Source organism: Trinickia sp. (assembly GCF_051953955.1).
Classification (GTDB): domain Bacteria; phylum Pseudomonadota; class Gammaproteobacteria; order Burkholderiales; family Burkholderiaceae; genus Trinickia.
On record NZ_JBQCIF010000080.1, the window covers coordinates 1 to 57,671 of the forward strand.

Here is a 57,671-nt window from a genome sequence, read left to right on the forward strand (position 1 = left end):
CGCGGTGCCGACCATGCAGACGCGCGCCGATCTTTACCACTATCTCGGCTATCACGCGTACGAGGAAAAGCTCGACGCGCTGTTCGCCGCCAAGAAGTAATCATTCGCCTTTCGAAGCGGGAGAGAACACCATGACTGAAGCAGTGAAGGAAGCGCCGGCCGCCGGCACGTTCAAGCCGAAGAAGTCGGTCGCGCTTTCGGGCGTGACCGCCGGCAACACGGCACTTTGCACGGTGGGCCGCACCGGCAACGACTTGCACTACCGGGGCTACGACATCCTCGACGTCGCCACCACCTGCGAATTCGAGGAAATCGCCTATCTGCTCGTGCACGAAAAGCTGCCGACGGCCACGGAACTTTCGGCCTACAAGCGTAAGTTGAAGGCCCTGCGCGGCTTGCCGGCGAACGTCAAGGCGGCTTTGGAATGGGTGCCGGCCTCGGCGCACCCGATGGACGTGATGCGCACGGGCGTCTCCGTGCTCGGCACGGTGCTGCCCGAGAAAGACGACCACAATATCGCCGGCGCGCGCGATATCGCCGACCGCTTGATGGCCTCGTTCGGCTCGATGCTGCTGTACTGGTACCACTACTCGCACAACGGCCGCCGCATCGAAGTGGAAACGGACGACGACTCGATCGGCGGCCACTTCCTCCATCTGCTGCACGGTACAGCACCGTCGAAGTCGTGGGTCGAGGCGATGCATACGTCGCTGATCCTCTACGCCGAACACGAATTCAACGCCTCGACGTTCACGGGCCGCGTCATCGCCGGCACGGGTTCCGACCTATACTCAGCCATCACGGGCGCCATCGGTGCGCTGCGCGGGCCGAAGCACGGCGGCGCGAACGAAGCCGCGTTCGAGATTCAAACGCGCTACACGACGCCCGACGAAGCCGAAGCCGACATCCGGCGCCGCGTGGAGAACAAGGAAGTCGTGATCGGCTTCGGTCACCCCGTCTACACGATCTCGGACCCGCGCAACAAGGTGATCAAGGACGTCGCGAAGAAGCTCTCGAAGGAGGCCGACGACATGCGCCTGTTCAATATCGCCGAGCGGCTCGAATCGGTGATGTGGGACGCCAAGAAGATGTTCCCGAATCTCGACTGGTTCAGCGCCGTGTCCTATCACATGATGGGCGTGCCCACGGCGATGTTCACGCCGCTGTTCGTGATCTCGCGCACGTCGGGCTGGAGCGCGCACATCATCGAGCAGCGCGTCGACAACAAGATCATTCGCCCCAGCGCAAATTACACGGGGCCGGAGAATCTGAAGTTCGTGCCGATCGGCAAGCGCTGATCGGAAAAGCCGCCCCATGCTTCGCCATCGGGCCCGTGTCGCGGTATCGCGTAGGTGAGGAGACACACCATGAGCACAGACATGTACGAAGCAGGTCTGGACAAGAACGCCGCCAACTTCGCCGCGCTCACGCCGTTGACGTTCATCGAGCGCGCTGCGAGCGTTTATCCGGCTCGCCTTGCCGTAGTGCATGGCGAGATTCGCCGGACCTGGCAGGAGACCTATGCCCGCACGCGGCGGCTCGCATCGGCGCTCGCCGCGCGCGGCATCGGGCTCGGCGACACCGTGGCCGTCATGCTGCCCAACACGCCCGCCATGGTCGAGGCCCACTTCGGCATCCCCATGATCGGCGCCGTGCTCAATACGCTCAACACGCGCCTCGATGCCGCGACGCTCGCTTTCATGCTCGAGCACGGCGAAGCCAAAGCCGTGCTCGTCGATCGCGAGTTTTCCGAGGTCATGCGCGCCGTGCTTGCGCTGGTTGCGCGGCCGATGCTCGTCGTCGATGTCGATGACGCGCTCTACACCGGCCCCGGCGAGCGGATCGGCGAGATCGAATACGAGACACTGCTCGCGGGCGGCGATCCCAAGTTCGCCTGGCAGCCGCCGAGCGACGAATGGAATGCCATCAGCCTGAACTACACGTCCGGCACGACGGGCAATCCGAAAGGCGTCGTCTATCACCACCGGGGCGCCTATACGGCCGCGATCAGCAACATCCTCGAATGGGACATGCCCAAGCACGCCGTGTATCTGTGGACGCTGCCGATGTTCCACTGCAACGGCTGGTGCTTTCCCTGGGCCGTGGCTGCGCGCGCCGGCGTCAACGTCTGCCTGCGCAAGGTCGACGCCCAGGCGATCTTCGACCTCATCCGCGCCGAACGCGTCACGCACTACTGCGGTGCGCCGATCGTACACAACCTGCTCGTCAATGCGCCGGACGCGTTGAAGACCGGCATCGCGCATCGCGTCAACGCGATGGTGGCCGGCGCGGCGCCGCCTGCCGCGCTGATCGAAAGCTTGGAGCGGCTCGGCTTCGAGCTCACGCACGTTTATGGCCTTACGGAAGTGTACGGCCCGGCTTCCGTTTGCCCGCAGCAAGCGTCGTGGCAAGCATTCGACATCGGCGAGCGCGCCCGCTTGAATGCGCGTCAAGGCGTGCGCTATCACCTGCAGGATGGGTGTGCCGTGCTCGATCCCGAAACGATGATGCCCGTGCCGCTCGACGGCGAAACGATCGGCGAAGTCATGTTCCGCGGCAACATCACGATGAAGGGCTATCTGAAGAATCCGGCCGCCACCGAGGAAGCGTTCCGCGGCGGCTGGTTCCATACCGGCGATCTCGGCGTGGCCTACCCCGACGGCTACATTCGCATCAAGGACCGCAGCAAGGACATCATCATCTCGGGCGGGGAGAACATCTCGAGCATCGAGATCGAAGACGTCCTGTATCGGCACCCCGCCGTGATGGCCGCCGCCGTCGTGGCCAAGCCCGACCCGCGCTGGGGCGAAACGCCGTGCGCGTTCGTCGAATTGAAGGCCGGCGCCGCGGTCACGGCCGCGGATCTGATCGCGCACTGCAAGGCGCACCTGGCCGGCTTCAAGGTGCCGCGCGCGATCGAATTCATCGAGCTTCCCAAAACCGCGACCGGCAAGATCCAGAAGTTCGAGTTGCGCAAACTGGCCAAATCCGTTTCCGCGATCGACGCATGACGCTCGATCGCATTCCTCATCACAGTACGCGGTCCGCCGTCCTCGGTTGGGCCGACCTTTGCTCGAAGCACGCACGATGAACACTGAATACCGCAAAGCTTTGCCCGGCACCGGGCTCGACTACTTCGACGCACGGGCCGCCGTGGAAGCCATCCAGAAGGGCGCGTACGCTACGCTGCCCTACACTTCGCGCGTGCACGCGGAGAATCTCGTGCGCCGCTGCGAGCCGTCGCTGCTCACGGATGCGCTGGGGCAATTGATCGAGCGCAAGCGCGACCTCGACTTTCCGTGGTTTCCGGCGCGCGTCGTTTGCCACGACATCCTCGGGCAGACCGCGTTCGTCGATCTCGCCGGGCTGCGCGACGCGATCGCCGAACGCGGCGGCGACCCTTCGCTCGTCAACCCTGTCGTGCCGACGCAGCTCGTCGTCGATCACTCGCTCGCCGTCGAATGCGGCGGCTTCGACAAGGATGCATTCGCGAAGAACCGCGCGATCGAAGACCGGCGCAACGAAGACCGCTTCCACTTCATCGACTGGACCAAGAAGGCATTCAGGAACGTCGACGTCATTCCCCCCGGGAACGGCATCTTGCACCAGATCAATCTCGAGCGCATGAGTCCCGTCGTTCAGGTGCGCGACGGCGTCGCGTTCCCCGACACGCTCGTCGGCACCGATTCCCACACGCCGATGGTCGATGCGCTCGGCGTCATCGCCGTCGGCGTCGGTGGGCTCGAAGCCGAGAGCGTGATGCTCGGCCGCGCCTCGTGGATGCGCCTGCCCGACATCGTCGGCGTCGAGCTGACGGGCGAGCGGCAGCCCGGCATCACGGCCACCGACATCGTGCTGGCGCTGACCGAGTTCCTGCGCAAGGAAAAAGTCGTCTCGGCCTACCTCGAGTTCTACGGCGAAGGCGCCTCCCGCTTGACGCTAGGCGACCGCGCGACGATCTCGAACATGGCACCCGAATTCGGTGCCACGGCGGCGATGTTCTACATCGACGAGCAAACGATCCACTACCTGAAACTGACCGGCCGCGACGACGAACTCGTCTCGCTCGTCGAAACGTATGCGAAGGAAGCCGGACTTTGGGCCGACTCGCTGGCTCACGCGCAATACGAGCGCGTGCTGCGGTTCGATCTGTCGAGCGTCACGCGCAACATCGCGGGCCCATCGAATCCGCACCGCCGCGTGCCGACGACGGAGCTCGCCGCGCGCGGCATCAGCGGCAAGGTCGAAAACGAGCCGGGCAAGATGCCCGACGGAGCCGTCATCATCGCCGCCATCACGAGCTGCACGAACACGAACAATCCGCGCAACATGATCGCGGCGGGCCTGCTCGCGCGCAATGCCAATCGCGCCGGACTCACGCGCAAGCCGTGGGTCAAGAGTTCGCTCGCGCCGGGATCGAAGGCCGTCACGCTGTATCTGGAGGCAGCGGGCCTGATGCCGGAGCTCGAGCGGCTCGGCTTCGGCGTCGTCGCCTACGCATGCACGTCATGCAACGGGATGTCGGGCGCGCTCGATCCCGTGATCCAAAAGGAGATCGTCGAGCGCGACCTGTACGCAACGGCCGTGCTCTCCGGCAACCGTAACTTCGACGGACGCATCCACCCCTACGCGAAGCAGGCGTTCCTCGCGTCGCCGCCGCTCGTCGTCGCCTACGCGATCGCCGGCACGATCCGCTTCGACATCGAACGGGACGCGCTCGGCGTCGACGGCAACGGAAAGCCGATTGCGCTGAAAGACCTTTGGCCGTCGGACGAGGAGATCGACGCCGTCGTTGCATCGAGCGTAAAGCCCGAGCAATTCCGGCGTGTCTACGAGCCGATGTTCGCGCTCGCGGCGCAGCAAGGCGAACGCGCCGAACCGCTCTACGATTGGCGGGAACAAAGCACCTATATTCGCCGCCCGCCCTATTGGGAAGGCGCGCTTGCCGGCGAGCGCACGCTGAGGGACATGCGAGCGCTGGCCGTGCTCGGCGACAACATCACGACCGATCACATCTCGCCGTCGAACGCCATCCTGCGCAGGAGCGCGGCGGGCGAGTACCTCGAAAAGATGGGCCTGCCCGAAGAAGATTTCAACTCGTACGCGACGCACCGCGGCGATCACCTGACGGCACAACGCGCCACGTTCGCCAACCCGACGCTCGCGAACGAGATGGTGCTCGAAAATGGCCAAGTGAAGGCGGGCTCGCTTGCGCGCATCGAACCGGAGGGCAAGGTCACGCGCATGTGGGAAGCGATCGAAACGTACATGGAGCGCAAGCAGCCGCTCATCATCATCGCCGGTGCCGATTACGGTCAGGGCTCGTCGCGCGACTGGGCGGCGAAGGGCGTGCGCCTGGCCGGCGTCGAGGCCATCGTGGCGGAAGGCTTCGAGCGAATCCATCGCACGAACCTCGTGGGCATGGGCGTGCTGCCGCTCGAGTTCAAGCCCGGAACGAATCGTCGAACGCTCGGCGTCGACGGCACGGAGACGTTCGACGTGATCGGCGAGCGCACGCCGCGCGCCGATCTCACGCTCGTCATCCGGCGCCGGAACGGCGAACGCATCGACGTGCCAGTCACTTGCCGGCTCGATACCGCTGAGGAAGTCTCGATCTACGAGGCGGGCGGCGTGCTGCAGCGCTTCGCGCAAGACTTCTTGGAATCTGCCGCGACCGCATGAAGCAAGGCTGCAAGACTACAAGGCTGCAAGACTGCAAGACTCACAGGACGACCAACGCATGAAGCACTCTCCTCAAATCAAGGTGCCAGCCGTCTACATGCGCGGCGGCACGAGCAAAGGCGTGTTTTTTCGGTTGCAGGATCTGCCCGAGGCCGCGCAAGTACCCGGCGCGGCGCGCGATGCATTGCTCATGCGCGTGATCGGCAGCCCGGACCCGTATGGCAAGCAGATCGACGGCATGGGCGGCGCCACGTCGAGCACGAGCAAGACGGTCATCGTTTCGAGGAGCGCGCGGCCTGGCCACGACGTCGATTACTTGTTCGGGCAAGTGGCGATCGATAAAGCGTTCGTCGATTGGAGCGGCAATTGCGGCAACCTCTCGGCCGCCGTCGGCCCGTTCGCCATCGCAAGCGGATTGATCGACCGCGCGCGAATCCCCGACAACGGCATTGCCACCGTGCGCATCTGGCAGGCCAACATCGCCAAAACGATCGTCGCGCACGTGCCGATGACGGACGGTGCCGTGCAGGAAACCGGTGACTTCGAGCTCGACGGCGTCACTTTTCCCGCAGCCGAGGTCGCACTCGAATTCATGGACCCGGCCGCCGACGAAGAAGGGAGCGGCGGCGCGATGTTCCCGACGGGCCGGCCCGTCGACGATCTCGACGTGCCGGGCATCGGAACGCTGAAGGCGACGATGATCAATGCCGGCATTCCGACGATCTTCGTCGAAGCCGAGGCGATCGGCTATCGGGGCACCGAACTGCAAGACGCGATCAACGGCGACGAGAAGGCGCTCTCGATGTTCGAAACGATTCGCGCATACGGCGCGCTGCGCATGGGCCTCATCGAGCGCATCGAAGACATCGGGCAGCGGCAGCATACGCCGAAAGTGGCCTTCGTCGCGAAGCCGGCGGACTACGTTGCGTCGAGCGGCAAACCGGTGCGGGCGGGAGACGTCGATCTGCTCGTGCGCGCGCTGTCGATGGGCAAGCTGCATCACGCGATGATGGGCACCGCGGCCGTCGCGATCGGCACGGCGGCGGCCGTTCCGGGTACGCTCGTCAATCTGGCGGCCGGCGGCGGCGAACGCGAGGCCGTGCGCTTCGGCCATCCGTCGGGAACGCTGCGCGTGGGCGCGCAAGCCGCGCTCGTCGATGGGCAATGGGTCGTCAAGAAAGCGCTGATGAGCCGCAGCGCGCGCGTCCTGATGGAGGGATGGGTGCGCGTGCCGGGTTGATCAACGATCTTGCTCAGCGTGCGCCATCGCAGGTCTCGCGGCTTTGCCGCTCAACAGCAGCGTGACCACCGCCGATACGGCCAACGTTGCGCCGACGAAATACAAGCCCGCGCTATAGCTGCCCGTGCGATGTTTGAGCCAACCGATCACGGCCGGCCCGACGAACCCGCCTAGGTTGCCGATCGAATTGATCATCGCGATGCCCACGGCCGCGCCCGCGCCGGAAAGGAATCGACTCGGCATTGCCCAAAGCGGCGCCTTCGCGGCGCTGATGCCGATGTTGACGACAACGAGCGCAAGCACGATCAGCAATGCCGTATCGGCCTCGCCCGCGAATACGAAGCCGACGCAGGCGAGCGCACAGGGGATGACGACGTGCCAGGTGCGCTCCTTCGTCCGATCGGAATGTCTTGCCCATACGATCATCGCAACCACTGCGGCAACGCTGGGAACGGCATTGAGCAGGCCCGTTTCCATCGCACTGAATCCATACTGTCGAATCATCAGCGGCGCCCACAGGCCGAGCGTGTAAAGCCCTGCCGACGTGCCGAAGTAAATCAGCGCGAGCGCCAGCACGCGCGGGTCGCGCAGCGCCCGCAGGGAGCCGGCCGTATGCCCCGCACGGGACTCGCGTTCTCGCGCCTCATCCTTCATCCGCGCGACGAGCCAATCGCACTCGTCCGCCCGCAACCAACGCGCTTGCGACGGCGTGTCGGTCAGGAATTTCAGCACGACGAAGCCGAGCGCAACGGCGGGGATCGCCTCGATGACATAGAGCCATTGCCAATTGGCGAGTCCCAACATCGCATGCATCTGCATGATCGCGCCGGAGATCGGCGAACCTAGCACCGTCGAGATCGGTGCCGCGGCCATGAACCAGGCGGCCGCGGTGGCGCGCTGCCTGTTCGGAAACCAAAGACTCAGATAAAGAATGATCCCCGGGAAAAATCCGGCCTCGGCCGCCCCCAGCAGAAAGCGGAGGGCATAGAAGCTATTCGGCCCGACCGCGAAAGCGGAAGCTGCCGACACGATGCCCCAAGTGATCATCACGCGCGCAATCCAGATGCGTGCTCCCACGCGGTGAAGAATCCAGTTCGACGGCACCTCGAACAGAAAGTAGCCGATGAAGAACAGGCCCCCGCCCAAGCCGAACGAGGTCGACGACAAGCCGATGGCCTTATTCATCGTCATCGCCGCGAAGCCCACGTTGACTCGATCCAGGAAGCTCACGAAGTACAACAGCATCACGAATGGAATGATGCGCCAAGCGAGCTTACGCGTTACCCGCGATTCGATGTCCGAATGCATGTGTCTCCTCCATCGAGGCTAGGCGGCACGCGGTTCGTCCCGGTTGCCGCTCTCGTATTGGTACAACGATAGGAATGGAACCGCCCCGCCCTCAGGCTGCAGCCTCTTCCTTCTGCAAGAGTGCGCAGACAGCGGCAGTCACCTGCTCCGTCCCGGCCGTTCCGCCGAGATCGCGCGTGTGCAGCGCCGGGTTGGCCGTCACTTGCTCGATAGCGGCCATTACGCGTGCCGCCGCGTCCGCTTCGCCCAAGTGCTCGAGCAGCATCACGACCGACCAGAACGTGCCGATCGGGTTGGCCAAGCCTTTGCCCATGATGTCGAACGCGGAGCCGTGAATCGGCTCGAACATCGACGGATAGCGTCGCTCCGGGTCGATATTGCCGGTCGGCGCGATGCCGAGGCTGCCGGCCAGCGCCGCGGCGAGATCGCTGAGGATATCGGCGTGCAAGTTCGTGGCGACGATCGTATCGAGCGTTGCGGGGCGATTGACCATGCGGGCCGTCGCGGCATCGACGAGTTCCTTGTCCCATGTGACATCGGGAAACTCCTGCGCGACTTGATGGGCGATCTCGTCCCACATGACCATCGCGTGGCGTTGCGCGTTGCTCTTCGTAATCACGGTCAGCAACTTGCGCGGACGCGACTGCGCGAGCCGGAAAGCGAACCGCATGATGCGCTCGACGCCGGCGCGGGTGAGGATCGACACGTCGGTCGCGGCTTCGAGCGGGTGACCTTGGTGCACACGGCCGCCCACGCCCGAATATTCTCCCTCGGAGTTCTCGCGCACGATCACCCAATTCAACTCCCCAGCCGCGCAGCGCTTCAGCGGCGCGTCGATGCCGGGAAGAATGCGCGTGGGACGCACATTCGCATATTGATCGAGGCCCTGGCAAATCTTCAGGCGCAAACCCCAGAGCGTAACGTGATCGGGCACGTCGGGATCCCCGGCGGAGCCGAACAGGATCGCATCGCGGCCGCGCAGTTGATCGAGGCCGCGCTCGGGCATCATCACGCCGTGCGCGCGGTAATAGTCGGCGCCCCAATCGAAGTTCTCGAACTCGAATGCGAAACGGTCCGTCGTCTCGGCAAGCGCTTCCAACACCGCCCTTCCCGCCGGCACGACTTCCTTGCCGATGCCGTCGCCGGGAATGGTCGCAATGCGATAGGTCTTCATATTTCCGTCCGCGAAGTGGATGATTCGTCGACGCACTCTATCGAATTGGGAGTTCAAGAATCGGTGCTAGACTCAAAGCGCCTTTAACTTCAATTCACAAGTCAGCCGTGACGGACGCCGTCCAACCTGCCGATCTGGGTTTCTTCTCGACCCTTGCTGCATCGGGCAGCCTGAGCGCCGCGGCTCGGGAGCTGGGACTGACGCCGGCCGCCGTCAGCAAGCGGCTCTCGCAGATGGAAGAGCGCGCGGGCGTGCCGCTCGTCAATCGCACGACGCGCCGAATGATGTTGACGCCCGAAGGCGAGGTCTATCTCGAGCACGCGCGCCGTATCCTCGACGAAATCGACGAGTTGGGTGAGCTGCTCGGCGGGTCGCAGCGGAGTCCGACAGGGTTGTTGCGCGTCAACGCGACGTTGGGTTTCGGGCGCAGCCATGTCGGGCCCGTGATATCGCGCTTCGTCGCGCAGTATCCGCAGGTTTCGGTGCAGCTTCAGCTCTCGGTGGCCCCCCCGCCGATCAGCGACGATACGTTCGACGTATGCGTGCGCTTCGGCGAACCGCCCGATAGCCGCGTGATCGCAAGACGCCTCGCCCCGAATCGGCGGCTCCTATGCGCCGCACCGGCCTATGTCGCTCGACGCGGCTTGCCCGCAACGCCGCGTGATCTCGCCAACCACAACTGCATCGGCATTCGTCAAGGCGACGAACCTTACGGCGTCTGGCGGCTTTCGAACCCGCGCGGCGCCGCACGCCAAACCGAGGTCGTGCGCATCAACGGAAATCTGACGACGAACGATGGCGAGATCGCCGTCAAGTGGGCGCTCGACGGACATGGCATCCTCATGCGTGCGGAGTGGGACGTCAAAGAGTATCTCGCCGACGGGCGCCTCGTTGCCATCCTGCCCGGCTACGATACGCCCGGCGCGGATATCTACGCGGTCTATGCCCAGCGCCATCAACTGTCGGCGCGAATCCGCGCGTTCGTCGATTTCTTGGCAGTCGAGCTCGCGAAACACGAAAGGTAGCGTAGGGTGCGGTAGGCTAGCGACCTCGAATGACGTCGGAGCGCGACGTGGTGTAGACGTGCCCCGACGCATCGAAATGCACGTTGAAGAACGCATCCCCCGAAGGCCCGCCTTCCTGCCACTTCCAACTCCACACCGTTTCGGGCTTCAATCGATAAACGGCCACCTCGCCCGGCTTGCCGAGCAGTTGCCGCACCTCGTCCTGCGTCATGCCGATGCGCACCCTCGCGAAGTTTTGCGCGGTCAGCACCTGTCTGACGGCAACGAGCTTGCCGTGCGCATCGACGTCGACCATATAAGTGGTCGTGCCCTGCGGCCCGCGCGGATACTCGAGACGCTTGCCGCCATCCGGCAACGCACGCTCGGTTTCGGGCTGCCCCATTTGGTCGCGAATCTGCGCCTCGGTCGTCACGCCGGGCGTGAGCCCACGCAGCAAGAGCGAGTCGGGCTTGATCGCATTGAGAAAGGCCTTCAATTTTCCCATCGCTTGTTCGTATTCACGGTCGTCGCAGCCGGTCAGCGCCAACGACGCGCTCAGGCCGGCGACGAGGGCCAGCAGTTTGATCGAGTTCTTCATCTCGCAGGAACGATTCGTACTGCCGCAAGCATAACGCAGCTCGACGCATGGAATCCGAACGAAAGTCGTCGCGTGCTCTTTCACTCCTTTAAGCCTCGCTTAAGGAACCTGCGATCGATCACGCAAACGAAGTCGAGACGATTTTGTTTCGTCACACCGCTTACGTTTTGTCACCAGAGCAGGGTCAACTCGCGTCGTCTTCACAGCGTTAAACCGGCAGCGCTGAGCTCTTTCAGCCGCCCTACATAGGAGTCACACATGAAGACGATGTTTGCTGCCCTCGCTTCCGCCCTGCTCGTTTCGACGGCCTTTGCACAAACCACCGCCGCACCGGCGGCCACCACCAACGCCAACGCAACGGCATCGACGCAAGCAGGCCAGGCCGATCTGAAGGCCGGCACCGCGGCACAGAACGGCTCCCTGAAGGCGGGTACGTCCGCCACCGAAGCCAGCACCATGAACGAAAAGGCGGCGACGGCAGGCCACGCTGTGAAGAAGCCGGCCCCGCATGCGAAGAAGACGCACGCGCACAAGATGAGCAAGAAGAAGGAAAACACCGCTGCCGGCGCCGACAAGACGACCGCACCCGCGAAGGCCGACATCAAGGCCGATACGAAGACCGACGCTGCCACCAAGACGCAATAAGCGACGAGATCGGTCATCGGCCTATTCAGCCTGCTGTCCCAGGCGCTGAATAGGCCGTTCGAGGCGAGCCTTCGGCCCGCCTCTTTTTGCGGGCGTCCTAAACCCCGCGTGTCATGCAAGGCGCTCGTCGCGGCGAGACAGATCGAGCGAGTCGGGAAAATCGGGAAAATAAAAAATAGCGGGCCGCGTCCAAGACGCGCCCGCCCAAGTACGACGAGGAGTTCCGATCAGAACGAATGCCGCATGCCGATGCGCACGTCGGCCTGCGTCGACGTGGTCGACGGCGTAAAGCTGTACCCGATGACGGCATCGACGCCGCTGGAAGCCTTCAAGTAATCGCCGGAGATGTACACGTCCGTGCGCTTCGAGAGCAAGTAATGGAGGCCTGCCGACACCTGATTCCAATGGTGGCCTTCGAAATGCGTGTACTGGTACCCGCCGTTCAAGCTCAGCGCCGGCGTGACGAACCATGACGCGCCGCCCTCTCCCACCTGCATGTGCGACGATTGCCCGAACGCCTTGATCGTCGTATAGGAATAGTTGCCCATCAATGTGACGGGACCCAGCGCGTAGCTCGCTCCAACGCCGAACGTCCCTTGCTTGTCCACGGGGAACGCGGTGCTCGAAAACAGATCGGTGATCGCCCCCGTCGTTGGGTCGACACTCACGGTGGGCCGACCGAGAAACGTTCGAGCGCCGATCATGGCGTAGGGATCGAATGCATAAATGCCGTTCGGGTTGTTCAACTGCGTATAAGCCGCCCCCATCGTAAAAGCGCCGTGCGCGTAATGCGCACCCAAGCTGTATGCGCTGTTCTGATGGAAATTCCCAGCGACGTTGCCGAATGACCACATTCCGCCGAATTTGAATCCGTCGATATCGTTCGACATGAACTTCACCGAGTTCGGCAGACGATCGCCGTTGAATCGATCGAAGTCGCCCTGGTGAATCGCATATCCGCTTCCCCACGCGGAGACGTTGTACAAGAACACCATCTCTTCGGTCATGTCGAGCTGATCGCCGAACGATACGGTGCCCCAACGGCTCGAGAGCCCGACGTAAGCCTGCCGACCGAACTCGGCGCCGCCGAACGTCAGCCTGCCCGTACCGAGCCGGAACCCGCTCTCCAACGCGAAGACGGCCGACAACCCGTTGCCGAGATCCTCCTTGCCTTTGATGCCCCAGCGGTTGCCGTACGAGACGCCGTCGTCGAATCTGACGGCATGGGAACCGCCCGCATTGCTGACGTAGGTAATACCGCCGTCGAGAATGCCATACAGCGTGACGCTGCTTTGAGCGTGGGCGAGGACGGGCAGACTGGCGAGCGCCAGCGCCACGCCCGACCGAATCGGGGTGCGAAATGCTTTCATCATGAGGGTCTCGTTGTGTGGTGCCGGTATGAATCTATGCGTAGGTGACGAAGGTAGGGGCCGATAGGGAACCCGCGGCTGTCAGTGACCGGCAAGCGCGCTGGTCACCGCCTGCAGGCCATTCGCTCCGCTCGCCGTCGTGACGCCGTCGAGCCAGGGGCCGAGCAACTGCGGGTTGGCTTTCAGCGCGTCGCGTGCCGCGGTATTCACGTTGATTTTGTTTTGCAGCACGTTCGCGATGATCTTGTTTTCGAGGTCGACGTTGAACGTCATTTGCTTGAATAGCCGGCCCACGTTGCCGCACTGGTTCGCATACCCCGTTCTCGTCACCGTGTTCACCGTCGCGCCGCCATAATTCGGGCCGAAATACGCATCGCCGCCCGACAGGTACGTCAGGTGAAATTCGGTGTTCATCAAATGCGGCTCCCATGCGAGAAACACGATCCACTTCTTGTCCCGCACCGCTCGCCCCACCTGCGTGAGCATCCCCGTCTCGCTCGATGCGACGAGCTTCCAATCGCCGAGCCCGAAGGCTTTGTCGCCGATCATCTTCGAGATGTTCTGGTTCGCTGGCGCGCCCGGTTCGATGCCGTAGATCCTATCGCCGAACTTGTCGCCGTATTTCGCCAGATCCGCGAACGTATGCACGCCGGCCGCGGCCACATAGTCAGGCACCGCCAGCGTGAATTTGGCATTCGTCAGGTTGGCGTGCAACACGTCGATCGAATGGCTCTCGACGAACGGTTTCACGAGCGGCCCTTGCGCCGGCATCCAATTGCCGAGAAACACGTCGACTTGCCCTTTCTTCAACCCCTCGTACGTGATCGGCACCGATAAGTTATCCACCTTCTGGTGATATCCGAGCGCACTCAACACCACGCCCGCCATCGCATTCGTTGCGTCGATGTCCGTCCATCCCGGATCGGCCATCCTGACTTGCATGCAGCTTTCCGGCTCCGCGGCGAGCGGCGCCGTCCAAGGTGCGATGGTGGCCGCCGACAACAGCGCGGCGGCCCAGCGCAGGGACTTCTGGTGCGTGCTTCGGTTCATTTCCCACTCCTGTGTGGTAACGCTACTTGTCGTTCGATTGGTTCAACTAATTCGGCGATCATCGCGGCCGCTCGTTCACTCTCGTGCGACGCGCGGAAAGCGCGCCATCGCTTCGAGGGTATCGAGCTCGATGTGATTGCGCATGTATCGCTGGCTCGCATCGTTGAACGGCTGCCAGTCCCACGATTGAATGCGTCCCTGCGTCGTCGCGGCATAGTGGAAGCGCCGGCGCCGTTGGCTCGCGATCACCTCGCGATGCAGCGCCGCAAGGTCCCACCGCTGCAGAACCTCGGCACGAAACGCCTCGACGGTCTGCGCATGCGCAGGGTCGCTCGCGAGATTGGTCAACTCTTGCGGATCGGCTTCGAGATCGAACAATTGATCGGGGTCGGCCGGCGTGTGAATGAATTTGTGCGGTCCGCGGCGAATCATGACCATCGGGGCCACCGCCCCTTCGGCAAGATATTCGCCGAACGTTTCGTCGTAGCCGCCATCGCCTTGCAAATGCGGCACGAGGCTGTGGCCGTCGACCGGATCGGGCCAGGCCTCCTCCTCCTTGCCCGTCGCGAGTTCGACGAGCGTGGGCAACAGATCGATCGTCGATACCGAGGCTTTGACGCGGCGCGGTGCGAACGCTTTCGGAGCATGCACGATCAGCGGCACGCGGGCCGCGTTTTCGAAGAACGTCATCTTGTACCAGAGCCCGCGCTCGCCGAGCATGTCGCCGTGGTCGGACGTGACGACGACGATCGTGTCGTCGGCCAATCCGGCCGCATGCAGCGTGTCGAGGATCGCCCCGAACTGCGCGTCGACGTACGACAGCGCGCCGTAGTAAGCGCGGCGTGCGTTGCGCACCTGCTGTTGCGTCGGCGGCGTGCGGTCGTTCTCGCTGACGTGGCGTAGCCGCTTGGAATGCGGATCGCTCTCATCGAAGCTCAGCGTGGTGCGCGGCAAGTCGATCTCTTCGTCGCGATAGAGGTCCCAATACTCGGACGGAATCGCATAAGGATCGTGCGGATGCGTCAACGACGCCACGACGCAAAAGGGGCGCACGTCGCTGCCTGCCTGCCGTTCGCGTGCGATGTCGTAGAGCTTTTGCCGCACGGTGAAGGTCACTTCATCGTCGAAATCGAGCTGATTCGTGCGCACGCATGGGCCGGCATCGAGCACCGAACTCATGTTGTGGTACCAGCTCGGCCGGACTTCGGGTTGTTCCCAATCCGGCACCCATCCGAAATCGGCCGGGTAAATGTCCGTCGTCAAACGCTCTTCGAAGCCGTGCAGTTGATCCGGACCGCAGAAGTGCATTTTGCCCGACAGCACCGTTCGGTATCCCGCGGCACGCAAGTAGTGCGCAAACGTCAACGTCTGCGCCGGCAATTCGGCCGCGTTATCGTAAGCGCCGATCTTCGACGGCAGTTTTCCGGCCATGAAGGCGAAGCGCGACGGCCCGCAAAGCGGGCTGGCGCAATAGGCCGAGTCGAACACCACGCCTTCGCGGGCCAGCGCGTCGATGCGAGGCGTCTTCGACACCGTATTGCCGTAGGCGCGCAGCGACGTGGGCGTCATCTGGTCGGCCATCAGAACGAGGATATTTTTTCCGGTGTTGGGCTTCATGAAAATCGATGGTTACAATGCGTGAGAGTCGTCGGTACGTTGCCGGCCTTTGCGCGATCGCTCGTGGCCGCTGTGCATGACGTCAATATGTCGACCCAGAATTCACGTGTGAAGACGGTCGCCGTTTATAGCCCCATAAGGCACGCTTATGTCTGACCAGGACCGTTTGCCGCCGCTGCAGATGCTGTCGGTGTTCGAGTCGGCGGCTCGGTTGACGAGCTTCACGGCGGCTGCGCGCGAGCTCGGGTCGACGCAGCCGGCCGTGAGCCAGCGCATCGTGCAACTGGAGGCGGAGCTCGGCGCGCCGCTGTTCGAGCGCGGGCACCGCGGCGTCGCGCTGACGGCCGAAGGCCAGCGCCTTTACGAAGCCGTGCGCCAAAGCATGGCGACGATACGCGACGCGGTGGCCGAGATCCGCGCCGCACGCGCCAAGGGCGCATTGACGATCGTCACCGATGCGGGGTTCGCGACGTACTGGCTCGTGCCTCGGCTCATGGACTTGCGGCGCCTCTTGCCCGACATCAACGTGAAAGTCGTGACGTCCCAGCTCGCGTTCGATCCGCGCCGCGATCACGCCGACGTAGCCATCGCATTCGGCGATGGCGATTGGGCGCCGTGCACGGCGACGCGCTTGTTCCCCGAGGAAGTCGTTCCCGTTTGCTCGCCGAAGTTCCGCGAGGCGCATCCGGGCGTGACCGAACCGGCCGATCTCTATTCGGTGCCTTTGCTGCACGTCCAGCCGACCGAACCGGAGCGCTGGCTCGGCTGGAATGGCTGGTTCGCGGCGCACGGTCTCAATGCGCCGCCCGATCAGCACGGGTCGACGTTCAACAGCTACGCGCTCGTCATGAACGCCGCGCTCACGCATCAGGGCGTCGCACTGGGATGGCGGCCGCTCGTCGATGAGTTGATCGCCTGCGAGCAACTGGTGACGCTATTCGACGAGCCGGTGACGACACCGCGCGGTTATTTCTTGGTCTGCCCACCGGCACGCCCCGAGACGCCGGCGGCGCCGGCTTTCCGGCGGTGGCTGTTCGCGGCGTGCGCGGCAAGCGCGGCCGCGGCGGCAACGTAGCGGCTCGGCTCCCGCACGGCGCCTACCTCAAAGCGCTTCGACCAAATCGCGCCGCTTCGTTCGGCAATAGGCCGTGCACGCGAGGTGCGCCGCGCTGGCCGCGGCGTTGACCATGGCGCTCGCATTGGCGGGTTTGCAAACGGACACGACGATCGGCGGCGGCACGGGCTTGAGCGGCAGCTCGACGAATTCGCCCGTTTGCAGTTCGTCGGTGACGAAAAGGCTTGGAATGCATGCTACGCCGTAACCGTCGCGCACGAGCTGCACGATCGCGGCGACGGACGGCGAGCATGTGACGCGCGTTTGCTCGGGCCGCACGTTCTCTTGCCTTGCCAGCGTCAGCACGATGCTCTGCAAAGCGACTTGCGGCGCCGTGCCGCGCCCGAACGTCAGGATGGGCCGCTGCAGCACGCGCGCGGCAAGCCCGGCGGTGCGCCGCGACAGCAGGCCGCGCTTCGCGATCCAGCGGACCGGATAGCTCGCAATCGCACTGGATGCGATCTTCGTGCTGTCGATGCCCTCGACGCGAATGGCCAAGTCGATTTCGCCCGCCAGCAGCCGCTGCTGAAGCACGGCGCTCGAATCGACGGTCAAATCGACATCGAGTTGCGGAAACTTGGCGTTGAGATGGGTGACATAGTGCGCGAGCCACGAGTGAACGACCGTCTCGATCACGCCCAAACGCAGCTTGCCGCCGACGACCACCTCCTGTCCCGCTGCCTCGCGCAACGCACGCGCGGCATCCACGAGGTTGCGCGCCAACCCGAGCAAGCTCTCACCGGCCGGCGTCAGGCGAAACTGCGTCGTCGACCGATCGATGAGCTCGGCGCGCAGTTCGTCTTCGAGCGACTTGATCCGCAACGAGATCGTCGCCGGCGTGGCGTGCAAGACGCGCGCCGTTGCGCGAAAGCTTTCCAACTCCGCCAGCGTGACGAACGTTTCGACGAATCGCGTATTCATCGCGCCGCGCCGTGGGACACGTCGGCAGCCACGCGAAATGCCTGCATCGCCTCGCCGAGCTGCTGAGCCTGCTCGTTCAGCGATACGGCCGCCGCCGCGGCCTGCTCGACGAGCGCGGCGTTTTGCTGCGTCGCACCGTCCATCTGCGAGATCGCGCGATTGACCTCGTCGATACCGACGCTTTGCTGCGCCGATGCTGCCGCAATCTCGTCGACGATTGTCGTAACGCGCTTGACGGCCGCCATGATGCCGTCCATCGCCGCACCCGCGCTTTCGGCCAATGCGGCGCCGCTCTCGACCTGCGCGAGCGACGTGTCCACGAGCACGCGAATTTCCTTCGCCGCCGCCGCGCTGCGTTGGGCAAGGCTGCGGACTTCGCTCGCCACGACCGCGAAGCCACGGCCGTTCTCGCCGGCGCGCGCAGCTTCGACCGCGGCATTCAGTGCGAGGATGTTCGTTTGAAAAGCAATGCTGTCGATGACCGAGGTGATGTCGGCCACCTTCTTGGAGCTTTCGGCGATCGCCCTGACCTTGCCGACGACGTCGCCCACGACGCCGCCGCCGCGCTCGGCCTCCGACGACGCGCTCGCCGCCACCTCCGTCGCACGCGAGGCATTCTCGGCATTTTGCTTGACCGTCGACGTCAGTTCGTCCATCGCCGCCGCGGTTTCCTCGAGCGAGGCCGCTTGCTGTTCCGTGCGGCTCGATAGGTCGCCGTTGCCCGTGGCGATCTCGGCGGCCGCCACGCGGATCGTCTCGGCGGCGGACTTCACGCGCGCCACCGTGGCGGCAAGCGTGTTTCTCGTATAGGCAATGGCCGACACGATGCTCTCGTCGTCACCTTCGGCGACATCGATGCTTCCCGTCAAATCGCCCGCAGCGATTTGACGGGCGAGCTCGGCGGCCCGCGCGGGCTCGCCCCCAACCGAATGCCTCACGCTTTTGACCGCGAGCGAGGTCAGAATCGAAATCGCCGCGCCCAGCGCGATGAGCACGCCGAGCGACGTCACGAGCGTGTGGTGAAACGCCGCCTGAATGTCGTCTTGGTAGACGCCGGCAATCAAATCCCAATTCCACGGCTTGTAGCGCTTGACGAAGCCAAGCTTCGAACTCGGCTCGGTTTCGCCGGGCTTCGGCCACCAGTATTCGACAGATCCCATCCCGCTCGGCGACGAGCCGGCCACCGCGATATCCCGATAGAGAAAGTTGCCTTTCGCATCCTTCCACTGCGACATGTCCTTGCCATCGAGCTTCGGCGCGATTGGATGCATGACGACGACCGAGTCGGCCCCGACGACGGTCACATAGCCGTTGCCGCTGTAGCGGAGATCGGCGAGGCGAGCCAGTGCCTGCTGCTTCGCCGCGTCCGCACCGATCTTGCCCGCCTGGGCATCGCGGTCGAGCCCCGCGACGATCGAATAGGCCAGCTCGGTGACGTCGGCGAGGCCATGCTTGCGCTCGCTCAACTGCATGTCGCGCATTTGCAAGGCATGCCAGACCGTCAGCGTAAGCAACCCTACCCAAGTCAGTAGGAGTGGAATCCAGAGCTTTTGACGCAGCGTTAACCGAGACATGATGTTTTCTTCCAACGAAATGGGCTGTTCGGGCGTGAGGATGCGGACTGCAGTTGACTTGCTCCCCGTCTGCATATCGGCATCCATGCGCCAATGTTAAGCATTTCAAAAAACCGGCGCGTTCCATTTCGGTGCACGAATCCTGGCATCTCGTGCGGGATTAGCCAATCCGGCACGGCTCGTATCGGGCCGCGCATAAATCGTCTAAAGCCTTGCGTTGCAGGCTTCTCCGCGCTTTTCGCCCCGCTCATTGCCGATTCACATCCCGGGAAAACCCGCACGAAAGCGTTAAACGAAACTTGACACCGGCGCCCGGAATAACTTGCTGGCGCGTCATCGCGTTCGAACCTAATCTTCTCCCCAAGCCACTTTCATCGAGGAACGTCGTCATGCCGCATCGATTTCGCCAACTCGTCCGCCGCAAGGACTTCAAAGGGCCCACTGCCGGACAATGCGGCGAGTACGCCCAAGCCAATCTCGTCATCATTCCGAGCGCGTATGCCGAGGACTTCCTGCGCTTTTGCGTAGCCAACCCGAAAGCCTGCCCGTTGCTCGGCGTCGGCGAGCGGGGCCGGTGGAACATACCGTCGCTGGGCCAAGACCTCGATCTGCGCACCGATGTCCCCGGGTACAACGTCTATCGCGACGGCACCTTGACCGAGCAGCCCGACGATATTCGCTCGCTGTGGAACGACGATCTCGTCGCATTCGCGATCGGCTGCTCGTTCTCGTTCGAGCAAATGCTCGCGCACGAGCAGATCCCGCTGCGGCACGTCGACGAAGGCGTCAACGTGCCGATGTACCGCACCCATATCGCCAACGCGCCCGCCGGCCCCTTCGGCGGGCAGCTCGTCGTATCGATGCGGCCGATGACGGGCGCCCATGCGATCCGCGCCGTGCAGGTCACGAGCCGCTTCCCCTCCGTGCACGGCGCTCCCATACACTTGGGAAGCCCCCGCGCGCTCGGCATCGCCGATCTGTCGCGCCCCGACTACGGCGATGCCGTGACGATCGGCGACGACGAAGTGCCCGTGTTTTGGGCCTGCGGCGTGACGCCGCAAAGCGCGCTCGAAGCGGCGTGCCTGCCGTTCGCCATCGCCCATCGGCCCGGGCACATGCTCGTGACCGACATCCCCAACGCATCGCTCGCCGTACTCTGACGGCACCTGCATTCGAACGCCCTGGTAACAGTGAGGAGACCCAAGTGAATACTGAAGCACGTTATCCCGACATCGAACGCGCCGACGAAGGCAACGGACCGGCCGACGCGGGCCGCGACAGCCATGGCATGTTCGGCTGGTATGGCCATTTGCGCGCAAACGAGCGCCGCGCGTTTTGGAGCTGCAAGATCGGCTACGCGCTCGATGCGATGGACACGCAATTCCTGAGCTTCGTCATTCCGGCATTGATCGCGACGTGGGGCTTGACGAAGGGCGAGGCCGGGCTCATCGGCACGGTGACGCTGTTGATGTCGGCGATCGGCGGCTGGATCGCGGGCATCCTGTCCGACCGCGTCGGCCGGGTGCGCACACTGCAGATCACGATCCTCTGGTTCGCGGTGTTCACGCTCGCCTGCGCGTTCGCGCAAAACTTCGGGCAGCTGCTCGTGGCGCGCGGCTTGATGGGGCTCGGATTCGGCGGAGAATGGACGGCCGGCGCCGTCCTCATCGGCGAAGTGATCCGGGCGCGCGACCGCGGCAAAGCCGTCGGCATGGTGCAGGCAGGCTGGGCGATCGGCTGGGCCGTGTCGGCCGCGCTCTATGCGATCGTGTTTTCGCTGCTGCCGACCGACACCGCCTGGCGTGCGCTGTTCGCGCTCGGCATCCTGCCGGCCCCGTTCGTCATTTTCATCCGGCGCCTCGTCGAAGAACCGGAGGTGCATCGCCTGGCCAAGCAGCACGAGCGCGAAACGAACGAGACGCACTCGTTCATGGAGATCTTCAGCGCCGACATGTGGTTCACGACGCTGCGCACGGCCCTGCTGGCCACCGGCGCGCAAGGCGGCTACTACGCGATCACGACGTGGCTGCCCACTTACCTGAAGACGCAGCAGCATCTGAGCGTCGTCGGCACGAGCGGTTACCTGGCCGTCATCATCGCAGGTTCGTATGCCGGCTACCTGTGCGGTGCGTGGCTGTCGGACCGGGTGGGCCGCAAGTTCGCGTTCATCGTCTATGCGCTCGCATCGATCGTCATCGCGCTGGCCTATACGCACGTAACGCTCGACAACACGCTGCTGCTGATCCTCGGCTTCCCGCTCGGCTTCTTCGCATCGGGGATCTTTTCCGGCATGGGCGCATTCATGTCCGAGCTGTTCCCGACGCGCATCCGCGGCTCCGGCCAAGGCTTTTGCTACAACTTCGGCCGTGCCGTCGGCGCCGCCTTTCCGTTCCTCATCGGCCTAGTGGCGCAGAAGATGGCGCTCGGCGCCGCGATCGGGACGTTTGCGGCCTGTGCATACGGCATCGTCATCCTCGCCGCCTTGACGCTGCCCGAGACGCGCGGTGCGAAGCTGAAGTACTGAGCACGAAGTACAGCGTACTGATTTCCTCTCGTCTGTCCTGACCGAAACGCATGAAGCACGACATGAAGCAAGAACCTAGAGAAATTACTTCGGACTCCCAACGATGGCAGTTCTGGATCGACCGCGGAGGCACGTTCACCGACATCGTCGCGCGGCGCCCGGACGGCATGCTCGTCACGCACAAGGTGTTGTCCGAAAATCCCGAGCGCTACCGCGACTCCGCCGTGCAAGGGATTCGCGAATTGCTCGGCGTGCCGAGCGGCACGCCGGTACCTGCGGAGCTGATCGAATGCGTGCGGATGGGCACGACGGTGGCGACCAATGCCTTGCTCGAGCGCAAGGGCGAACGCACGGTACTCGCGATCACGAAGGGGTTCGCCGATGCACTGCGCATCGCCTATCAAAACCGGCCGAAACTGTTCGTCCGCAACATCGAGCTGCCGACGTTGCTCTACGAGCGTGTCGTCGAGATCGACGAGCGCATCGGCGCGCGCGGCGAGCCCGTTCGGGCACTCGATGAAGCCGATGCGCGCACAGCGCTCCAGCGTGCCTACGACGAAGGCATCCGGTCGTGCGCCATCGTCCTGATGCATGCGTACCGGCATCCGGAGCACGAGCGCGCGCTCAAGCGCATCGCACAGGAGATCGGCTTTACGCAGATTTCCGTGAGCCACGAAGTCAGCCCGCTGATGAAGCTCGTTTCGCGCGGCGACACCACCGTCGTCGACGCCTATCTCTCCCCGGTCTTGCGCCACTACGTGCGGCAAGTGGAAAGCGAGCTGGGCCCGGTGCCGCTGCAGTTCATGCAGAGCAACGGCGGCTTGACCGACGCGCATCGCTTCCAGGGCAAGGATGCGATCTTGTCGGGGCCGGCCGGCGGCATCGTCGGCGCGGCGCAAGTCGCCGCGCTCGCGGGGTTCGACCGCATCATCGGCTTCGACATGGGCGGCACGTCCACCGACGTCACGCACTATGCGGGCGAATACGAGCGTGATTTCGTCACGGAAGTGGCCGGCGTGGGCCTTAGCGCCCCCCTGATTAATATACAAACCGTCGCCGCGGGCGGCGGGTCGATCTGCAGTTTCGACGGGGCGCGTTTCCGCGTCGGGCCGGAAAGCGCCGGTGCGAATCCGGGCCCGGCCTCGTATCGCCGCGGCGGCCCGCTCACGGTGACCGACTGCAACGTCATGACCGGCAAGCTCGATCCGAAGTGGTTTCCGAAGGTCTTCGGCCCCGAGGGCAACGAGCCGCTCGACGATGCAATCGTGCGGCGGCACTTCGCCGAGTTGGCGGCCAAGGTTGCCGCGGCGACCGGCATCGAGCGTACGCCCGAAGCAGTCGCAGAAGGCTTCTTGAAGATTGCAGTCGAGAACATGGCCAACGCGATCAAGCAAATCTCGGTGCAACGTGGCTATGACGTGACGCAGTACACCCTCGCCTGCTTCGGCGGCGCGGGGGGACAGCATGCCTGCCTCGTCGCCGACGCACTCGGCATGACGCGCGTCTTCATCCATCCGCTCGCGGGCGTGCTGTCGGCCTACGGCATGGGGCTGGCCGACGTGCGCGCCATGCGTCAACGCGCGCTCGAGCTTGCCTTGGACAACCGTGCGCTCACGGCATGCGAAGCCGCGTTCGCCGATCTGGCGGAAGCTGCGCGCGGCGAGGTAACGGCCCAGCGCATCGACGAAAGCCGCATCACCCTCTGCCATAAGCTTCACGTCAAGTATGACGGCACTGATACGGCGCTCGAAGTCGATTTCGATCGAGACATCTCCGCCGTCATCGCTCAGTTCGAAAGCCTGTATCGGACGCGCTACGGCTTCCTCATGCCGAATCGCGCGCTGATCGTCGAGGCCGTGGCGGTCGAGGCCATCGGCCGGACCCAGCAAGCGGGCGACGAGCGCTGGCCGCTGGCCGAACAGGCATCGGAGGAACCGGCACCGCTCACGACGACGCGCATCTTCACCGGCGGCGAGTGGCGCGAGACACCGGTGTTCGATCGCGATGCGATGGCGCCCGGTGCGAAGATCGATGGCCCCGCGATCATCAAGGAGCGCACGGGCACGACCATCGTCGAGCCGGGATGGCAACTCGTGGTGACGCGCCATAACCACATGGTCGTCGAGCGCACGGTTGCGCTCGAGACGCGGCATGCCGCGGGCACGCAAGCGGACCCGGTGCTGCTCGAAGTCTTCAACAACCTGTTCATGTCGATCGCCGAGCAAATGGGCGTGACGCTCGCGAATACGTCGTACTCGGTCAACATCAAGGAGCGGCTGGACTTTTCGTGCGCGCTGTTCGACGCGGACGGCAACTTGATCGCCAATGCACCGCACATGCCCGTTCATTTGGGCTCGATGGGCGAAAGCGTGCGCACGGTCCTCGAACGCCGCGCCGGAACGATGCGCCCCGGCGACGCATTTGCGCTGAACGCGCCCTATGCCGGGGGCACCCACCTGCCCGACGTGACCGTCATCATGCCCGTGTTCACGCCGGGATGCGCCGACCCGATGTTCTATGTCGCGGCGCGCGGGCACCATGCCGATATCGGTGGCGTCACGCCGGGATCGATGCCGCCCGATTCGGTTCACGTCGACGAAGAAGGCGTGCTGCTCGACAACGTTCAGCTCGTTGCGGAAGGCAAGTTTCTGGAAGGCCGCATGCGCGACAAGCTGCTCTCCGGACGCTGGCCCGTGCGCAACGTCGAGCAGAATCTCGCCGACCTGCGCGCGCAAGTGGCAGCTTGCACGAAGGGCGCGCAAGAACTCGATCGCATGTGTGCGCAGTTTGGTGTCGATACCGTTCAAGCCTACATGCGGCACGTTCAAGACAATGCCGAGGAAGTGGTGCGGCGCACGCTGTCCGTGCTGAAGGATGGGCGCTTCGAATACGCGTTCGACGATGGCGTGAAGATCGTCGTCAGCGTGGCGATCGATAAAGTCAACCGGTCGGCCGTCATCGATTTCGCAGGCACGAGCGAGCAGCAGCCGAACAATTTCAACGCACCGTCGGCGATCTGCAAAGCGGCCGTGCTCTACGTCTTCCGGACACTGGTGGATGAAGACATTCCGCTCAATGCCGGTTGCCTGAAGCCGCTCGACATCCGAATCCCCGAAGGCTCGATGCTGAACCCGCGCTACCCCGCTGCCGTGGTCGCGGGCAACGTGGAAACCTCGCAGGTGGTGACGGATGCGCTGTACGGCGCGCTGGGCGTGTTGGCGGGTGCGCAAGGCACGATGAACAACTTCACGTTCGGCAACGACCGCGTTCAGTACTACGAGACGATCTGCGGCGGCGCGGGCGCCGGGCCGACGTTCGACGGGTGTAGCGCCGTGCAGACGCATATGACGAACTCGCGCCTGACCGATCCGGAAGTGCTCGAATGGCGCTTCCCGGTTCGTCTCGATGCATTCGGCGTTCGCCGCGGCAGCGGCGGCGCGGGACGGCACCGTGGCGGCGACGGCACCGAGCGGCGCTTGCGGTTTCTCGAGCCGATGACGGCCGTGATGCTGGCCAACCGGCGTCTCGTACCGCCGTTCGGCCTCGAAGGCGGGGCGCCGGGTGCTCCCGGCGTGAATTGGATCGAGCGCAAGGACGGCTCGCGCGAGGACTTCGGAGCGCGGCACCGGATGCAGGTGGACGAAGATGACGTCGTCGTGATCCACACGCCCGGCGGCGGCGGGTACGGCGCCGATCGAGCGTAGCTGCCTTCCCGGGCGACGAGGTGTGCCATGGCGCGGTCACCGCCCATGCCGCACGCCTCGTTCCGCGCCTCTCGCGTTGCCCGGGGCGATCGATCGTCAACTTGCGCAAGCATCCTTTCTTTGAAGCGCGAGCCTCGATACCGTGCCATACGTCACCTCGATGGTATCGAGCGCCGCCAGAAAATCGGCGGCATCGAAAATCTCTCCGAGGCTCGCGACACCCCCCATCGACGAACGCCTACCGCCCAGCAAGCGCGCGGCCGCCTCCACGACGATCGGCGCGCTGACCGCATAGATGTCTCGCCCCGTTGCCGTCACGCGACGCGTGGCGCCATCCTGCGCTATCGCCACATCCATCACGAAGCGTTGATCGGAGCGCCCCCTTTCGTCGCTCGGCTTCGGCGGCGGCGTATTAGGATCGCGAAGCTCGCGTAGTGCCGAAAGCACGAACCACGATTCGACCGTGTCGACCGGCAGATGACGCGACACCGTCAATGCCTCTGTAAACGGCAACATCACCACGGCTCGTTCGCCGATCGGTTCAGGAAACGACCATGTGCCCTCCTGCGCAGGCTGCGGCAGTGGAACCCGCACACCGCCGCGCTGAATCATCCTCGTCGCACGATTTCGCTCGCCCGTCACGCGCGTTCCGCGCGTGGGCTGCCAACTGTCGAGTCCCACGGCGATATCGACACGTTCGATGGGACGGCTTGCATCCGCGCCGGCCGTGACGAGCAAGTCGGCAAGACCGCCGTAGAACGCTGCGGCCGGGAGCAAGGTCACACCCGCGGCACGCGCCATCGCATCGCGTTGATCGACGATCGCCTGCAGCGCAGGCTGCTCGGCTGTCACGTCGAGATAGGGAATCTTGGCTCGGAGCGCCGCGTCGACGATCGGCAACGCGGTATCGAGAAACGGCCCGGCGCAGTTGATGACGGCGTCCGCGCCCGTGTGGATCTTATCGTGGCGCAATCCGGTGTCGCCAAGACGAGCCTCTATCGGCACTTCGCAACGAAAGACGACCTGATCGAGGCGTTTCTTCTGCGCGAGGATGAAGACTTCTGGCAGCACTGGGACACCGTGGCGGCGCGGCACGAAGGTGCACCGCGCGAGGAGTTGGACGCGCAGCTCAAATGGATCGGCGATCGGATTGCACGGCCCGGCTATCGCGGCTGCCCCCAAATCAATATCGCGGCCGAGTACGCCGATGACAAGCATCCGGCACGTAAGGTCGCCGTCGCGCACAAACGCGAAATGCGGCGGCGGCTGGCTCAGTTGGCGAAAGCAATAGGCCTCGATGATCCGGAAACTTTCGCGCTGCAGTTCGGGACGATCATCGATGGAGCGCTCAGCAGCGGGCGAGCACTCCATGCGGCGGGGCCTGCGCGGTTTTTGCAAGCATTGGCGCACATGTTGATCTCGACGCGCGACGGCAAGTAGCGAGTCGGCCCCATAGGCCGGATCGCAAAGGCAGCGTCGCGAAAGTGGCCGAGCGTGTCGGCTACGGCTCTGCGAGCGCATTCAGCACGGCGTTCACTCGGTGCGCCGGATCATCGCCGTCGCGATTCGTGCAGCAACAGATGGGCGTCGAGCATTGACCGCGCGATTTTGGCAGGAGCCGAGCCGTGCCAATGCCGTTGCTAATTGATCCAAGAAAGATCCGTAAGGGTGTTGCTCTTGGAGATATTGCACTTGGCACAGTACGGTCTTAGATTAAAAGCCGAATGCATGCAGGCATTCAGCACGGGCTGAAAGCCCGTCGACGCGATCAGCACGCTCAGCATCGTCATCCCCTTGGCCGTCAGCGTATAGCGCCGTTCCTTTTCGAATTCGGAAGACGATGAAGCGGCTCGGCCCGCCTTCGTAGGCAAAGGGTCGGTCGCCCCAGAGCTGTACGCATACGCCATGTGTCCGCTGCCCGGCATCATGGTCAGGCCACGATACAAGCCCCGAAGAACTTTCAAGATCGCCTGGTCTTGCCCTCCCGCCTGCGGCTTCGTGTGATCGATCGTGATATGAGAAGCCGGTAGGATCAAGCCGCAGTTGTGACACGGCAGAGATGACTCCGTGTTCGTATGCGGCGTAGTGCCTTCGATGTAGTTGAAGTCCCGGTCTTGAACGTTGAAAAGCTGCATCCAGTACGGATCCTGAAGCACGCGCCGGTAATCGGTGGTCATGTAGGCGGCCGTTAGCAACTTTCCTATCTCGGCAGCCTCGTCCAACTCGAGCGAATATACGAGCTTGGGGGGGATGAACGGCTTGGGGAGTTCGATCAGTTGGAATCTCTCGAGCCTCTTTGGAAAGAATTTCTTCTCGATAAAGACTTTCGCGCGCCCTTCCACTTGAATTTGACTGCCGATGCTCGTGTAGGCGTCGAACGCTGCGCCATCGGCGTTTTGCGTAAAAAGCCCCCTGACTTTCGTTTCGAAATTGGCCATGTCGTCCCCTCGGATATTGTTTGTGAAAGCAACCGCTCGCGCGCCCGGCCCGCGCTTTCGGAACGAACATTCTCGATGATTTCAGCCGGAGCGTCGAGTGCATCGTTGGCGCCCCATAAACGTCCGCGACCGGCAGCGCCGGGATGGGAGATTGTGATCTCTCGTCGAGCAAGCCGTGAACGCGCATCTTTCGGCGACGGTCAGGGAAGCCGAGGCGGCTTTGCTCGAAAAATTCGCGATGGTGACATTGGGAGACCTCTCGCGCGAAATCAAGAGGAAGGGCAAGCGAATGGGTGCGGCGTCGTAGCCCATCTCAACGCCGAAGCCACCCCGCGCTATGACGAAAGCAGCGACTCCATGCCCGGCATCGGCGCGAATCCCTTCAGCGATGCAATGCGGTCGATCCATCCACACACGGCGGGCCGAGCGGCAAGATCGAAGCCATTGTCCGATGCCAGCGCAACGTAAGGAAAGCACGCGATGTCGCCAATGCTGGGGCCATCCCCAGCGGCGAGCCAGCGGCAACCGGTCAAACGCCTTTCCAATATGTCGAGTGCCCTATTTCCTGCCCGTTGTGCGGACGTCAAGTCCCCGGGATAGCCGAACAGTTGAATGGCGCGCGATAGAAACAATCCGTTGACTTCGTTCTGCGCGAGTTCCATCCACTGCATGACCGCCGCCATTTTCTCGGGTGATGCGGGCAACCATGTCCGGGCGGCATCATAGCGTGCCGCGATGTACGCGAGGATGGCCGTCGAGCCCCATACGACATGCCCGTTATCGTCGATCGTCGGGATTTGCCCCCTTGGATTCAGATCGTAGTAAGCGGGATCGACGATGTTCTTTCCCGCCGCGGCTTTCACGATCCTTTCGTCGTAGTCGATCCCGAGGAAAGACAGCAGAAGGCGAACTTTGTAGCTGTGCCCCGAGGTGGGGCGGTGGTAGAGCAGCATTTCAACCTCTCCAGTTATTGAGTTTCCGCAAACCGTCGTTCCAAATACGACCGAAAGATCGAATTTCATTATGCTCGACCGATTCAGGAACCCGCAACGCAGAAATTATTGATGCAAGCGTTAAAGATTCCTTATCGAAGAAAAGGCAGAGCCATCGCATGACCATCGAGCCCGCAGGGGCATCAGCGCCCCTACCCGATGCCATGTTAAGCTCGGTCCACCCTCCCTTGCCGCGGGCATTCCAATGTCATCACTACGAAAATCAATCGAAACTTACATCGCAGCAAAAGATTGCAATCGCCCACATTTGATTTTCGACGCATTCACGAGCGAAGCAGAACTCGTCATGAATGTAAAAACCAGCGAAATATCATTTCCAACTAGCATCAAAGGAGCCGCTGGGATTTCGAATGTCCTCGTTAGCCAGTTTGCGCTTCAGTACGAAAACGTCTACACGTTTTGCATCGGGAAGCCGCCCGAAAACGAACTTTCGCTGCATTGCCATTGGCTCGTATGCATGACGGAGAAGCGCGCCGGTGCGGCCCGTGTCGGGTTCGGCCAATACCAATGGGAGTTCGACGACACCCAGGGGAAGATCTCGAAGCTGCAAATCACGATCGAGGAAATGAACACGCTGCCCGACGCCTGCAGTACGCCCATTCTGGCCTGGGCGCGAACGCTACCGTATCCGTGGTGCCCTTCAGCCGCACCGGCTCGAGGTGCTCCCGCCTTCGAGCCAGTGCAAAGAATCGCCAACGTATTGAAGGAGCTAGCCGCTACCTCGGGCTAGGCACCAGAAATCGATCTCCACGCTCCAAAGCATGACTACCGCTTCGCAAGAAGCCACGATTGACATCGTGCCCGCCGTGAAGAGCGAGTTTGCAGCATGACGCGTCAACCGGCGTGGAGCGTTCGAAAGGCGCCGCGTTGGTCGGGATCGGGATCGCGGTCGACGACCTGTACCGGAGGCCAAGCCCATTGCCACACACTGACGCCCGGTACACGCGAAAACGTGATCGTTCCGCGAGTGCCTTCGACTGCAACGCGCGACCACAGCGCGTCGCTTTCCCGCCCCTCCTCCCGCTGTGACCTGAGCACGTCGGCGAGGACCATGATCGTGTCGTATCCCTCGAAGGCGACGAACGAAGGCGCTGCGGCTAGGCGCTCGCGCAACGCCGCCTCCACACGGGCACCGAGCGGCGTGAGGCGCTCGGGAAAATAGCGCAGAAACGGAATCGCAAGTCCATCGCGCCCGAGCGACGCAGCCCACGCAGCGAACTCCGGTTGCCCCGCCGGAGCGCCGATCTGAATGCCGGCCAGCCGCGCGTCGCTGCGCACCGCTCTGACCACCGACGCAGCCGCGTCCGGATCGCCGATCAATAGCAGAAGCATAGTCGCCCGGCTCGCGAACAGTTCGTCGCAAACAGCTGCCAGTGCCAGCATGCTAGTGTCGAGCTCGACCACGGTACCGCCGCACAGCGCGAGATGGTCACGCAAAATCCGCGTCCCCGCCGCCCAATAAACGCTGGGCTGAATTGCCACTGCGATTCGACGGTGCCCCGCCCTCCGAAGGAAATCCGCGTAAATGCGCCAGCCGTGTGACTGCGCCGGTGGTAGCCGAGCGACCCAATCGGTCGGCTGCTCGGTGAGTGCGTCGAGCACCGCTGACGAGCACAGGAACGGCAGGCGGAGCGTATCGGCTCGCGCAGCCACGGCGCGAGCGACGACGCTGTGATACTCGCCCGCCAGCGCGGCCACGCCCAATTCCGCCAATTCGTCCACGGCCGCCGCAGCCTTCTGCGGATCGGCAGCGGTGTCCCGGACGATCAATTCGAGCGGCCGCCCCAAGATTCCGCCGGCGCCGTTCACTTCCCGGACGGCCAAGTCGAGCCCGGCGACCAAGTGTTGCCCCGCCTCGGTCCACCCAGGGCGGCTCAGCGGAGCGAGCGCGCCGACCCGGATGGAAAGCTCGTCACTGCCGCGCAGTTCGATTGGCGATCGAGACGTATCCATCCGTTCAAGCCCTCTGCCCATGGAAAAACGGTACTTCATGCGCCCGATGGCAAGGCGGTCGATCGATTTCGAAGTCGCGGATAGGATGCATAGGTGGCACAGGAAGATGAGGCCGGCTGGCTAGCCGCATTGTTTCCGATAACGAAAGCGCAAGACATGCACAGTTGCGACAAGTTTGCCTCGACTGTTTAGTCGGATTCCGTGAACAGTTCGGCGGGGACGCAATGCGCTGGCGCACCAAGCAACGTCACTCGACAAACGCTATCCTCACGCCATAAAGTTGGCAATCGAACGCGGCCGGGTACGCGTCTACGCACCGGGTCAACCCAAGGAGGAAACACATGGCAGTCGAAAAAGTCGCACTCGTAACCGCAGCCGGGAAAGGCATGGGCGCGGCCATCGCGCGCGAGTTGGCGCAAAACGGCTATCGCCTGGCGTTGATGTCGCCGTCCGGGAACGCCGTCGAACTCGCAAAAGAACTCGGCGGCTTTGGCATTGCCGGTTCCGTGACCGAACCGGCCGACATCGACAAACTCGTTGGCGAAACGCTCGACAAATATGGCCGCATCGATGCCGTCGTAAACAACACGGGCCACCCTCCCAAGGGCGATCTGCTCTCCATCACAGACGATCAGTGGCACACCGGCCTCGATCTCATCGTGCTCAACGTCGCACGCGTGCTGCGTCGAGTGACGCCGGCGTTTCTCGAGCAAGGCGGCGGCGCGGTGGTGAATATCTCGAGCTTCGCCGCCGATGCGCCCGAACAAGCCATGCCGGTCTCATCCGCGCTGTGCGCCGCGTTGAGCTCGTTCACGCGTCTTTACGCCGATCGCTATGCCAAGGACAACGTTCGAATCAACTCGGTGCTGCCTGGCTTCATCGACAGTTGGCCCGAAACGCCGGAAATCGTCGCGCGCATCCCGGTTGGCCGCTTCGGCAAAACGCAAGAGATCGCGCAAACCGTCGCGTTCCTGCTGTCCGATGCCGCAGGCTACATCACCGGCCAGAATATTCGCGTCGATGGCGGTATCGTGCGCGCCCTTTAACGCTCGCAGTGGGGGTAGCGCCCGCCAGCACTCAAAAGTTCGCGACGACGAACTGGGCCGCCACGCTGCGAGAAAGAACGAGATCGGCATTGAGCAGGTCGTTGCTCTCGAGTTTCTCTTGCACGGCCGCTTCGCTCATCCCATACCCTTGCCACCGGGCCACGAGGCGATCGACCAATACGTGCCGCGGCACGTCGAGCATCACGGTCACGTCGAAGTATCGCCTCAGCGGTGCCCATGCCGGATCATCGAGCAGCAGATAGTTGCCCTCCACCAGAATGATCCTCGCCGAGGCGGAAATGATCTCCGCCCCGGCGCGGGCAATTTCGAGCGAGCGGTCGAAGACGGGAACCGCGATGTCCTTGCCGTCATCCGCGCTCAGCCGCCCCAGCATCGCTTCGAGGCCGCCCACGTCGAACGTATGCGGCGCCCCCTTGCGCGCGCGGTCGCCGCGCGCCTCGAGCACGCGGTCGTCGAAGTGATAGCCGTCCATCGCAAGAATGCGAGCGAACGCCGGCCGATCTCGGTTGATCCGATCGCGAAGCGTTTCGACGAACGTGCTCTTGCCGGCGCCGGGCGCTCCCGCGATGGCAATTAGCCGGCGTGTGCCGTTGGCGTCGGCATTCAGATCGAGCAGATACTGCGTCAACCCGGCAAGATCAGTGCGATTTTCCTTCTGCATTGCGCTTTCAAGGCTCTAGGGGAAGGGGGTCCAGGTGCATCGCTTGTGATTCTACCGTCCTCATCGGATTGAGCCATGCTTCGACGAAGCGCGCTTGGTCACCCGCGATGGACCGGCCTTCGCCATGACGGCCGCATCGTCGATGTCGATGCCGACGCGTTGCCCCAAGGTGATCCCTACACCGTGCTTCGTCAATGCGCGCGCGACGAACGTTGTCGGCGTCATACCGCAAATGCGCTTGAAATGCCGGCCGAAGTGGCTTTGATCGAAAAAGCCGACCTCGGTGGCAACCGCAATACCGGGCACGCCGGCAAGCAGCAGCGATTGCGCACGTTGAATGCGCAAGCCGCACAGATATCGATAAGGCGACGCTCCGAAACGCTCGCGAAACGCCGTCGCGAAACGCGAAATGCTGAGCGCCGCGGGTGCGGCCATCTGTTCGAGCGTCAACGGTTCGTTGAAGTGTGCCTCGATAAACGCCCGTGCCTGATCAAGCCCCTCGGTTCGCCTCATCTCACACCCGCTTCTTCCTGCTCCGCATCCACACTCGCCCGTCCATGAAGACGGCCAATCGAGCCGTTGTCGAAAACCGTCCGCTCACGCCGCGCCCCGCAGCGGCTGCAGCGCTTTCAACTCCTCGGCCGAACGATGGCAGAGAATCTGCACGCCCGAAGGCAGCGTTCGCAGCGGTGGCCGCAGCGCGTTGCATTTGCCTTCGATCCGGGCCGAGCACCGTGCGCGGAAACCGCAAAGCTCATCGCCACCCGAGCCGTCCGCAAGCGGCGGAAGTGCGGCTGTCCCGACGTTGCAGCGGGCATCGAGCCAGCCGCGCTTGAGGGCGGGCACCGAATCGACGAGCAATCCCGTATAGGGGTGATGCGGCGGTTGATCGAGCAGCCGCGGCTGCCCCGCTTCCACGCGCCGGCCCGCATAAAGGACGATGACGTCGTCGCAGACGGCACGAACCGTCGAGATGTCATGGCTGATGAACATGTACGACACGTTCAACTCGCGGCGCAGCTCGCGCAGCAAGTCGAGGATCGCCGCGCCGACGACCGTATCGAGCGCCGACGTGACTTCGTCGCAAAGAATCAGCGACGGCTCCGCAGCGAGCGCCCGCGCGAAATTGACGCGCTGCTTTTGCCCGCCCGATAAGCCGCCCGGTCGACGCGTCGCCATCGAGGCCGGCAGCTTGACGAGATCGAGCAGCTCCGCGATCCGGCGCTTCGCCGCGGGACCGCGCAATCCCTTGTAGAAAGCGAGCGGCCGGCCGAGGATCTCCTCCACCGTGTGGCTCGGATTGAGCGCGGTGTCCGCGTTCTGGAACACGAGCTGGATTCTGCGGTATTGATCGGACGTCCGGCCCGACAATTGCGCGGAAAGCGGCTGTCCTTCGAAGAGAACGTCGCCGCCCGCTCGTTCGACGAGTCCGGCAACGACGCGCGCAAGCGTCGTCTTACCCGAGCCGGATTCGCCGATCACGCCCAGCGCGCTACCGCGCGCAATCGACAAGTTGACGTCGTCGAGCACGCATACCGCGGGGTTGCCGTCGCGCCCGATTCGTCCATAGCCTGCCGAAAGCCCGCGTATTTCCAGCAGCGGCGTGGCTACCGCCCCGTGCTCGCCTCGCTGCGCGTCCTCGGCCTTGCCCTCGCGATGCGCCGATGCCGCGAGCAGCGCACGCGTATAGGCATGCGCCGGTGCATCGAGCACTTGGTCGACGTCGCCGTTCTCCTGGACTTCGCCTCCGTTGAGAACGACGATACGGTCGGCCATCTGCGCCACGACGGCCAAATCGTGCGATACGTACACCGCCGTCGTGCCGACCTCCTTGATCACGCGCTTGAACGCGGCCAACACTTCGATTTGAGTCGTGACGTCGAGCGCCGTCGTCGGCTCGTCGAAGACGATCACGGCGGGATCCGTGATCAGCGCCATCGCCGCCATCAAGCGCTGCAGTTGCCCGCCCGACACCTGGTGAGGATAGCGATCGCCGATGTGCTCGGGCGACGGCAGCGCCAACGCCCGGAACAACGCCACGGCCTTGGCGCGTGCAGCCTCGCGCGACATCAAACGATGCAGCAGCGCGGGCTCGATGACCTGGTCCATCAGCGTGCGGGCCGGGTTGAAGCCGGCTGCCGCGCTTTGGGCGACGTAGGCGACCGTGCGCGAGCGCAGTGCGCGCCTGCCGGCCTCGCTCAGGGCGAGCACCTCGGTCCCGGCCACGCGCACGCTTCCCCCCGCAAACGCGCAGCCCTGCCGCGTATAGCCCAGCAACGACAACGCGATCGTCGTCTTGCCGGAGCCCGACTCGCCGATGAGTGCGAGCACTTCGCCCTTCTTCACGACGAAGTCGACGCCCTTCACGAGCTCGACGAGCGCCCCTTCCGCACCGCCGGCGACGACGCGCAGCCCCTTCACTTCGATCATGACGTCGCTCATTGCTGACCTCCCTGCGCAAATCCGCCGTGACGGCGCAAGCTGTCGATCAGCAGGTTCATGCCGACCGTCAGCGTCGCAATCGCGATCGACGGCATCAATACGGCCGGCGCGCCTTGCGACAAGCCGCCGATGTTCTCGCGCACGAGCGAGCCCCAGTCGGCGTTGGGCGGCTGCACGCCGAGGCCGAGGAAACTGAGCCCGCTCAGCAAAAGAACGATGAAGACGAAACGCAGCCCAAAATCGGCCATCACCGGGTGAATCATGTTCGGCAGCACCTCGACGCGTGCGATGTACCACATGCGTTCGCCGCGTGCTCGCGCAACCTGCACGTATTCGAGCGTCATGAGATTGATGGCCAGCGAACGCGATATGCGAAAGGCACCGGGCGTGTAGGCGACGGCGGCGACGAGCGTGAGCACGGGAATCGACGATCCGAATGCAGCGATCACCACGAGCGCCAGCACTTTGCTCGGAATCGAAATCAGCGCATCGAAGAAGCGGCTCATCACTTCGTCGACCCAGCGCGAGGAAATCGCCGCCAGCAGGCCGAGGCAGGTGCCGACGCCGCTCGCCAGCACGGCGGCGGCCAGCGCGAGGCCCACCGTATAGCGCGTGCCGTAAAGAATGCGGCTCAACATGTCTCGGCCCAGATAGTCCGTGCCGAACGGGTGCGCCATGCTGTAGCTCGCCAGCGTGAACGGCGAAGTCAGCGCACCCTCTTTGTAGGGCGCGAGCAACGGACCGAATACGGCAATGAACAGCCAGAAGCAGACGAGGGCAAAGCCGATCTTGCCGAGCCCCGACAAGCGAAGCACGCGTCGCCGCCGGGGTCGGGCGGCCGAGCCGGACGCGCCGTCTTCGTAGATCTGCGTGCCCGGGTGCGGGACGGACGTGTTGGCGGAGCGGCTCATCGTTGACGAAGCCTCGGGTTGGAAATGATCTGACATAGGTCGGCCATCAGTACGAGCGCGAGATACGCTGCGCAAAACACCATGACGCAGCCCTGCACGAGCGGCATGTCACGGTTGGTCACCGCATCCACCATGAGGCTCGCGAGTCCCGGGTAGTTGAAAATCGATTCGACGATGACCACGCCGCCGAACAGATAGGACAAGCTCAGTGCCACCGCGTTCGCGATCGGCCCGATCGCATTGGGCAGCACGTGGCGCAGCACGACGCGCACTTGCGATGCGCCTTTCAAGCACGCCATCTCGACGTAGCCGGAGCTCAATTGGTCGAGCACCGCCGCGCGCGTCATGCGTGCCATTTGCGCGATCAATACGCAGCACAGCGTCATGACGGGCATCGCATAGATGCGGAGCAAATCGCCGAACGATGAAACCGACGACAGATACGACAGCGCCGGCAGCAGGTGCAGCTTCACGGCGAAGATCAGCACGGCGATCGTCGCAACGAGAAACTCCGGCACCGCAACGGTCGACAACGTGAGGATATTGAGCACGCGGTCGAGCCACGAGCCGCGATACATCGCCGACAAAATGCCGATGATCAACGCGACCGGCACCGCGACGATCGTCGTCAGGCCCGCGAGCATCAGCGAATTGGGCAAGCGTGTCTTGATCAGGTTGACGACGGGCAGGCTATTCGACATCGAATTGCCGAAGTCACCGCGCACGATATGAAAGAGCCACTCGAAGTAGCGCTGCAAAGCGGGCTGATCGAGGCCGAATTGGTGCCGCAACGCCGCAACGGCTTCGGGCGTCGCAGCCTGCCCGAGCGCCTCTTGCGCGGCGTCGCCGGGCAAGAGGCCCGTCATGGCGAACACGATCGCCGAGACGATGAGCAAGGTCAGCAACGCGAGGCCGAGGCGGCTCGCGACGAGCCTATACGCGGGATGTTTCATCGAAAATATGCCTCCTCCAGTCTCAGTCGGTGCATCGGCGGCTTACCGCCGGCACGCGCTCTGTCCGCAAGGCAAGCACGAAACCGGGAAGCCTCACGCCCGGACCCGCGCTTGCCTGCGTTGCATGCATCAAGCCTCGAGCCACACGTGCTCGGCGAACATGCAACCCATCAACCCCAGCAGCGGGATCGACCCAAGACCCTGAAGCTTCGCGCTGTGCCCGTCGATCGAACTCAGGAACATCGGGATGCCGATGCCGCCCTTCTCGTGCACGAGTACCTGCATGTCGCCGTAGATCTGTTTGCGCTTGGCTTCATCGGGTTCGCCGCGCGCCGCGAGCAGCATCTGATCGAACTTCGGATCTTTCCAGTTGGCCTCGTTCCAAGGCGCATCGGACTTGAAAAACTGCGTGAACAGCATGTCGGCGGTAGGCCGAGCGTTGATATTGCCGTAGCTGAGCGGGTGCTTCATCCAATGGTTGGACCAATAGCCGTCGGCAGGCACGCGCATCACCTGCAGATTGAGACCCGCGAGCGGCGCGGCCTGCTGCAGCAGCATCGCCATGTCGACCGAGCCGTCGGCCGCCGGGGAGGCGAACAATTGCAAAGACGTGCTGCCCACCCCCGCCTTCTTGAAATAGAACTTGGCCTTGTCCGGATCGAACTTGCGCTGCGGCAAACCGGCGAAGTAATACTTGTTCGTCGGATCGATCGGCTGGTCGTTGCCGATCGATCCGTAGCCTTGAAACACGGCTTGCCGCATTTGATCGCGGTTTTGCAAGTGCATGAGCCCGAGCCGGAAATCTTGATTGCCGGTAATGCCACCCTCGTTGCGCATGATGAGGTCGGTGTACTGGCCCGTCTTCGTTTCCAGCACGGTGTACCCCGGCGTGCCCTTGATGCGGGCGGCCGATTGCGGCGTCACTTGATTGATGAGCTGCACGTCGCCCGAAAGCAGCGCATTCACGCGCGCCGGTTCATCGGAGATCCCGATCAGTTCGATCTCGTCCAAGTGCGGCAGGCCAGGCTTCCAATAGTGCTCATTCTTGACGACGACGGTATGCACGCCCGGCGTGAATTCCTTGAGTTTGAAGGGGCCCGTGCCAATGGCCGTCGTGGAGAAATCCTTCGTGCCGTCCTTGACGATCAAGAAATGCGCGTCACCGAGAATCACCGGCAAATCGGCGTTCGGGCCCGTGAGCGTGATCGTCACTTCATTCGGTCCCGTCGCTTTCGCGTCGGCGATTTGATCGGCCAGCGTCTTGGCCTTCGATGCCGTTGCCGGATCCTTGTGCCGCAGCAGCGAATAGACGACGTCAGCCGGCGTGAGCGGCTTGCCGTCGTGGAATTGCACGCCCGAACGCAGCTTCACGGTCCAAACCTTCGCATCCTTCGTATCGAACGAGCTTGCCAGCGCCATTTGCGCGGCAAGGTGCGCATCGAGCTCGGTCAACCCGTTGTAGATCATGTTGCAGCGGACGTAGTCCGTCGCGAGCGCGCCCTTGGCGGGATCGAGCGTATCGGCCGTCGACGACGACTGCGTCGCCACGCGAATCTTGCCGCCTTGCTTCGGCTTCGCTTGCGCGTGAGCCGCGGTGCTCGCGACGAGCAGGCCGCCACCCGTGACGGTGACGAGGCCCGCGGCAACGAGCGCACGCAGCGCATCGCGTCGCGAAGTGCCCTTCGCGGTCAATTGTTCGAGCGTGGTCTCGGACGCAACAGGACCGTATTGTGAGGTGTCCTTTTTCATTGAACTTCTCCGCGAGGTAAGCCAAGGGTGGCAAATAAATGGATCGATACGCCGCGCAGGTCTTGACTGCCTGCGTCGTAACGGCACTGCGGTACTTCGGTGCTGCGGTACTGCACTTGCTGGACGGGGTCGATAAAACGATTCAATAAAACACGTCCTTGATGCGATAGTAGGTTCCGACGATCGGCAAGAACCACGGCTTGCCGGTATGGCCCGGAATCGCGGGCCATGAAAAATCGCGCCAAGGATTCGCGTCTTCGCGTCCCTCGATGACGTCGGCCATCACCTGCCCCATGTGGGTCGACATCTGCGTGCCGTGTCCGCTGTAACCCATCGAGAAATACAGGCCGTCGTGCTGGCCTGCCCGAGGCAGGCGATCGGCCGTCATGTCGACGAGGCCGCCCCAGCAATAGTCGATGCGCGCCTGCGCGAGCGTCGGGAAAAGCTCCGCAAGATTGCGCTGCAAGATGCGGCCGCTTTTCTCGTCGGACGGTTGCTCGGACGCCGTGAAGCGGGCACGGCCGCCGAATACGAGCCGGTTGTCGGCCGTCAAGCGGAAATAGTTGTGCATCAGTCGCGTCGTCGTATAGGCGCGCCGGTTCGGAAACATCCGTGCGACGACGTCCGCACCCAACGGCTCGGTCACGATGATGAACGATCCGATCGGCGCGATGCGCCGCCGATACCAGGAGAACGGGCCATGCTTCGAGGGACCGGTGGCGATCAATACGTTCGTCGCCGTCAGCTCGCCGCGGCTCGAGACGATCCGATAACCGCCCGCGCCTTGCTTGACGATCGCCGAGACCGGCGCGTGCTCGTAAAGCGCCGCGCCGTTGCGGGCGGCCGCTTGCGCAAGCCCGACGGCGAACTTGCCCATGTGCATCTGGCCGCCGTGGCGCTGCAGCAGCCCGCCGTAGAACCGGTCGGATTGCACTTCGTCGCCGATGCGCGTCGCGTCGATGAGTTCGATGTTCTGATCGACCTCGCGATGAATCAGCTCGGCCGTCTGCGCGAGATGCTCGTAATGATGCGGCTTCGCGGCGAGCTTGAGCTTGCCCGAGGCAAGATAGTCGCAATCGATCGATTCCTCGCGAATGAGCCGCTCGACCGTGTCGACGGCCGACGCATAAGCGAGGTAGCAGCGGCGTGCGCGTTCGCGCCCGAGTTGCTTGATGAGCGCACCGAAGTCCTGTGCGACGCCCGTGTTGACGTGCCCGCCGTTGCGGCCCGACGCGCCGCCGCCGATGCGGCCGGCATCGAGCAGCGCCACGCTCGCCCCGCGCCGCGCCAGCGCAAGCGCCGCGGAAAGACCCGTGAAGCCGCCGCCGACGACGGCAACGTCCACACGTCCTTGCACGGCAGCGTCGTTGCCGAACGACACGGCGGGCGCGGTATCGAGCCAATAGGACTCGAGCTTCATCTGGCTTTCCTCGATCGGGTTCGAATGGCATCGGCGCGAACGCCGAATCCCTCCAACGTTAAAGCTAGGCGCATCAAAGCCCCAACAAAGACGCCAGATGCGGAATGTCCTTGACTTCGTAGGACTCGTAGTACGGCGCCGCGGGCTCATGGCCACGGTTGACGAACGCCTTGTGCTTGATGCCGAGGTCATGGGCCGTCATCAGATCGTAGCGCGGGCTCGACGAGACGTGCAGCACGTCCTCGGGATTGCAATCGAGCTGGTCGAACATGTATTCGAAGCCCTGCATGCGCGGCTTGTACGATTGGGCTTGCTGCGCCGTAAACACGGCATGAAACGGTGCGCCGAGCAAATCGACGTTGCGTTGGATCTGATCGTCCGACGCGTTCGACAGAATCACGAGCTTGTATTTCTTGGCGAGACGCGAAAGCCCTTCCGGCACGTCCGCATGCGGGCCCCAGGTCGGCACGGCGAGATAGATACTCTCGGCGTGGGCCTCGTCGAACGACGCGCCCACGCGCTCGCAGGCGCGACGCAGCGCATTGACGACGACGTCGCGGTAGGGTTTCCACGCACCCAGCACCTCGTCGCGGCGATAGCCCGAGAAGAACTGGACGAGGCTTTCGAGCTTGGCGGCATCGAGCGCTTTGCCGTAGAACTCGCGCGTCATCTCGGCCATGCGGAACCGAGTCAGCGTGCCATAACAGTCGAAAGTGATGTATTTCGGCTCGAAGTCGATCATCTCAGTGCTTCCTCAAGTAGGTTCTTCAGTCGGTTGCGACGGGTTGCGATGGTTCCGAGCCGCCGCACCATCGTGCGAACGCTCACGTCATGACGACATTAAATCAATGCAAAAACATAGATGTCTCTGATTTGGCGAGCGCCGATGACATAAATCGTGCGTTTTGCCCCGGGCCGGCAGCAGAGTCTGCGGCGCTCCACGCCCATCAACCGTTCGCGGGGCCGCGCCGCGCGCGACGAAAAGATCGTCCTAGTCAGTTCGCACGCCGCATGACACAGTTCGTGTCAATCCAGACCCTGAGGGGGTACGCGTGTCCGACTCCATTCATTACAGGCGCTTCACATCGGCCGACATCGAGGCTGCGCACGCACTGACGGCCCAGCTCAAATGGCCGCATCGCGCGGAAGATTGGCAATTCGTCGCGAACATCGGCGTCGGCTTCGTGGCCGAACGCGACTCACGCGTGATCGGAACCTTGCTCTGCTGGAAGTACGGCGCACACACGTCGTCGCTCGGCATGGTCATCGTCTCTCCGGAACACCAGGGATACGGCATCGGCCGGCGCCTGATGGAAATGGGACTGGAAGAGCTCGGCCCCCGCGCCACCGTCCTGCATGCCACCGAGGTAGGACGCCCTCTTTACGAAAAGCTCGGTTTCGCGCCCGTCGGCATGCTCGACCAACACCAAGGAGCCGCGCTGCAGCCGCCGCTGGTCGAATTGCCGTCGCGCGAGCGGCTGCGCCCGCTCGGCGTCAACGACACGCCGCGTCTCGTCGAGCTGGCCTCGCGCGCCAGCGGACTCGATCGAGCATCGGTGCTGCCGCCGCTCATCGAAGCCGCCGACGGGATCGGCTTGGATCGCGACGGCGAGTTGATCGGCTTCGCGCTGTTTCGCCGGTTCGGCCGTGGCCGCGCGATCGGTCCGGTCGTCGCACCGCGCGACGAGAACACCGTCCGTGCGAAAGCATTGATCGGGCATTGGCTGGCGTCGAATCCGGGAATGTTCGTCCGCGTCGACGTCCCAGCCGAAAGCGGCCTCACGGAATGGCTCGAATCGCTCGGGCTCACGCGGGTGGACAGCGTCGTCAAGATGCTGCGCAACGCCGCGTACATGCCACCGCCCGATGCGCAGTTCGCGCAGTACGGCATCATCAACCAAGCCATCTGCTGACCGGTTCCGTAAATGACGTTTCTCTATAAGGCCGACCCCGCTCGCGGCGCCGTATGGGCCGAGCTTTTCGCCGAACGCGCACCCGATGTCCCCTTCAAGGTGTGGCCCGACCTCGGCGATCCGAAGCAAGTCCGCTATCTCGCCGCCTGGCAGCCGCCCGCCGATCTCGCGCGCACGCTCCCGAATCTGGAGGTGCTGTTTTCGACGGGCGCCGGCATCGACCAGTTCGACTTCGCCGCCATTCCCGCGCATGTTCCGGTCGTCAGAATGGTCGAGCCCGGCATCGTCGAGGGCATGGTCGAGTACGTGACGCACGCCGTGCTGACGATTCACCGGGACTTCCTCGACTATGCCCATCAGCAACGGGATGCCGCGTGGCGCGAGATGCCCGTTCGTCCCGCCGCCTCATGCCGCGTCGGGGTGCTCGGGCTCGGCATGCTGGGCCAAGCGGTGCTCGAGCGGCTTCGCGCGTTCGGCTACAACTGTGCAGGCTGGAGCCGATCCGAGCATGCGATCGACGGCGTGCAATGCTATGCCGGAGAGGGCGCGCTGGACGCATTCCTCGCTCGCACGGACGTGCTCGTTTGCCTGCTGCCGCTGACGCCGGCCACACACCATATGCTCGATGCGCGTCTGCTCGGGAAGCTGCCGCGCGGCGCATCGTTGATCCAAACGGGACGCGGCGCGCACCTCGTCCAAGACGATTTGCTGCGGTTGCTCGACGCGGGACACCTGCGCTATGCGCTGCTCGACGTCACGACGCCGGAGCCGCTGCCCGCGGACCATCCGTTTTGGCGCCACCCTCGCGTGCGCATCACCCCGCACGTCGCCAGCGCGACGCGGCCCGAAACCGCAGTGGAAGCGGTCCTCGAAAACCTGCGCCGGCATCGCCTGGGGCAGCCGATGATCGGCGAAGTCGATCGCAGCCGGGGCTACTGACGCTCGGGCGCGCCAGTGCTGAAGAGCAGCATTTTGTGCTGACTCCATGCATCAAAACGCGCGCCCCACGCTTTTCAGGGACCTTTTTTGGAAACGATGCAAGGCCCATCGCCAGTACTATGAATCGTCATCGTTCAAACCAGTACGGGCCCGCCACCATGTCGATTTCCTCGCTCATCGAAGCCGACCGCAAGCATCTCATCCATCCCGTCGTGAACTACCGCGCCCATGAGGCCCGCGGCGTCACGATCCTCGATTCCGCACGCGGCTCGTTCGTCCGCGACGCCGAGGGCAACGAACTGCTCGATGCATTCGCCGGCCTGTGGTGCGTCAACGTCGGGTACGGCCAGCAGAGCATCGTCGACGTCGCGATGGAGCAAATGAAGAAGCTCCCCTATGCGACCGGCTACTTCCATTTCGGGTCCGCGCCCGCGATCGAACTTGCCTCCCAGCTCGTCGAGCGCTCGCCGGCGTCGCTCCAGCATGTCTATTTCACGCTCGGCGGCTCCGACGCCGTCGACTCCGCGGTGCGCTTCGTCACGCATTACTTCAACGCGACGGGTCGGCCGAACAAAAAGCAATTCATCTCGCTCGAGCGCGGCTATCACGGTTCGTCGTCGGTCGGTTCGGGGTTGACCGCGCTGCCGGTTTTTCATCGGCATTTCGATCTGCCCCTGCCGCATCAGCATTACATCGCGTCGCCCTACGCGTACCGCGGCAGCTATGCCGACGATGCGGCGCTCATTGCGGCGTCGGTCGCCGCGCTCGAAGCCAAGGTTGCGGAACTCGGGGCCGAGAACGTCGCGGCATTCTTCTGCGAGCCGATTCAAGGATCGGGCGGCGTCATCGTCCCGCCGGTCGGATGGCTCAAAGCCATGCGCGAAGCAAGCCGCCGGCTCGGCATTCTGTTCGTTGTCGATGAGGTGATCACCGGCTTCGGGCGCACCGGCCCCCTCTTCGCCTGCGAGGCGGAACAGGTCGAGCCCGATCTGATGACGGTCGCGAAGGGCCTCACGGCCGGCTACGCGCCGATGGGTGCGGTGCTGATGTCCGATGAAATCTATCGCGGCATTGCCGATGCAAGCCCCGACGCCGCAGTGGGGCACGGCTACACTTATTCCGCGCATCCGGTCAGCGCGGCCATCGGCCTCGAAGTCATGCGGCTCTATCATGAGGGCGGCTTGCTCGCCAACGCGCAGGCGCTGGCGCCGCGCTTCGCGCAGGGCCTCGATGCCTTGCTCGCGCATCCGCTCGTGGGCGATTCACGCCATCGCGGATTGCTCGGTGCGCTCGAGCTCGTCGCGGACAAGGAAACGAAGGCGGGCTTCGACGCCGCGCTCAAGCTGCCCGATCGCATCGCGGCGGCAGCCTACCGCAACCGCCTGATTTTTCGCGCATTCGGCGACAACATCCTCGGCTTTGCTCCCGCATTGTCCTACACGGCCGACGAATTCGATCTGCTGTTCGAGCGGCTGCGCGGGACGCTCGACGAGGTGCTCGCGCAGCCCGAGGTTCGCGCCGCGCTCGACCGCAAAACGCGCGCGGTCGCGTGCTAAAGTAGCCGCTGGTGAGTGCAAGCCACGGGCGACAGTGCGATGAGCGACGATAACAAGCTTGACCGGATCGATCTGCGAATCCTTGCGCAACTTCAGAAGCGCGGGCGCATCACGAACGTCGAGCTCGCCGATGCCGTCGGTTTGTCGCCGAGCCCATGCTTGATCCGCGTCAAGCGCCTGGAGAAGGCTGGCTATATCGTCGGCTACGGCGCGCAGATCCAGCTCGAGAAGCTCGGCGACGTGCAAATCGTATTCACCGAGGTCACGCTTGCCGATCACCGCCGCGAGGATTTCATCCGCTTCGTGGCCGCGATCAGGAACGTCGACGAAATCATGGAATGTCACCTGGCGAGCGGCGGCTACGATTATCTGCTCAAGTTCGTGACCCGCAGTGTCGGCCATTACCAAAGCGTGATCGAAGGCCTGCTCGAACGCGACATCGGAATCGAAAAGTATTTCAGCTACGTGATCATCAAATCGCCGTTCGTGAAAACGGATTATCCGCTCGAAGTGCTGTTCCCGCACTCGTGAATCGTATGCGCGGCATGGCGCGAAAGCGCATGCCGCGCATCATGGAATCGGCCTGCGCCGCATACGCGGCCGGTTTCGCATTTCGCTAGAAAATTCGGCTTTTCCTTTAGGAGGCAATAGCGTCATGGCTGGCACATATCGAATCGCCGTGATTCCCGGCGACGGCATCGGCACGGAGGTCATGCCCGAGGGCTTGCGCGTGCTCGATGCGGCAAGCCGCCGCTTCGGCATATCGCTCGAATACGAGCATATCGAGTGGGCGAGCTGCGACTACTACGAGAAGCACGGTCAGATGATGCCCGACGATTGGAAAGCGCAGCTTTCTCACTGCGATGCAATTTTGTTCGGTGCGGTGGGATGGCCCGAGAAGGTGCCCGATCATATTTCGCTCTGGGGCTCGCTGCTCAAATTCCGGCGCGAATTCGACCAATACATCAACCTGCGGCCGGCACGGCTGTTCGAAGGCGTGCCCTCGCCGCTGGCCGGGCGCAAAGCCGGCGACATCGACTTCTGGATCGTGCGCGAGAACACCGAGGGCGAATATTCGTCGGTGGGCGGCGTGATGTTCGCGGGCACCGAGCGCGAGTTCGTCTTGCAGGAATCGATCTTTACGCGGCGCGGCAGCGAGCGCGTGCTGAAGTTCGCATTCGACCTCGCCCAGCGGCGCGGCAAGAAAAAGCTGACCGTGGCCACGAAGAGCAACGGCATCGCGATCAGCATGCCGTGGTGGGACGAACGTGCGGCCGAAGTCGCAGCCGGCTATCCCGACGTGAAATGGGACAAGCAGCACATCGACATTCTTTGCGCGCGCTTCGTGCTCAACCCCGATCGCTTCGACGTGGTCGTGGCGACGAATCTATTCGGCGACATCCTCTCCGACCTCGGCCCGGCATGTACCGGCACGATCGGGCTGGCCCCGTCGGCGAACCTGAACCCCGACCGCACGTTTCCGTCGTTGTTCGAGCCCGTGCACGGTTCCGCGCCCGACATCGCCGGCAAGCAAATCGCCAATCCGATCGCGATGATCTGGTCGGCCGCGATGATGCTCGACTTCCTCGGCCATCACGGCGGCAAGGAGCGTGAGGCGCACGACGCGATCCTCGCCGCGATCGAGGCGACGCTGAAGGACGGCCCCCGCACGGGCGACCTAGGCGGGACCGCGAAAACCGACGAAGTGGGCGCGGCGATCGCCAAACGAATCGCCGACGCTTGATCAAAAACGATCAGAACGATCGATCCGACAACCCCGTCGCAGTGGCCGCCCGCGCCGACACACCCGGGCCGGCGCCGCCGCAACCGACACGCCTGCAGGAGCATTGAACATGACGCGCATCTTTTCGCCCGAAGAATTGATTCGCACGGAAAACTTCATCGGCGGGCAATGGGTGCCGGCCATCGACGGCGCGCGCTTTGCGGTGACCGATCCGGCGGACGGCAAGCCGATCGTCGAAGTGGCCGATAGCCGCGCCGCCGATGCGCGTGCGGCGACCGACGCCGCGGCGGCCGCCCTACCCGCCTGGCGCGATACTTTGCCGAAAGAGCGTGCCGAAATACTGCGGCGCTGGCATGCGCTCATCCTTGCGCACCAGGATGCCCTCGGTGCCCTGATCTCTCGCGAGCAAGGCAAGCCGCTTTCCGAGGGACGCGGCGAAGTGGCGTACGGCGCCTCCTATGTCGCGTGGTTCGCCGAGGAAGCGACGCGCATTTATGGCGATTTGATCCCGCAGCAGCAACGCGGCAAGCGCATGAGCGCGATCAAAGAGCCGATCGGAATCGTCGCTGCCGTAACACCCTGGAATTTTCCGCTCGCGATGATCGCGCGCAAGATCGCGCCCGCTCTGGCGGCCGGCTGCACCGTGGTGGGCAAGCCCGCCGAGGACACGCCGCTCACGGCATCGGCGCTCGTGCTGCTGGCCCATGAAGCCGGCGTGCCGCCGGGGGTGCTCAATCTCATCACCGCTTCGCGCGAGCGGACGGTCGATGCGGTCGCCGATTGGCTGCACGATCCGCGCGTGCGCAAGATCACGTTCACGGGCTCGACGGCCGTGGGCAAGCACTTGGCCCGCGAATCAGCGGGGACGCTCAAGAAGCTTTCGCTCGAGTTGGGCGGCAACGCGCCGTTCATCGTATTCGACGATGCCGATCTCGATGCCGCCGTGGCCGGCTTGATCGTTTCGAAGTTCCGCAATGGCGGGCAGACATGCGTTTGCCCGAACCGCGTGTATGTGCACGCGGGCGTCTACGAGCGCTTTGCGGCATTGCTGACCGAGCGAGTGCAAGCCTTGAAGGTCGGGCCCGCCAGCGATGCTTCGACGCAGATCGGGCCGATGATCAACGCGCGCGCGGTCGATAAGATCGCTCGGCATGTCGACGATGCCTTGACCCGCGGCGCCCGGATCTTGACGGGCGGCAAGCGCCTTTCCGAACTCGGTTCCAACTTCTACGCGCCCACGGTGCTCGCCAATGCGAACGCGAGCATGCTGCTTTGCGAAGAAGAAACCTTTGGCCCCGTCGTGCCGCTGTTCCGCTTCGAGGACGAGCGCACCGTCATCGAGGCCGCGAACGCCACGCCCTTCGGGCTGGCCTCGTACTTCTACAGCACCGATCTGAAGCGGATCGAACGTGTGTCGCGAGCGTTGGAGACCGGCCTCGTCGGCATCAACGAGGGCGCCATCTCGAGCGAAGCCGCCCCGTTCGGCGGCGTGAAGGAATCGGGGTACGGCCGAGAAGGTTCGAAATACGGCCTCGACGATTACTTGTCGATCAAGTATCTGTGCCAGGGGAATCTCGCCTGACGCGCCGCGCGGCGATGGTCCCTTTCGAGACCATCGCCGCGCGTGCCTGCCATCACAACGTCGGAACGTCGGAACGCTAGGCCGTTAGAACGTTTCCCAGCTTTTGTCGTCGACGGCGGCCAGCGCGGTCCGGAGCTCCGGCGCAGCCTCGCGGCGCTGCGGCTTCGCCGCTTGGCTTTCGCGGCGAACCGGCAACGCCTTGGTGCCGATGGCCGGTTCTCGCGCCACGGCACGATGCGCTACATGTGCCGCATGCGCGGCGGGTCGAACGGGGCGCGCGGGCGCCGCGACACGTTTCGGTGCCGTCGCGGGGCGCGCATGTACCGCCGAATCCGCGGTTTCGCTCAACCTGAACGTCCCAACGGCCTGACGCAACGTCGAGGCCTGATCCTCGAGCGATTTGGCGGCAGCCGCCGCTTCTTCCACGAGCGCGGCATTTTGCTGCGTGACCTCATCCATCTGTGAAACGGCCTGCCCGATTTGCTCGATGCCGCGGCTCTGCTCGGCCGAGGCGGCGGCGATTTCCTGCACGAGGTCGGACACCTGCTTGATCGCGCCCTTGACGTGGTTCATCGACGAGCCGACTTCGGCGGCCTGGCGCACGCTGTCGTGGATTTCATCGACCGAGCTGCCGATCAGCTCCTTGATTTCTTTCGCCGCGGTAGCTGAGCGCTGCGCCAGCGAGCGCACCTCGCTGGCGACGACGGCGAAGCCGCGCCCCTGCTCGCCGGCCCGAGCAGCTTCGACGGCCGCGTTCAGGGCCAGGATGTTCGTTTGGAAGGCAATGCCTTCGATCACGGCGGTGATCTCGGAGATCTTCGTCGAGCTGCCGCTGATCTTCTCGATCGTGCCCACCATGACTTGCACCGCTTCATTGCCCTGATTCGCGAGATCGGTCGCATTGGTCGCGAGCGCAGTCGCTTGCTCCGCGTTATCTGCGTTCTGCTTCACGGTCTGGGTCAACTGCGTCATGCTGGCCGCGGTTTCCTCGAGCGAGGCCGCTTGCTGCTCGGTGCGGGCGGAGAGGTCGACGTTGCCGGTCGCGATTTCGCTCGACGCGCCTGCAACCGATTCGGCCGAAGTCTTGATCCCGCGCACCGTCTGGCTCAGCTTCTCGTCCATCTCCTTGAGCGCGCTCAGCAATTGCCCGAATTCTCCGCCTGCATCGACCACGACGCGATTGTCGAGCCGTCCCGACGCGATTTGGGTGGCGACACCGATCGCTTTCGTCAGCGGCTTCATGATCCAGCGCTGCAGGAAAACGGCGCCGATCAACGCAATCGCGACGGCGACGGCCAGCAGCGCCCCCGCAACGGCGAAAATGGTCCTGAACGTGGATTCGCTTTCGGTGACCGAAGCCTTCGCTTGCGCATCGTTGACGGCAATGTCTTGCGAGAGCAAGTCGCTCAGCGTTCGACCCGCGGCCGCATGCTGCTCGATCTGAGCAGCATCGGCCATGGCCTTTTGCGGGTCGGCCGTCACGTCGGCCGCGATATCGTTGGACATGCGCACGAATTCGCCCAAGCCCGCATTGATCTTGTCGGCGACGGCGCGCTCTTCGCCGGACGAAACCTCGGCCGGATAGTAGCTCTTCCACGCGTTGGCGAGTTTATCGATGTCGCCGCGCGCCGCCTCGGCCGAGTCCTTCGCCTTTTGCGGATCGTCGCGGAACACCTGCAGACGGCGAAACTGCAGGCGAACGTCGAGCATCGAAGCCCGTATTGCACTGAGCTGGATGATCGGAACCGTATTACCGTTGTAGCCTTCGTTCACCAGGCCGTTCAGTTTGGAGAGTCCCGTCAGCGAGAACACCCCGATGACGACCATGAGGACAATGCACGCGCCAAGAATTGCTGCGATACGAGCGCGGATGCTGCTCGTCAAAGTATTCATACAAAACCCCGTACTGTGGAACTGAAAAGGTGGCGTGCGAGGAACGAGCCTCTTACCCGGCTTTATCGTTCGCAGACGGAGAAACTGAATAGGGGATTGCAGCAGAGCCGAATGGAAGCGCCCAATGGATCCGTAGGATTACTGAAAGTTACCTATCGGGCGTGCTCGATGGCGAATGCGCACCCTCGGGGCAACGCGGAGATGTCTGACAACCGTGGGCGTCAGCGGGTACCGCCATATCGTGACTGCGGCGCGCCAGTGCGCACGCGTCGTTGCGGGGGCGCGGCACCGGGGGCCGTGTTGCGGCTCGAGCTTTAATCTTCGTTTAAGCCAGCGCTCGCATAGTTCTCGGTGACTCCCTCCGGGAGCCGCAAGTTTGATCCGTAGTTGATTCTTCGAGCCTATCGATCGATGGAGATACGAATCATGAAATTTCGTTCGTATATGGCGGCCGGCGCGCTCGCGCTGATTCCCGTGCTCGCACTGGCAGGACAAGCGAGCGCCCAATCCGCCGCGCAACCGATGTACATCAACGTGAACGGTCAGGCGGTGCCGGTGAAAGCCGACACGCACGTCGTTCAAACCGCTGCGGGACCGATGAAGGTCAGCACCTGGAGTTGGCATAGCCCGCAAGGCAACGCGAGCTTCGAAGTGCAAACGAGCACGGGCGGCATGCCGCCGGCGCTCGCGCTGCGGCAGATGCAAGCGATCGACTATCAAATGCGCGCGGCACAGGCGCAAATGATGGCGATGCAGCAGCGGATGCTGGCGCTGCAGCAAGCGGCGTTTGCCGATACGCTCGCCGTGCCGGCGCAGCAGCAGGCGGCGTTCGCCGATACCTTCGCCATGCCGGCCCAGCAAGCCGTCGTGTTCGCGGCGCCGATGTGGGCGATGCCGGAGCCCGTCGTGGTCGTGGTGCCGGCTCAGCGCGTCGCGCCGCCTGCCGCCGTTGCACCTGCGAAGCCGGCGGGAATTAAAGCCTGACGAGCATTTGCGACCGCTTTCGACTGTTCGTCCGAAGCACATAACGCCTCATGCAATCGAGCCGTTTGCATGAGGCGTTTTCGCACCTATGCAGGCAGCGGTGCGCCAAGTATGTAGCGTGCCCTATCGGCTTCAGGCAAATTCGTCCACGTCCCGTTGAGCCCGTATTGCTCCTTCAATGCCATGTTCGGAATGTGTCTTATAACTTGACGATCGGAGTCGCGGCTCCTGAAGCTAAGAAATATTTCCGCTCCATTGTCGAATTTAACGAGGCCCGCATCCTCCAAGATTGGGCCGTTGGTGATATTCTCAGAATGCAAGCTTTCATCGATCCCCCAATGTTGCCCGAAAATCCTATTAGCACTCTCGGCCGTGAGTACGTGATGCAAAGTTCCATCGACAACCAGATAGACCGCCTCCGTCGATGAGTTCCTGAGCCGCTTGCCGTTGAGATCATTCCTGATAAAGACATTCAGATCAATTAATTTCTTCGACAGCACCCCTCGATCGGGCATCTCAGGAAAATCCATGGGAACTATACCGTAGCGCTTCGCCCGAAATTCCTTCACATAATCGTACGCCAAAGGATTGACGACATCGGCGACGTCCCTCGGCGTCGATGAAAACGGAAGAGATCCGCCCAAAATACCGGTTCCACTAGTAAAGTTCACGAACAGCGTGTCTGCCGAGGGAGATGCAGACGCTTTCAAAAACGCTGGCTTGACCCAATAATTGAACTTATCGCTTTTTTCGTTGCCATCCGACCAACCGTAGTATCTATCCTGAACGTAGAATTTAGCTCCCGAATTGCTGAATGCTGCTTCGTTGTCCTCCGGCCAGTTATCATAGGCATTCAAGCCGACCGGGTACGTCGTTTGGCCCGTCCAGAATCGACGGAAAAGCACGATGCGCCCCCGGACGTCTTTCAACTTCGGCACTTGATCGTCCGTGCAAAACCGGCCCGAGTCCGATATGATCTTCCACACGTCTTCGAAGAAATCTTCTTTTTCTTCCTGGGACGGGTCTTTCATTTCATTTTTTATTGACATCACGATCGTTTCGGACGGATTGTCATCCAGAAATTTTTGACAGTTTACAAGCACGTCCTCTTTGAATCTCAAATCCATTGGAATGGGTCCATGATATACCCACAACACGCCATCGTCGTCGCTTCCACGCTTCAACCTGATATCTAGAAATCGGATGCCAGAGGTCAACTGGCCGATGATGTTCAGGGTTTGGCAAGTGGCGGACGAAATCCCCTGCTTCCGGTAGGTTCCTGAATCGTGTGTGCCCGGTATGGTGAGCTCGGACAAGCGCTTCTCACCATCGATCCGCTGCATCCAAGTTTCGAGAAATGTTGGCATATATACCCCCGCGGTCATTGAGATAACTTTGCATGAAGTGCATCCGGACGCATATCCGAAGGCAAGTCAAGCCGAATGAACAACCAAACCCGTCAAAACTGATACGCGACGCGGACATTGCCCTGCTGTGTGGAAGCGTGCGTCGTATTGAAGACCGTATCGTAGTCGAGCGATACTTCCACACTCTTTTTCGGATGCATCGCAATGCCCACGCCGGCGGTCAAATACCCGCGCGGCAGGCTCGTGCCCGGTGCCGTGAACGGCGTGTTGTCCTGCGATGCGACGCTGATCGCACGGTTCGCGTCGAGCAATTCGTGCGCGTAGCCAATGCGCAGTTCGACGTTCACGGGTTTCAGCGCATCGCCGAAAGCCTTATCGACAGTGACGCCCGCATAGGGCTGCAAGCTGCGCACGTTATCCGTGCCAACGTTCAGATCCTGTCCGCCCGCATTTCGCTCGTCAAAGCTTCCCGCATGGAAGTACGCATAGCGCAAGCCGATACGCGGAATCACGGTGACCCCACCAAAGGTCATGGGCAAGCTGGCCTGGCCGCCGACGTTGATCTCGTGTCCCAGGTGATCGCCCTGTGCTGTCCCTTGCGCCCCGAACGGGCGCTTTTGCGACAGAAAGTCGAGGGCGGCCCCGAATGCCGCCGACAGGTTCACGGGCCCGACGTTGCGACTCCCGTACACGGCCGCGCGCAGTGCGTCGATGGTGCCGGAGTCGCCCGTATCGCGCTCGCTGATGTCGGCGTGGTCGTAGCCGACCGCCACGCCGGTCACACCAATCCCCCTCGCCGAGTCGAGGCCGGCGAGAAAACCGTAGCGCCTTGCTTCAAACCCTGGCTCACCGTCCGTGCCGCCAATCTTCGTCCGGGTACCGGTGGCCGTTACCCAGCCGTATGGCGTGCCCGGCCTGGCTCTAGCCGCGCGCCCCATGCGGTCGAGCAGCGCAGTGCCCTGTGCCTGTGCACCAAAGACGGCCGACGTTCCCAGCGCCGTGTAGATGCTGCTGTCAGTCGGCGCAATGACGAACGGTGTAGCGGAAGCCGCTGCGAGCACGAGATCGACCGAGTTCGCGGTATAGGCGAGCGAGGGCGTGAGCGCGCCGAGGTTCGACGCCCCGGTGCTGCTCGTGCCGGAGAATGTCCCACTGACGCTATTGGCCGATAAGAGCGTGTAAGTCCTCGCCGAGTACGTCCCCGGATCGTAGGTAATGGCAAGCGTACCGGCCAACGTGGCGCTGCCGTTAACCTTCAATTGCGACGCCGCGCTCGGGCTGACCTCGATGGACAGCGCCGCGTTGCTCGCCTGCGTATAGTTGCCGCCGATCGTCAGCGTGCCGATCGAGCCACCGGGCTTGACGATACCGTTGTTGATCACGTCTCCCGCGACGGTGCCGTGGCCGCGCAGCGTCCCCGCCGCATCGACGGTTACGCTGCCGCCGAGCACGGCTTGAGGATTGCCGATGTCGCCGACCTCGAGCAAACCCGAAGCCACCTCGGTCGTCCCGGCGAACGCTGCGCTGTTGCCGTTCAAGATCAACGTGCCGCTGCCTTGCAACGCCAGCTTGCCTACGCCCGTGAACGATCCCTTGAACATGCCGCTGGCGTTGGCGAGCGTCAGCGTCTGACTTCCGAGATTCACGTTTCCGCTGCCCGCCAGGTTCGCGATCGATGCGCCATTCGTTGCGCCGGAAATATCGAGCGTGCCGTTGTCGGTCACGCCGCTCGATTGAGCGATGCTGCCCGTGCCCGAAAGCGCCAACGTGCTGCCGCTGCTGATGATCGTTGCGCCCGTGTAGGTGTTCGTGCTCGTCAGCGTTTGCGTCCCGCTGGTCAGCGTCAGCGCGCCGGCACCTGCGATCACGCCGCCAAAGGCGCCGTTCGAGCCCGTGAGCGCGAGCCCCTGAGCGCCGACCGTGAGCGTGCCGTTGCCGGACAGATTGCCGATCGTGCCGGCCACCACCAACGCGCCGTTGTCGACGACGTTGCCGAGCACGATGTCGTTCGAACTCGACAGCACCAGTGTGGCGGAGCGGTCGATGAGCGTCGTGCCGGTATAGGTGCTGATGTTCGTGAGCGTTTCGGTTCCGCTCGCCAGCGTCAAGCCGCCGCTGCCCGAGATCGTGCCTCCGAATACGCCGCTCGCGTTCGTGAGCGTCAGCGTTTGGTTGCCGAGGTTCACGCTGCCCGACCCGGACAAGCTCGCGATCGACGCACCATTCGCCGCGCCGGAAATATCGAAGGTGCCGTTGTCGGTCACCCCGCTCGATGAAGCAATGCTGCCCGCACCGCTCAGCGCGAGCGATGCACCCGTATTGATGGTGGTGCCGCCGGTGTAGCCATTGTTCGTGGTCAGGGTCAACGCGCCACCGCTCCCGCTATTGGCGACAGTCACACCGCCTGAACCGCTGATGAGGTTTGCCAACGTGACCGCATTGCCGTTCGTGTCGAACGTGCCGCCATTTGCGCCGATCGGCGCAAGCTGTCCGGAAATATCCGCTGTATTCCCGGTTGCCCATTGCACACCACCGCCGTTGAGCGCGATGTTACCGGTACCGAAGCTGCCGGCGTTGCTGAAATTGGTCAGCCCGCCGGTAATGGTCGTCCCGCCCGTGTAGGTGTTGCGGCCGGTCAAAATCGTCGTTCCGCTGCCCTGCTGGCGGACGCTACCGCTTCCACCGATATTGACTGAAACCGTAGTCGTGTCCGTCTGATTGAAATTGATCGTGCCGTTGTCGACCAAATCGGTCAGCCCCGTGAGCGTGCCCCCGGTCTCGGCGTTGGCGGCGGCACTACCGAGATTGAACGTACCGTTGCCGTTGATGGTGAACGATGGCGAGGTACCGGTGAAATTCAGCGTGCTGCCGCCACCCAGACTCAATACGCCCGAGCCCCCCAGCCCCCCTGGCGAGCCGTCGCCGGCGGAACCGCTCACAGCACCGCCAAGCGTGAGCGACCCCGTAATATTGACCGTCGAATTGCCGGTTACCGTCACCGTGCCACTGCCGCCGGTGCCGCCGTTCGCCCCCCCGGCCCCCGCGCCGCCACCGAAACCGCCAACTTGCAAGGTACCGGCGGAAACACTCCCGCCCGCGTCGACGATAAGCGAACCAGTGCCGCCGCTACCCGCATTGCTGACGTACCCCGCCGCCCCTCCTCCGCCTCCGCCGATCTGCACCACGGCCGCACCGGCGGAAAGACTCGCACCGGCTTCCACGGTGAGGGTACCGCTGCCTCCGCTCCCCCCCGTATGTAGATGGGTGCCTGCGCCGCCGCCCTGGCCGCCGCCAATCAGTAGACCCGTTCCTACCGCAAGTGCGGTGCCGCTGCCCGCGACGGTCAAATAGCCGTCGACGCCCGTGCCGCCAGCGCCGAAGCTACCGCTTCCACCACCACCGCCGCCGACGCCCACGTAGTCGTAAGTGGCCGACGTGGACATCGTAAAAGGGATGGAGGCGGTGCTTGTCGTGACAGAAGTCAGAGAGGTCACGGCGGCCCCGGCGTTACTCCCCGTGCCCATGCTGCCATTGCCTCCGATTAGGCCGTTCGAGTCGCCAGTGCCGCCGCCATTGGTATTGTTGATGCTGGCGCCGCTACCGCCGGTCGCGCCGCCGCCGCTCCCGCCGGCGAAATCACCGAAGCTACCGCCACCGCCCCCTCCAAAGCCGCCACCGCCGCCGCCGTAGTACCCACCTCCGCCGCCGCCAATCCCGCCTTGACCACCGGCTTGAATGCCGTTGACTGCGGCTCCCCCGCTTCCACCACTGCCGACGAGCAGCCCGGTGACTTGAGCATGGACTTCCATCGGAAGCGCCAGCAGACCCCATAGACCAAAAGCGATGAGAGCCGCCTTACCCGTCGTCTTGCCTTTCGCCCTTGCCAGTTCCGGCGCGGCCTGCCAGGTCCCCGTGCTCGCGTTCCAGACAACGCGGTATGCGCGATTCATCATTTCCCCGTTGCTTCTTCGTTTTTGCGAGCCGGCTCGTACCGGCGTCAATGGACTTTTTCATCTTCGATTCTTCGATGATGGAACGAAGCATCTTTCGCCGTCCCCGAGCGAATCTACCTGCCGCGTCGGGCGTCACAAATACCGCGAATTAGGTATGCCGAACGCCGGGATGCCCGTGCGGCGGACGCCGCTCGATATACACGGCCGGTGCCCCCTTTCGCGATCGGCGGTTTTGCCTGTAGTCTTCCGGGACGAACCGGCGCGGACACGCGAATGTCAGCCGATACGAGACCGGCCAGGACACGCCCATGGATTTTCCCCGCAATGCTTTGACACCCCGCGCCCCAGCGGCGTCTGACGACCTCGATTCGTTGCTGCCGAGTCCCGTGCTCGTCGTCGAAGACGAACCGCTCGCCCAGGCACGCCTGCGCGATGTGCTCGTTTCGCTCGGCTACGCCGACGATGCGCTCGTGTTCACCGATCGCTGTGCCTCGGCGCAGGCGCTGTTCGCCGAGCAAGCGTTCGCCATCGCGCTGATCGACATCGGCCTGCCGGACGGCAACGGCATCGAGCTGATTCGCCTGTTGCACCAGCGCGATCCGGCGCTTCCGATCCTCGTCGTTTCGACCTGGAGCACCGAGCAGGCGATCGTGATGGCACTGCAGGCCGGCGCGACGGGCTACGTACTGAAGGAGCGCGACGAACTCGAGATCTCGCTGTCGATCCGCAGTGCGCTGCGCGGCGGCGCGCCGATCGATCCGTTCATCGCGCGGCGCATTCTCGCGCTGATCGACGTGAAGTCTCCACGGTCGAGCGCCGCGCCGACGGCTGCCCTGCAGCTTCTGAGCCCCCGAGAGGTCGAAATCCTAACGCTCGTATCGAAGGGCTTGACGAACCGCGAGATCGCGGAAGTGCTTTCTCTTTCCAGGCTGACCGTCGGATGCCATATCAAGAACATTTACAAGAAACTCGCCGTCAACTCACGCACGCAAGCCGTCTTCGAAGCGCGATCCCAAGGCTTGCTCTTCTGATCTGCGCGTTCCTCGTCGCACCATGGACGATCGCGCGAGCAGCCGATGCCGGCAACTTGCCCGTCATCGTCAAAGTCGAGGCTGCTCGCGCGCAACCACTGTCCGGCTCAGCGCCGCCCAACCTCGCCGACGACCGGCCGCCGGCGAGCGGATGGGTCCCCGTCTCGCTGCCCGATTTCTGGTCTGCGCGCTGGCCGAGCTTCGATGGGGTCGTGTGGTACCGGTTGACCTGGCGTCAATCGAGCGCCGGGGCACCCATCGCGCTGATGCTCGACTATTTGAACATGGCGGGCGCGATCTACCTGAACGGCACGCTGATGCGGCACGATGCCCGTCTCGTCGAACCGCTCTCGCGCGAATGGAACACGCCGCGTTATCTGCTATTGCCGGCCGCATTGCGGCACGACGGCGAAAACACACTGCTTTTTCGCGTATCGGGCATGGCCCAATATCAAGGCGGCCTCGGGCCCGTCGCGCTCGGGCCACCCGACGCCATGCAGGCGCGTTACGAAGCCGCGGCGCGGATGCGGCTCACATCGCAATGGTTCAGCCTAGCTGTCTCGGTGACGCTGGGCTG

45 protein-coding genes and 2 pseudogenes (1 of these 47 running past the window's edge) are annotated in these 57,671 nt (G+C 63.5%); 24 read left to right on the forward strand and 23 right to left on the reverse strand.

The window, feature by feature from the left end; all coding sequences use genetic code 11:
* The 5 genes and pseudogenes from prpB to prpF form a co-directional block, all read left to right on the forward strand.
* Positions 1 to 100: pseudogene (gene prpB, locus ACTHNZ_RS15445) on the forward strand (methylisocitrate lyase); the annotation flags it as partial.
* A gap of 31 nt (positions 101 to 131) precedes the next feature.
* Positions 132 to 1,298, forward strand: coding sequence for a bifunctional 2-methylcitrate synthase/citrate synthase (prpC, locus tag ACTHNZ_RS15450; protein WP_440543394.1), 1,167 nt, complete (start codon positions 132 to 134; stop codon positions 1,296 to 1,298).
* A gap of 69 nt (positions 1,299 to 1,367) precedes the next feature.
* Positions 1,368 to 3,011 (forward strand): acyl-CoA synthetase, encoded by a 1,644-nt coding sequence (locus ACTHNZ_RS15455; RefSeq protein WP_440543395.1) that lies wholly within the window; start codon positions 1,368 to 1,370, stop codon positions 3,009 to 3,011.
* A gap of 76 nt (positions 3,012 to 3,087) precedes the next feature.
* The gene (gene acnD, locus ACTHNZ_RS15460) at positions 3,088 to 5,682 is read left to right on the forward strand and encodes a Fe/S-dependent 2-methylisocitrate dehydratase AcnD (protein ID WP_440543396.1); all 2,595 of its coding nucleotides are present in this window, start codon (positions 3,088 to 3,090) and stop codon (positions 5,680 to 5,682) included.
* Positions 5,683 to 5,740: 58 nt separating this feature from the next.
* On the forward strand, positions 5,741 to 6,922 hold the full coding sequence (gene prpF, locus ACTHNZ_RS15465; RefSeq protein WP_440543397.1) for a 2-methylaconitate cis-trans isomerase PrpF: 1,182 nt from the start codon (positions 5,741 to 5,743) through the stop codon (positions 6,920 to 6,922).
* On the opposite strand, the gene ACTHNZ_RS15470 is transcribed toward prpF, so the two are convergent.
* Positions 6,923 to 8,230, reverse strand: a complete 1,308-nt coding sequence (locus tag ACTHNZ_RS15470) for an MFS transporter (RefSeq protein ID WP_440543398.1) — start codon at positions 8,228 to 8,230, stop codon at positions 6,923 to 6,925.
* Between the two features lie 91 nt (positions 8,231 to 8,321).
* A complete protein-coding gene (locus ACTHNZ_RS15475; RefSeq protein WP_440543399.1) occupies positions 8,322 to 9,404 on the reverse strand; it encodes a tartrate dehydrogenase in 1,083 nt (360 codons plus the stop codon).
* 107 nt (positions 9,405 to 9,511) lie between these two features.
* On the opposite strand from ACTHNZ_RS15475, the gene ACTHNZ_RS15480 reads away from it, so the two are divergent.
* Complete coding sequence (locus ACTHNZ_RS15480; RefSeq protein WP_440543400.1) at positions 9,512 to 10,429, forward strand: LysR family transcriptional regulator; 918 nt, start codon at positions 9,512 to 9,514, stop codon at positions 10,427 to 10,429.
* Between the two features lie 16 nt (positions 10,430 to 10,445).
* Here ACTHNZ_RS15480 and ACTHNZ_RS15485 read toward each other — a convergent pair whose 3' ends face one another.
* The gene (locus ACTHNZ_RS15485; RefSeq protein WP_440543401.1) at positions 10,446 to 11,006 is read right to left on the reverse strand and encodes a hypothetical protein; all 561 of its coding nucleotides are present in this window, start codon (positions 11,004 to 11,006) and stop codon (positions 10,446 to 10,448) included.
* A 258-nt stretch (positions 11,007 to 11,264) separates the two neighbouring features.
* Between ACTHNZ_RS15485 and ACTHNZ_RS15490 the strand changes: the two genes are divergently transcribed.
* Entirely contained in the window at positions 11,265 to 11,651 is a 387-nt protein-coding gene (locus ACTHNZ_RS15490; protein WP_440543403.1) for a hypothetical protein, read from the forward strand.
* 227 nt (positions 11,652 to 11,878) lie between these two features.
* Here ACTHNZ_RS15490 and ACTHNZ_RS15495 read toward each other — a convergent pair whose 3' ends face one another.
* From ACTHNZ_RS15495 to betC, 3 genes are all read right to left on the reverse strand, one after another.
* Positions 11,879 to 13,021 carry a porin gene (locus tag ACTHNZ_RS15495; RefSeq protein WP_440543454.1) on the reverse strand — a complete coding sequence of 381 codons (1,143 nt, stop codon included), beginning with the start codon at positions 13,019 to 13,021 and terminating at the stop codon, positions 11,879 to 11,881.
* Positions 13,022 to 13,102: 81 nt separating this feature from the next.
* The gene (locus tag ACTHNZ_RS15500; protein WP_440543404.1) at positions 13,103 to 14,071 is read right to left on the reverse strand and encodes a choline ABC transporter substrate-binding protein; all 969 of its coding nucleotides are present in this window, start codon (positions 14,069 to 14,071) and stop codon (positions 13,103 to 13,105) included.
* Positions 14,072 to 14,146: 75 nt separating this feature from the next.
* Positions 14,147 to 15,688 (reverse strand): choline-sulfatase, encoded by a 1,542-nt coding sequence (gene betC / locus ACTHNZ_RS15505; RefSeq protein ID WP_440543405.1) that lies wholly within the window; start codon positions 15,686 to 15,688, stop codon positions 14,147 to 14,149.
* A gap of 148 nt (positions 15,689 to 15,836) precedes the next feature.
* On the opposite strand from betC, the gene ACTHNZ_RS15510 reads away from it, so the two are divergent.
* Positions 15,837 to 16,763 carry a choline sulfate utilization transcriptional regulator gene (locus ACTHNZ_RS15510; RefSeq protein ID WP_440543406.1) on the forward strand — a complete coding sequence of 309 codons (927 nt, stop codon included), beginning with the start codon at positions 15,837 to 15,839 and terminating at the stop codon, positions 16,761 to 16,763.
* Between the two features lie 27 nt (positions 16,764 to 16,790).
* Here ACTHNZ_RS15510 and ACTHNZ_RS15515 read toward each other — a convergent pair whose 3' ends face one another.
* On the reverse strand, positions 16,791 to 17,723 hold the full coding sequence (locus tag ACTHNZ_RS15515) for a LysR family transcriptional regulator (RefSeq protein WP_440543407.1): 933 nt from the start codon (positions 17,721 to 17,723) through the stop codon (positions 16,791 to 16,793).
* A complete protein-coding gene (locus tag ACTHNZ_RS15520; RefSeq protein WP_440543408.1) occupies positions 17,720 to 19,297 on the reverse strand; it encodes a methyl-accepting chemotaxis protein in 1,578 nt (525 codons plus the stop codon). Before ACTHNZ_RS15520 ends, ACTHNZ_RS15515 begins: the two co-directional genes overlap by 4 nt.
* Before the next feature lie 389 nt (positions 19,298 to 19,686).
* Between ACTHNZ_RS15520 and ACTHNZ_RS15525 the strand changes: the two genes are divergently transcribed.
* The 3 genes from ACTHNZ_RS15525 to ACTHNZ_RS15535 all read left to right on the forward strand — a co-directional run bounded on the left by ACTHNZ_RS15525 (position 19,687) and on the right by ACTHNZ_RS15535 (position 25,525).
* On the forward strand, positions 19,687 to 20,457 hold the full coding sequence (locus ACTHNZ_RS15525; RefSeq protein ID WP_440543409.1) for a putative hydro-lyase: 771 nt from the start codon (positions 19,687 to 19,689) through the stop codon (positions 20,455 to 20,457).
* Between the two features lie 44 nt (positions 20,458 to 20,501).
* Positions 20,502 to 21,821, forward strand: coding sequence for an MFS transporter (locus tag ACTHNZ_RS15530; protein WP_440543410.1), 1,320 nt, complete (start codon positions 20,502 to 20,504; stop codon positions 21,819 to 21,821).
* Positions 21,822 to 21,883: 62 nt separating this feature from the next.
* Positions 21,884 to 25,525, forward strand: a complete 3,642-nt coding sequence (locus ACTHNZ_RS15535; RefSeq protein ID WP_440543411.1) for a hydantoinase B/oxoprolinase family protein — start codon at positions 21,884 to 21,886, stop codon at positions 25,523 to 25,525.
* Between the two features lie 96 nt (positions 25,526 to 25,621).
* Here the strand turns inward: ACTHNZ_RS15535 and ACTHNZ_RS15540 are convergent, their stop codons facing one another.
* Complete coding sequence (locus ACTHNZ_RS15540) at positions 25,622 to 26,497, reverse strand: saccharopine dehydrogenase (protein ID WP_440543412.1); 876 nt, start codon at positions 26,495 to 26,497, stop codon at positions 25,622 to 25,624.
* On the opposite strand from ACTHNZ_RS15540, the gene ACTHNZ_RS15545 reads away from it, so the two are divergent.
* Positions 26,489 to 26,965, forward strand: a complete 477-nt coding sequence (locus tag ACTHNZ_RS15545; RefSeq protein WP_440543413.1) for a TetR/AcrR family transcriptional regulator — start codon at positions 26,489 to 26,491, stop codon at positions 26,963 to 26,965. The genes ACTHNZ_RS15540 and ACTHNZ_RS15545 overlap by 9 nt on opposite strands.
* A gap of 200 nt (positions 26,966 to 27,165) precedes the next feature.
* Here the strand turns inward: ACTHNZ_RS15545 and ACTHNZ_RS15550 are convergent, their stop codons facing one another.
* Complete coding sequence (locus tag ACTHNZ_RS15550) at positions 27,166 to 27,963, reverse strand: hypothetical protein (protein WP_440543414.1); 798 nt, start codon at positions 27,961 to 27,963, stop codon at positions 27,166 to 27,168.
* Positions 27,964 to 28,123: 160 nt separating this feature from the next.
* On the opposite strand from ACTHNZ_RS15550, the pseudogene ACTHNZ_RS15555 reads away from it, so the two are divergent.
* A pseudogene (locus ACTHNZ_RS15555) lies at positions 28,124 to 28,270 on the forward strand (transcriptional regulator); the annotation flags it as partial.
* Between the two features lie 28 nt (positions 28,271 to 28,298).
* Here ACTHNZ_RS15555 and ACTHNZ_RS15560 read toward each other — a convergent pair.
* A complete protein-coding gene (locus ACTHNZ_RS15560) occupies positions 28,299 to 28,916 on the reverse strand; it encodes a glutathione S-transferase family protein (protein WP_440543415.1) in 618 nt (205 codons plus the stop codon).
* Positions 28,917 to 29,160: 244 nt separating this feature from the next.
* On the opposite strand from ACTHNZ_RS15560, the gene ACTHNZ_RS15565 reads away from it, so the two are divergent.
* On the forward strand, positions 29,161 to 29,706 hold the full coding sequence (locus ACTHNZ_RS15565; RefSeq protein WP_440543416.1) for a hypothetical protein: 546 nt from the start codon (positions 29,161 to 29,163) through the stop codon (positions 29,704 to 29,706).
* A gap of 104 nt (positions 29,707 to 29,810) precedes the next feature.
* On the opposite strand, the gene ACTHNZ_RS15570 is transcribed toward ACTHNZ_RS15565, so the two are convergent.
* Positions 29,811 to 30,929, reverse strand: coding sequence for an ABC transporter substrate-binding protein (locus ACTHNZ_RS15570; RefSeq protein WP_440543417.1), 1,119 nt, complete (start codon positions 30,927 to 30,929; stop codon positions 29,811 to 29,813).
* A gap of 341 nt (positions 30,930 to 31,270) precedes the next feature.
* Between ACTHNZ_RS15570 and ACTHNZ_RS15575 the strand changes: the two genes are divergently transcribed.
* A complete protein-coding gene (locus ACTHNZ_RS15575) occupies positions 31,271 to 31,975 on the forward strand; it encodes an SDR family oxidoreductase (protein ID WP_440543418.1) in 705 nt (234 codons plus the stop codon).
* Between the two features lie 31 nt (positions 31,976 to 32,006).
* Here the strand turns inward: ACTHNZ_RS15575 and ACTHNZ_RS15580 are convergent, their stop codons facing one another.
* The 8 genes from ACTHNZ_RS15580 to ACTHNZ_RS15615 all read right to left on the reverse strand — a co-directional run bounded on the left by ACTHNZ_RS15580 (position 32,007) and on the right by ACTHNZ_RS15615 (position 40,874).
* Positions 32,007 to 32,657 carry a nucleoside/nucleotide kinase family protein gene (locus ACTHNZ_RS15580; protein WP_440543419.1) on the reverse strand — a complete coding sequence of 217 codons (651 nt, stop codon included), beginning with the start codon at positions 32,655 to 32,657 and terminating at the stop codon, positions 32,007 to 32,009.
* Positions 32,658 to 32,717: 60 nt separating this feature from the next.
* Entirely contained in the window at positions 32,718 to 33,170 is a 453-nt protein-coding gene (locus ACTHNZ_RS15585) for a helix-turn-helix domain-containing protein (RefSeq protein WP_440543420.1), read from the reverse strand.
* Between the two features lie 84 nt (positions 33,171 to 33,254).
* Positions 33,255 to 35,099 carry an ABC transporter ATP-binding protein gene (locus tag ACTHNZ_RS15590; protein WP_440543421.1) on the reverse strand — a complete coding sequence of 615 codons (1,845 nt, stop codon included), beginning with the start codon at positions 35,097 to 35,099 and terminating at the stop codon, positions 33,255 to 33,257.
* On the reverse strand, positions 35,096 to 36,010 hold the full coding sequence (locus tag ACTHNZ_RS15595; protein WP_440543422.1) for an ABC transporter permease: 915 nt from the start codon (positions 36,008 to 36,010) through the stop codon (positions 35,096 to 35,098). Before ACTHNZ_RS15595 ends, ACTHNZ_RS15590 begins: the two co-directional genes overlap by 4 nt.
* The gene (locus ACTHNZ_RS15600; RefSeq protein ID WP_440543423.1) at positions 36,007 to 36,963 is read right to left on the reverse strand and encodes an ABC transporter permease; all 957 of its coding nucleotides are present in this window, start codon (positions 36,961 to 36,963) and stop codon (positions 36,007 to 36,009) included. The genes ACTHNZ_RS15595 and ACTHNZ_RS15600 overlap by 4 nt, the downstream gene beginning before the upstream one ends.
* Positions 36,964 to 37,092: 129 nt before the next feature.
* The gene (locus tag ACTHNZ_RS15605; protein ID WP_440543424.1) at positions 37,093 to 38,712 is read right to left on the reverse strand and encodes an ABC transporter substrate-binding protein; all 1,620 of its coding nucleotides are present in this window, start codon (positions 38,710 to 38,712) and stop codon (positions 37,093 to 37,095) included.
* A gap of 142 nt (positions 38,713 to 38,854) precedes the next feature.
* A complete protein-coding gene (locus ACTHNZ_RS15610; RefSeq protein ID WP_440543425.1) occupies positions 38,855 to 40,132 on the reverse strand; it encodes an NAD(P)/FAD-dependent oxidoreductase in 1,278 nt (425 codons plus the stop codon).
* A 73-nt stretch (positions 40,133 to 40,205) separates the two neighbouring features.
* Entirely contained in the window at positions 40,206 to 40,874 is a 669-nt protein-coding gene (locus ACTHNZ_RS15615) for a haloacid dehalogenase type II (protein ID WP_440543427.1), read from the reverse strand.
* A 310-nt stretch (positions 40,875 to 41,184) separates the two neighbouring features.
* Here ACTHNZ_RS15615 and ACTHNZ_RS15620 point away from each other — a divergent pair, with 310 nt between their 5' ends.
* From ACTHNZ_RS15620 to ACTHNZ_RS15645, 6 genes are all read left to right on the forward strand, one after another.
* A complete protein-coding gene (locus tag ACTHNZ_RS15620) occupies positions 41,185 to 42,045 on the forward strand; it encodes a GNAT family N-acetyltransferase (RefSeq protein ID WP_440543428.1) in 861 nt (286 codons plus the stop codon).
* A 12-nt stretch (positions 42,046 to 42,057) separates the two neighbouring features.
* A complete protein-coding gene (locus ACTHNZ_RS15625; RefSeq protein WP_440543429.1) occupies positions 42,058 to 42,984 on the forward strand; it encodes a 2-hydroxyacid dehydrogenase in 927 nt (308 codons plus the stop codon).
* Between the two features lie 158 nt (positions 42,985 to 43,142).
* Entirely contained in the window at positions 43,143 to 44,540 is a 1,398-nt protein-coding gene (locus tag ACTHNZ_RS15630; RefSeq protein ID WP_440543430.1) for an aspartate aminotransferase family protein, read from the forward strand.
* A gap of 39 nt (positions 44,541 to 44,579) precedes the next feature.
* Positions 44,580 to 45,071, forward strand: coding sequence for an Lrp/AsnC family transcriptional regulator (locus ACTHNZ_RS15635; RefSeq protein ID WP_440543431.1), 492 nt, complete (start codon positions 44,580 to 44,582; stop codon positions 45,069 to 45,071).
* A 124-nt stretch (positions 45,072 to 45,195) separates the two neighbouring features.
* Complete coding sequence (locus ACTHNZ_RS15640; protein ID WP_440543432.1) at positions 45,196 to 46,284, forward strand: tartrate dehydrogenase; 1,089 nt, start codon at positions 45,196 to 45,198, stop codon at positions 46,282 to 46,284.
* Positions 46,285 to 46,393: 109 nt separating this feature from the next.
* Positions 46,394 to 47,866 (forward strand): NAD-dependent succinate-semialdehyde dehydrogenase, encoded by a 1,473-nt coding sequence (locus ACTHNZ_RS15645; protein ID WP_440543433.1) that lies wholly within the window; start codon positions 46,394 to 46,396, stop codon positions 47,864 to 47,866.
* 84 nt (positions 47,867 to 47,950) lie between these two features.
* On the opposite strand, the gene ACTHNZ_RS15650 is transcribed toward ACTHNZ_RS15645, so the two are convergent.
* Positions 47,951 to 49,759 (reverse strand): methyl-accepting chemotaxis protein, encoded by a 1,809-nt coding sequence (locus ACTHNZ_RS15650; protein ID WP_440543434.1) that lies wholly within the window; start codon positions 49,757 to 49,759, stop codon positions 47,951 to 47,953.
* A gap of 426 nt (positions 49,760 to 50,185) precedes the next feature.
* Between ACTHNZ_RS15650 and ACTHNZ_RS15655 the strand changes: the two genes are divergently transcribed.
* Positions 50,186 to 50,743: a hypothetical protein gene (locus ACTHNZ_RS15655; protein WP_440543435.1), complete on the forward strand. Its 558-nt coding sequence runs from the start codon at positions 50,186 to 50,188 to the stop codon at positions 50,741 to 50,743.
* Positions 50,744 to 50,829: 86 nt separating this feature from the next.
* Here ACTHNZ_RS15655 and ACTHNZ_RS15660 read toward each other — a convergent pair whose 3' ends face one another.
* Both ACTHNZ_RS15660 and ACTHNZ_RS15665 read right to left on the reverse strand, forming a co-directional pair.
* Complete coding sequence (locus tag ACTHNZ_RS15660) at positions 50,830 to 52,086, reverse strand: phosphatidylinositol-specific phospholipase C (RefSeq protein WP_440543436.1); 1,257 nt, start codon at positions 52,084 to 52,086, stop codon at positions 50,830 to 50,832.
* 116 nt (positions 52,087 to 52,202) lie between these two features.
* Positions 52,203 to 56,063 carry an autotransporter domain-containing protein gene (locus ACTHNZ_RS15665; RefSeq protein WP_440543437.1) on the reverse strand — a complete coding sequence of 1,287 codons (3,861 nt, stop codon included), beginning with the start codon at positions 56,061 to 56,063 and terminating at the stop codon, positions 52,203 to 52,205.
* 308 nt (positions 56,064 to 56,371) lie between these two features.
* On the opposite strand from ACTHNZ_RS15665, the gene ACTHNZ_RS15670 reads away from it, so the two are divergent.
* Complete coding sequence (locus tag ACTHNZ_RS15670; RefSeq protein WP_440543439.1) at positions 56,372 to 57,094, forward strand: response regulator; 723 nt, start codon at positions 56,372 to 56,374, stop codon at positions 57,092 to 57,094.
* Positions 57,095 to 57,150: 56 nt separating this feature from the next.
* Positions 57,151 to 57,671, forward strand: the 5' portion of a protein-coding gene (locus tag ACTHNZ_RS15675) for a sensor histidine kinase (RefSeq protein ID WP_440543440.1). The gene runs 1,297 nt beyond the window's last position; 521 of the gene's 1,818 nt are visible here — the first part of the coding sequence; the start codon lies at positions 57,151 to 57,153; its stop codon lies off the right edge, out of view.

Coding starts and splice junctions, on each gene's coding strand:
- ACTHNZ_RS15650 (WP_440543434.1), bottom strand. CDS start 49,759: ATGAATACTTTGACGAGCAGCATCCGCGCTCGTATCGCAGCAATTCTT.
- ACTHNZ_RS15455 (WP_440543395.1), top strand. CDS start 1,368: ATGAGCACAGACATGTACGAAGCAGGTCTGGACAAGAACGCCGCCAAC.
- ACTHNZ_RS15595 (WP_440543422.1), bottom strand. CDS start 36,010: ATGAGCCGCTCCGCCAACACGTCCGTCCCGCACCCGGGCACGCAGATC.
- ACTHNZ_RS15585 (WP_440543420.1), bottom strand. CDS start 33,170: ATGAGGCGAACCGAGGGGCTTGATCAGGCACGGGCGTTTATCGAGGCA.
- ACTHNZ_RS15525 (WP_440543409.1), top strand. CDS start 19,687: ATGCCGCATCGATTTCGCCAACTCGTCCGCCGCAAGGACTTCAAAGGG.
- ACTHNZ_RS15570 (WP_440543417.1), bottom strand. CDS start 30,929: ATGGATACGTCTCGATCGCCAATCGAACTGCGCGGCAGTGACGAGCTT.
- acnD (WP_440543396.1), top strand. CDS start 3,088: ATGAACACTGAATACCGCAAAGCTTTGCCCGGCACCGGGCTCGACTAC.
- ACTHNZ_RS15590 (WP_440543421.1), bottom strand. CDS start 35,099: ATGAGCGACGTCATGATCGAAGTGAAGGGGCTGCGCGTCGTCGCCGGC.
- ACTHNZ_RS15655 (WP_440543435.1), top strand. CDS start 50,186: ATGAAATTTCGTTCGTATATGGCGGCCGGCGCGCTCGCGCTGATTCCC.
- ACTHNZ_RS15625 (WP_440543429.1), top strand. CDS start 42,058: ATGACGTTTCTCTATAAGGCCGACCCCGCTCGCGGCGCCGTATGGGCC.
- ACTHNZ_RS15660 (WP_440543436.1), bottom strand. CDS start 52,086: ATGCAGCGGATCGATGGTGAGAAGCGCTTGTCCGAGCTCACCATACCG.
- ACTHNZ_RS15605 (WP_440543424.1), bottom strand. CDS start 38,712: ATGAAAAAGGACACCTCACAATACGGTCCTGTTGCGTCCGAGACCACG.
- ACTHNZ_RS15640 (WP_440543432.1), top strand. CDS start 45,196: ATGGCTGGCACATATCGAATCGCCGTGATTCCCGGCGACGGCATCGGC.
- ACTHNZ_RS15495 (WP_440543454.1), bottom strand. CDS start 13,021: ATGAAAGCATTTCGCACCCCGATTCGGTCGGGCGTGGCGCTGGCGCTC.
- ACTHNZ_RS15630 (WP_440543430.1), top strand. CDS start 43,143: ATGTCGATTTCCTCGCTCATCGAAGCCGACCGCAAGCATCTCATCCAT.
- ACTHNZ_RS15550 (WP_440543414.1), bottom strand. CDS start 27,963: ATGGCCAATTTCGAAACGAAAGTCAGGGGGCTTTTTACGCAAAACGCC.
- prpF (WP_440543397.1), top strand. CDS start 5,741: ATGAAGCACTCTCCTCAAATCAAGGTGCCAGCCGTCTACATGCGCGGC.
- ACTHNZ_RS15490 (WP_440543403.1), top strand. CDS start 11,265: ATGAAGACGATGTTTGCTGCCCTCGCTTCCGCCCTGCTCGTTTCGACG.
- ACTHNZ_RS15645 (WP_440543433.1), top strand. CDS start 46,394: ATGACGCGCATCTTTTCGCCCGAAGAATTGATTCGCACGGAAAACTTC.
- ACTHNZ_RS15485 (WP_440543401.1), bottom strand. CDS start 11,006: ATGAAGAACTCGATCAAACTGCTGGCCCTCGTCGCCGGCCTGAGCGCG.
- ACTHNZ_RS15535 (WP_440543411.1), top strand. CDS start 21,884: ATGAAGCAAGAACCTAGAGAAATTACTTCGGACTCCCAACGATGGCAG.
- ACTHNZ_RS15610 (WP_440543425.1), bottom strand. CDS start 40,132: ATGAAGCTCGAGTCCTATTGGCTCGATACCGCGCCCGCCGTGTCGTTC.
- ACTHNZ_RS15500 (WP_440543404.1), bottom strand. CDS start 14,071: ATGAACCGAAGCACGCACCAGAAGTCCCTGCGCTGGGCCGCCGCGCTG.
- betC (WP_440543405.1), bottom strand. CDS start 15,688: ATGAAGCCCAACACCGGAAAAAATATCCTCGTTCTGATGGCCGACCAG.
- ACTHNZ_RS15615 (WP_440543427.1), bottom strand. CDS start 40,874: ATGATCGACTTCGAGCCGAAATACATCACTTTCGACTGTTATGGCACG.
- ACTHNZ_RS15470 (WP_440543398.1), bottom strand. CDS start 8,230: ATGCATTCGGACATCGAATCGCGGGTAACGCGTAAGCTCGCTTGGCGC.
- ACTHNZ_RS15565 (WP_440543416.1), top strand. CDS start 29,161: ATGTCATCACTACGAAAATCAATCGAAACTTACATCGCAGCAAAAGAT.
- prpC (WP_440543394.1), top strand. CDS start 132: ATGACTGAAGCAGTGAAGGAAGCGCCGGCCGCCGGCACGTTCAAGCCG.
- ACTHNZ_RS15580 (WP_440543419.1), bottom strand. CDS start 32,657: ATGCAGAAGGAAAATCGCACTGATCTTGCCGGGTTGACGCAGTATCTG.
- ACTHNZ_RS15600 (WP_440543423.1), bottom strand. CDS start 36,963: ATGAAACATCCCGCGTATAGGCTCGTCGCGAGCCGCCTCGGCCTCGCG.
- ACTHNZ_RS15515 (WP_440543407.1), bottom strand. CDS start 17,723: ATGAATACGCGATTCGTCGAAACGTTCGTCACGCTGGCGGAGTTGGAA.
- ACTHNZ_RS15635 (WP_440543431.1), top strand. CDS start 44,580: ATGAGCGACGATAACAAGCTTGACCGGATCGATCTGCGAATCCTTGCG.
- ACTHNZ_RS15475 (WP_440543399.1), bottom strand. CDS start 9,404: ATGAAGACCTATCGCATTGCGACCATTCCCGGCGACGGCATCGGCAAG.
- ACTHNZ_RS15520 (WP_440543408.1), bottom strand. CDS start 19,297: ATGTCTCGGTTAACGCTGCGTCAAAAGCTCTGGATTCCACTCCTACTG.
- ACTHNZ_RS15670 (WP_440543439.1), top strand. CDS start 56,372: ATGGATTTTCCCCGCAATGCTTTGACACCCCGCGCCCCAGCGGCGTCT.
- ACTHNZ_RS15665 (WP_440543437.1), bottom strand. CDS start 56,063: ATGATGAATCGCGCATACCGCGTTGTCTGGAACGCGAGCACGGGGACC.
- ACTHNZ_RS15510 (WP_440543406.1), top strand. CDS start 15,837: ATGTCTGACCAGGACCGTTTGCCGCCGCTGCAGATGCTGTCGGTGTTC.
- ACTHNZ_RS15575 (WP_440543418.1), top strand. CDS start 31,271: ATGGCAGTCGAAAAAGTCGCACTCGTAACCGCAGCCGGGAAAGGCATG.
- ACTHNZ_RS15560 (WP_440543415.1), bottom strand. CDS start 28,916: ATGCTGCTCTACCACCGCCCCACCTCGGGGCACAGCTACAAAGTTCGC.